The sequence below is a fragment of the Flavobacterium sp. genome (assembly GCF_034111225.1).
Taxonomy (GTDB): Bacteria; Bacteroidota; Bacteroidia; order Flavobacteriales; family Flavobacteriaceae; genus Flavobacterium.
Map to the genome: position 1 here is coordinate 57,672 of NZ_JAWUXR010000004.1, position 57,671 is coordinate 115,342.

The window sequence follows — 57,671 nt, forward strand, 5'->3', positions numbered from 1 at the left end:
TTCTCAACAAGAAATAACTAATGCTAACAGCAGTTAAAAGTAATGGCTTAGACAAGGGCATACTTCCGAATTTTCTCCGAAAATTCAAAAGTTTGCGTTATATTTGTTTTGGCTTGGTATTGGCTCGTCGCCACTTCTTTTAGCTGTAAAACGTGCACCATCAATAAAAAAATTGAGTAAATGAAAAAAAAGATACTAATCTATTATAACAGGCTTCGCGAACAGCTATGGTTTAGACCTCTGCTATTTTGTTTGTTCTCAGTTGCTGGTGCTTTAGTCGCTCACCAAGCAGATGGCATTGGTTTAAATGACCTGGTTCCTAATATTGATAATGAATCTATTGGAAGTCTTTTAGATACAATATCTGCGAGTATGTTGGTGATTTCCATATTTGCAGTAGCATCAATGCTTTCAGCATTTTCTTCTGCAAGTAGCACGGCAACCCCTCGGTCGTTTAAAATTGTGGTAACAGATGATGTCTCACAAAATGCACTTTCCATTTTTATTGGGGCATTTATTTTTAGTATAGTAGCTACAATAGCTCTTGATAATGGATATTATGACAAGGCAGGCAGATTCATCCTATTTTTATTCACATTATTGTTATTTGCAGTTGTCATACTTACCTTTTTAAGATGGGTAAACAGAATTTCAAGATTAGGTCGTTTAGAGCATACAATATATCAAGTAGAAACCGTTGTGGCCAAGTCATTATCCGCATATATAAAAAATCCTTATCTTAAGGCACGTCCTATAAATGGTAAATTTAGTAAGGAAAATAAAGTATTGGCGAATTCTATTGGTTACATTCAACACATAAATTTAGAAAACTTACAATCATTAGCCGAAGAATTGGAGCTAAAGATTCGACTTAATTGTATTCCTGGTAAGTTTGTAAATAACAATTTTGCCGTTGCTCATTTTATTACGGATAAGGACCTAGATATTGATAAGATTCAAGAAAGAATCAATAATGCAATTCTTGTGGGCCAAACAAGGTTATTTGACGAAGATCCTAGGTTTGGATTGATTTCATTGACTGAAATTGCTAGCAGAGCATTGTCACCAGGCATCAATGACCCAGGTACAGCCATCCAAATTATTGGTAGTCATGAAAGATTATTTTTTTTATGGCATAAAGAGATTGAAAATAGTAATGAAATAGAAGTGGTTTATAATCGTATAGAAGTTCCCGAAATCTCAATGAATGATTTTTTTGATGATGCATTCAGACCAATTGCTCGAGATGGTGCTGGAAATATAGAAGTCATGTTAAGATTACAAAAGGCATTCAAATCAATAGAAACTATAAATCATGAGGATATTAAAAAATTGGCAATTAAATATTCAAAGGATGCATACCATAGAGCGGAACTTGCTATGGTATTTAAACCTGACCTCAATGTATTAAAAAAGGAATGCTTATTCCATCAATAAGTAAACAAAAAGACGGATGCATAACAATGGTTATAAGTAATTGCTTGTTCTCGCCTACTTTTGAAAATCCTCGCAGATTTTCAGTTTGGTGTGTACTTGAAAAGTTAAGTGCTAAACCACGTAACTACTCATAGCCGAGACCGTACCAGCTAAAAAATAAATACTTATGAAATTCAATTTGAAAAGAAAAAAAAGGTTGCGAAATTTAGTAGCTATTTCAATCATCTCTATTGGTCTCTTATGTGTTTCTTGTAAGGCAACACCTGACTCTTCAAAAAAAACAGAAAGTGAATTGATAATGAAAATCAATGCTGTTCAACAACAGGTGATGGCACAAGGAAATATTACTAAAGAAGAGGAACAGGCAATGTTAAGTTTATGCAGTATAATGTCACATGATGACGGTTTAGCAAATTATAGCCCAGATAATAGGATGATACTAAAAGATGTAGAAATCACGCCTGTCTATAATGGTTGTGAGGAACTTTCTGTAGAAGAAACAAAGAAATGTTTTAATGATAAAGTATCTACATTTATAAAGCGGGAGTTTAACTTGAGTGTATCTAAAGATTTAAATCTTTCAGAACCAAAGCAGGTAGAAACTTTTTTTATAATCAACGAAAACGGAAATCTAACTGGTATGAAGGTCAGAGATTCAGAGGTAACCATTCAAGCAGAAATCTTGAGAGTGCTTAGAAAAATGCCTGTGATGAAACCTGCTATTCACAATGGGAAAAGTGTTTCTGTATTATGTTCAATTATAGTAAAATATGGGAATGAAATAGAAATTGATGCTGTTTACATTCCAGAAAGACCAAATGATTAAAAGTTGAATCAATAATTGTAGTAACTTACAAAAGCTAGTTGCCAACAACGTTTATAAAACATAGATATTATAGGTTTTTTAAAAGAATTAAGCATAAAAATTCGGCTCGTGCTAAATCCGAAAAATTAGTGTTTATTTATACGCTACGCTTGATACACAAGACCGTTGCCAGATATATAAATAGTCTAAAAAGAAAAGGCTATAGCAACACCTAAATAGTTAATTTCGTTTTCAAATCCAACTGCTCCATTTTTCAATTGAATTTTAGCCTTTTTTTTGTGTTTACCTGCAGAAACAAACAAAGGAATACTAACTAAAGTTGTAGCTCCTCCAAGATAAGACAACCAAAGACCCTTATTATTATTCGTAGTGTCATTATCAATAATTCCTCCACTCAAATTAATTCCGATTCCTCCAATAATCATAGCTACTCCTCCGCCTAAAGTTATCCAAGCTGATGTATTATTTGATTTCTTTTTACTTATATGAAAATCGTATAATTCCTGAGGAGTTTGATTTTTTTCATCTACTAAAACTTGCCCTAAAGTACTATTTACAAAACCTAAATAAAAAATTAGTATTAATAGTTTTTTTGCTGTTTTCATAAGATTTACTTATTTAAATTATGTTTAGATTAATCAATATTTTGATTACTATTTAAAGTTTTAAATAAAAACAATATCAACTAATTAAAGTTACGAATAAAAATATTTTAAACAATCTAATAATCAATAATTTAAACAAATACCAATCTATTAACATCAAAAAAAATGTGCTACAATAACGTGTTTAATTAATTGCTAATTATAACCTACTTGGAATTCCCTCTAGTTCGTTCCATTTTTGCTAAATTAGTTGCTTAATCAGACAACTAAACATACTCGAACACGTTAAAAAGATATTTATGTGCTACTCGCACATTTTTTAGAGTTTAATAAAAAAAGCCTCATTTTAAAAAATGAGGCTTTTTGTAAAATATAAAATAAATACTATCTTGAATAGTTTGGTGCTTCTTTAGTAATCGTAACATTATGTGGATGGCTCTCCCCTATTCCACTTGTTGTAATTCTAATGAACCTCCCTGTTTCTTGTAAGGTTGCAATGTCTTTAGAACCACAATAACCCATTCCAGCACGTAAACCTCCAACAAATTGTAACATACTTTCGTTTAATTCTCCTTTGTAAGGAACACGACCTACAATTCCTTCTGGAACTAGTTTTTTTACATCGTCTTCCACATCTTGAAAATAACGGTCTTTTGAACCTTCTTTCATGGCTTCGACAGAACCCATTCCTCTATATGATTTGAATTTTCTTCCTTCAAAAATAATAGTTTCACCTGGAGATTCTTTTGTACCTGCTAATAATGAACCTAGCATAACACAATCGGCACCTGCAGCCATAGCTTTAGGGATATCTCCTGTGTAACGAATTCCTCCATCTGCAATAACAGGGACTCCACTGCCTTTAATTGCCGCAGCAACCTCTAAAACAGCTGAAAATTGTGGAAACCCAACTCCTGCAACAACACGAGTTGTACAAATAGAACCTGGACCAATACCAACTTTTACACCATCGGCACCGTTGTCTACTAAATATTGAGCAGCTTCTGGCGTTGCAATATTACCAACAACTACATCTAAATTTGGAAATGCTGCCTTTACTGCTTTTAATACATCTACCACACCTTTTGTATGTCCGTGAGCTGTATCAATAATTACAGCATCTACCCCTGCATTTACTAAAGCAGTAGCTCTTTCAACCGCATCGGCAGTAACTCCTAATGCTGCTGCAACACGCAAACGACCGTATTGGTCTTTATTTGCATTAGGCTTTTGAGTCAATTTAGTGATATCTCTAAAAGTAATTAATCCGGCTAATTTGTTGCCTTCAGAAACTACTAATAATTTTTCAATTTTATGCTCTTGTAAAATTTCTTCTGCTTGACCTAAAGTAGTACCTACTTTGGCTGTAACCAAATTTTCAGAAGTCATAACCTCAACAATAGAACGATCGCTACTTTTTTCAAAACGTAAATCTCTATTGGTAACAATACCTTTTAAAGTCATTGTATCGTCTACCACTGGAATTCCTCCAATACCGTGCTCTTTCATGGCTCTTTTAGCATCACCTACAGTTGCAGTTAATGTTAAAGTAACAGGATCGATAATCATTCCCGATTCTGCACGTTTTACTTTACGAACCTCAGCTGCTTGACGTTCTATAGACATGTTTTTATGTAAAACGCCTATTCCGCCTTCTTGCGCCATAGCAATAGCCATATCGCTTTCGGTAACAGTATCCATAGCTGCCGAAATAATAGGTACGTTTAACGTAATGTTTCTAGAAAATTTTGATTGAATGCTTACTTCTCGAGGAAGTATTTCAGAGTAATTTGGAATTAAAAGAACATCATCATAAGTAAGACCTTCTCCGATGATTTTTGTAGTGTGTGCTTTCATGTTGCAATTAGTAGTTAATTGCATGCAAAGTTAATTAAAATAAGACAAAATACAGAATTTAGCCTTCAGAATTTTTAATTTAATAAATAAAGTGTCTATTCGTTTGACTTAAATGTCAGTAATTGCTTTAAAATAACAATTGAACTAATTGTAAAACATAGTGTCATTATTATACCTGAAATGATTACAAAGTATTTTGCCCAAGTAAAACCTAACCAAAGAACATAAATTCCACCAAAAGTTACAAGTATAGAGACAAACGGTTCTACTAATAAAAATCCTTTTAACTTTTTTGGTAAACTGGTCATTAAAACAAAAATTCCTTGAAGAAAAAATATAAATGAAAGAGACAAAATATGAGTGTGAATAATGGTAATCATTTCTCTTTCACCTTTTTTGAATTTCATAGTATCGGCTTCTAAATCTTCTTCATTTCCTAAGTAATTTTCCTCAATACCATTTGCTGAATTTTGAGTAGTTTGAGAAACAAAGGTTAAACCAGTATAGTAACCTACGCTTAAAACAATAATAAATGCTGCGCAAAATATTTTTGCTTGTTTTGGCAAAGTGAATAGAAGTCCGTCTAGTTGCATTATATAACTTTATTTTCTTTTAGTATTTTCACTGTTTTAAGAACGTCATTTGTAGCATTAATCATTGAACGTACAGAAATTGTAGCACCCGAAATAGCATCTATATTATTTTTATATTCTAGATTATCATTTGTGCTCTTACCTATAAACTGACGTAACCAACGTGTACTTCCTATCTCTCCACCGTATTCTTCTCTATAAATTAATACGTTTGATTTTTTTATAGTTCCAGTAGCATCTAATAAAACTAAATAATCAAACTCAGCAGTTTTACTAGGAGCTTTATCTAAAAACACATATCCTAAAACTTTATTTGAAGCCATAACTTTATAAAAGTTATCATTATTAACTTTAATAGGTAACGTATTATTTAAAGTTGAATTTACTGAAACATTTGTCAAAGTATAATTTTCAATTGCATAAGTAGCTTTAATTTCTTTGGCTACTTTCTTTTGAAGGTTTTTAGGTATTTCAAAAGAACATAAAAACAAAGTTAAAACGAATAAGGTAATTGTAAAAAGACTATTAATTTTCATAATGCAAAAATACTTGATTTATTAAAAACAAACAACTAAAGAACAATTAATAACATTATTCTTTAGCTGTTTGATAACTATATAATTAAACTAACATTAAAAGTTAGAACCAAACCCCTAAACCAAAGTTCAATTGGTTTGGTACATCTCTACTAGATAAAGCTGCATTATCTTTAAATTGATAATCTGCTTTAGCCACAACTCCCGAAGTTAAGTGATATGTTAAACCTAAAGTAACATCAGTTCTATCATAACCTAAATTTTCAGTAATTGCATCAACTTTTGCATGCGTATCGTAATTTTCATAACGAGCAAATGCAAATAATTTTTGATTTTTTTGTGAAGGCAATAAATTATACGCTCCTTCTACATAATAACCAGATAATTGGCTTCCTAAATTTTGACCTGTAAGTGCATTGTATTCATTAGTTCCAGAAATATCAGCCATAATATACTGACCTCTAGCCATAAATTTTTTGTGCGCATATCGAACATCTAAACCAATCATTGACATTCCAACATCTGCTCCGTCAACCATATCAACATCGTCTGGGGCTTGTGTTTTTCCAAAATAACCTGACAATCCTAAACGTAAACCTGGTAAACCGTAGTAATCAAATTTTAAAGATAAGTTTGGTGAGTTTACAGTAGATTCAATTCCTTTTTGTCTTCCACCTCTTAATCCATTTGAACCTCCTAATAAGCCACCTGTTACTAAACCATTTTTATCTGAAGTAACCGATTTAAATCCGTTAAAAATATAAGCTTGGTATCCTAACGATAAATTGTTAAGCTTACCAGAAACTCCAACTCCAAGTTCTCTCCAAGTTGTAGGAATGATTGACTTATCCATTCCTGGACGATTTGTACCATTAAAAGTTGTTGGCTCGTGATATTCATTTATAATTCCCATTGGCACTAACATTAAACCACCTCGTAAATTAACGTTATTAGCAACATTATAATTCACAAAAGCTTGTTCAACATATACTTCTTGCACGTGCTCAAATTCAATTTCAGTTACAAACTGAATTTTATCATCAAACTTATATCCAAAAAGCATAACTAAGCGCTGTACATCTAAAGTACCGTTATCTCCTTCTGGCTGATTGTATAACATTTCTCCATAACCTCCTACCGTTACAGCTTTACCATAATTTCCAGATAAAATACGTTGAGCCGCATTTACTTGTTTCTGTGGATCTAATTGAATAGAATCACCTACTGTTTGAGCATTTACTAATGCTGTTGCCATAATAGCTAATGAAAATAATAATTTCTTCATTTTTTAAATTGTTATTGTTATTTAGATTGTATAAAAATTATGGTGCAAAAATAACAAGGTAAAACATACTATGCAAGTTTATTTAGAATAAATTAAAATAATATTTATACGATTAAGAAAGGAAATATTAAAGAAAAAATATAAATTTGTGATTTATAATAAGTTATGTATTTAGACCCCTTTTTTCTTTTAATCGCTGAGACTTTTGTTGTCGCATTAATGATAATCATAATGCATGCAGTAATAAGGCAATATGGTATTGGTCCACTTTTTATTTTCTTGGGTGCTATACAGTTTTTTCAGACTATATTAGCTTCTAGTGTATATAATGTCTTTTTTGAATCCTTTACTTTTTCACCAGGTTCAACTGTATTATTTACATCAACCCTATATTCCATCTTTTTAATTTTTCATACAGAAAGTTTAAAAAAAACTAGAAGTTTAATCTATGGATTGGTTTTCTCAAATATCATAATAACTGTTTTATCATACATTTCATTAGAACAAGCTATTGCTGATAGAAATTCTGGTAATTTAATTTTTCTTCAAAATATATTTAATTTTGATATTAGTCTATTTCTAACAGGTACAAGTCTTTTATATATTGACTCTATGTTATTGATAATATTTTATGAACTTTTAAATTATAAAATAAAAGGATATCTATTTATAAAAATAATACTAGTAACCTCTATTGTAAATTTATTTGACTCGGTAGTTTTTTACTCCTTAAACTTCTTTACCAATGAAAATTTTTATGATTTACTACTGGGAAATATAATTGGTAAACAAATAACTGTAATCTTCTTCTCAATAATTATTTATATATACTTGAGTTTAATTTATAAAAAAGAAAGAGTAACAAGGCCTGAGAATTTGAGAGAAGCCTTTAAAATTTTTAGTTTTTAATGAAAGTTGTCAAATATTTTTAATGCTTCATTATAAGCACTTTCAAAACTAATTGCATGACAGTTAGTATCAATTTTATTTGCCGTAAAATACGATAACATCTTTTCTGTTGGCATATTACCCGTTAAATCGTCTTTTGCCATTGGGCAACCGCCGTAACCTTTTATTGCTCCATCAAAACGAAAACAACCTGCTTTGTAAGCAGCATCTATCTTTTCAAACCATGAGTTTGGAGTTGTATGCAAATGAGCTCCAAATTCTATATTAGGGTATTTTGGAATCAAATTTGAGAAAAGATAATCAATAACCTCTGGAGTTGAACTTCCAACAGTGTCAGATAATGACAATATCTTAACTCCCATCTTAGAAAGTTTTTCAGTCCACTCACCTACTATTTCAACATTCCATGGGTCTCCATAAGGATTACCAAAGCCCATTGAAATATAAGTAACTACTTCTTTGTTAGATTTATCGGCAATTTCTAATATTTCATTTAAAGTAACTATCGATTCAGCAATTGTTTTATGCGTGTTACGCATTTGGAAATTCTCTGAAATAGAAAAAGGAAAACCTAAATATTGAATTTCTTTATGCACTGAAGCCAATTCAGCTCCTCTTGTATTGGCAATTATAGCCAATAACTTACTTTGTGTTTGAGACAAGTCTAATTGAGCTAATACTTCTGCAGTATCAGTCATTTGTGGTATTGCTTTTGGAGAAACAAAACTCCCAAAATCAATTGTATCAAAACCTACACGCAAAAGAGCTTGTATGTATTGTACTTTTTTCTCGGTAGGAATAAAGTCCTTGATACCTTGCATGGCATCTCTAGGGCATTCTATAATTTTGACTTGGCTCATAGTTTTCAAAGATAGCATTTTTAGCTATTTTCTAATATCTTTTTATTAATTGCTTTTATTAAAGCAGGGCCTTCATAAATAAAACCTGTATACAACTGAACTAAGCTTGCACCTGCATCTAATTTTTCTAAAGCATCTTCAGCAGTATGAATACCTCCTACTCCAATAATAGGAAAGGATTTATTACTTTTATCAGATAAAAATCGAATCACTTCAGTAGAACGCTTAGTCAATGGTTTACCTGACAATCCACCCATTTCTGATTTGTTTACAGATTGTAAACCTTCTCGAGAAATAGTTGTATTGGTAGCAATTACTCCTGCAATTTTGGTTGCATCAACAATCTCAATAATATCTAATAATTGTTCATTTGTTAAATCTGGTGCTATTTTAAGTAAAATTGGCTTTTGTTTTGACTTAGCCAAATTCATATTTTGTAAAGTATTTAATAAGGCTTTTAAAGGCTCTTTTTCCTGAAGTTCTCTTAAATTTGGTGTATTTGGCGAACTTACATTTACCACAAAATAATCTACATGAGGAAAAAGTGCCTCAAAACAAATTTCGTAATCTTTAACTGCCTCTTCATTTGAAGTTAACTTATTTTTACCAATGTTTCCACCTATTAAAACCCCATTATTTTTTTTCAAACGTTCTACTGCCTCTATAACTCCACCATTATTAAAACCCATTCGGTTTATGATTGCAGAATCTTCTTTTAAACGAAATAAACGTTTTTTAGGGTTTCCTTCTTGTCCTTTTGGAGTTAAAGTACCAATTTCTATAAATCCGAAACCTAAATTTGATAATTCTTGGTATAACTTGGCATCTTTATCAAAACCAGCTGCTAAACCAACAGGGTTTTTAAATTTCAATCCAAAAATTTCACGTTCTAATCGAACATCTTTTACTTCGTAAAGACTTTTAAAAACAGATGCAAAGCCAATTTTATTTAAAAAACGAATGGCAGAAAAAGTAAAATAATGTACTTTTTCAGGGTCAAATAGAAAAAGTAATGGACGTATAATTATTTTGTACATAAGTTAAAAATAGTTGTGTGCTGCAAAAATAAGAATTCAACTTCATTAATACACATTAAGTTTTAAGATTTTACTAGGAAAGGTTTTCTTTAGAAATAGTATATTTGCAATCAAATTTAAATCACTATCATGCAACACATTATTGATCGCTTTATAAGCTACGTTACTATAGATACAGAATCAGATCCAAATTCAGATACTACACCAAGTACTACTAAACAATGGGATTTAGCTAATAAATTAGTTGAAGAGTTAAATGCAATGGGGATGCAAGACGTTACTATTGATGAAAACGCCTACATTATGGCTACTTTACCTAGTAATGTTGATCATAAAGTACCTACAATTGGTTTTGTAGCCCATTTTGATACTACACCCGATTTTACCGGAGCTAATGTAAACCCTCAAATTATAAAAAATTATAACGGAAAAGACATTGTTTTAAATGCTGAAAAAAATATTGTTTTATCTCCAAGTTATTTTGAAGATTTACTTTTATATAAAGGACAAACATTAATCACTACTGACGGAACAACACTTTTAGGTGCTGATGATAAAGCTGGATTGACAGAAATTATGACAGCAATGGAATATTTAATCCAACACCCTGAAATTAAGCACGGAAAAATTAGAGTTGGGTTTACACCCGATGAAGAAATTGGTCGTGGAGCACATAAATTTGATGTAGATAAATTTGGTTGTGAATATGCTTATACAATGGACGGAAGTCAGATTGGTGAATTAGAATACGAAAATTTTAATGCAGCTGGAGCTAAAATTACATTCAAAGGAAAAAGTGTTCACCCAGGATACGCAAAAGGGAAAATGATTAATTCTATGCTTTTGGCGAACCAATTTATTTCAAAATTACCTGCTAATGAAGTTCCAGAATTAACAACTGGTTACGAAGGTTTTTTCCACGTACATCATTTAGATGGAAGTATAGAAGAAACAGTTTTACAATTAATTATTCGTGATCACGATAAAGATAAATTTGAAGCTCGTAAAAAACTTATTTACGCTATTTCTGATGAGTTCAATGCTAACTATGCAAAACAGTTTGGAGAAAATATTTGTATTGCGGAAGTAAAAGACCAATATTACAATATGCGTGAAAAAGTAGAACCTGTATTCCATATTGTTGATATTGCAGAAGCAGCAATGAAAGAACTAGGAATTACGCCATTAATTAAACCAATTAGAGGTGGAACAGATGGTTCTCAATTATCATATAAAGGATTACCTTGTCCAAATATATTTGCAGGTGGACATAATTTTCATGGAAAATATGAATATGTACCAGTTGAAAGTATGGTAAAAGCAACTGAAGTAATTGTGAAAATTGCTGAGTTAACTGCTAAAAAGTAATAATAAAAAAGGTCTGCAATTGCAGACCTTTTTTTATTCTTCTAATCCTATATTCATTAATGCATCTCCTTGATTAACCATAGGTAAATGATTATTGTTTATAATATAACCTGAATATTTACTTTTAATTTTTCTTTCTGAAAACCCAAAAGGATCTGATACACTCCCCAGTATATCTCCTATTTGAATTTTTTCACCCACTTTTACAAAAGAGCGATACATCCCAGATTGGTCAGCTCTAATCCATTTAGAATTTTCAATGATTATTGGAACTCTATTCTCATTTACAATTTCATTTGAAAAATCATTTAGACCCAAATGCTTCATAACTTTTAAAGCTCCCTGAAGACCATCTAAGGTTACACTTCTATCTAAACTTAATGATTTACCTCCTTCAAACAAAAGTACTTTTTTGCCAATTTTAGCCATTGCGTGTCTAAATGAGCTTTCTCTTTGTTTAGCATACATCATAAATTTAGTTCCAAAAACTTGGGCTAATTCTTGTAACTCTTTATCAGATTTCTGTAGTCTAACATGAGCGTAATTAAACCTCATGTTTCCTCCTGTATGAAAATCCAAACAATAATCTGCATTAAATGCGACTTGTTTAATAAAATCATTAGCAAACCTACTAGCTAAAGAACCTGTTTTTGAGCCAGGAAACATTCTATTTAAATCTCTACCGTCTGGAAACTCTCTAGTTTTATTAATAAAACCAAAAACATTTAAAACTGGTACACATATAATAGTCCCTTTTTGGGGAATATGAAATCCTTTTGAAACAATTTGACGTACAATTTCAACACCATTTACTTCATCACCATGTATTCCAGCAAGAATTAATAGACAAGGTCCATCAATTTTTGCTCTATTAATAATAATTGGAATTTCTAGTTTGGATTGTGTATACAAACGAGCAATATCCATTTTAAGAGTTAAAGAGTCTCCAGGTAAAATTTCTTGCCCTAGAATCTTTATCTCTTTATACATTTCTAGAAATATACTTAATAATTTTCTTAGCAATATCTTGACCTGTTGCTTTTTCAATACCTTCTAAACCTGGAGAAGAATTTACTTCTAGAATAAGCGGTCCCCTTGCAGATTGCAACAAATCTACACCAGCAACCCCTAATCCCATAGCTTTAGCAGCCTTTAATGCAGCAGTTTCTTCTTCATCAGTTAATTCGATTAACTCTGCAGTACCACCTCTATGTAAATTTGAACGGAATTCTCCTTCTTTACCCTGACGCTTCATTGAACCAACAACTTGACCATCAACAATAAACACACGAATATCTGCTCCTCCAGCTTCTTTTATAAACTCTTGAACAATTACTCTTGCTTGCAAACCGTGAAATGCTTCTAAAACAGACTCAGCTGCTTTATCATTTTCTGCTAAAACAACACCAAGTCCTTGTGTTCCTTCTAATAATTTAATAATTAATGGTGCACCACCAACTTCACTGATAACCGCTTCAACATTCTTTGTATCGTTAGTGAAAACTGTTTTTGGCAAGCCTAAACCAGCTCTAGAAAGAACTTGTAAACTTCTTAATTTATCTCTTGAACGAACTAATGCTTGAGATTCTACTGCAGTAAATGTTTTCATCATTTCAAATTGACGAACAACAGCAGTACCATAAAAAGTAACAGAAGCACCAATACGCGGAATAACAGCGTCAAAGCCTTCAAGTTTTTTACTTTTATATACTATAGATGGGTTTTTTTTCTCAATTACTAAATCACATTTTAAGTGATCAATAACATGCATTTCGTGACCTAATTTTTCACCTGCTTCAACAAGTCTTTTTGTAGAGTATAAATTTGGGTTTCTCGATAAAATTGCAATCTTCATTTGTTATTCTAGGTGTTAATTATTAAGTCTTATGATTTTTGATAAGTTAGCAAAATTATAATTAAAAAAGAAACAAATACTATTTATTTTAAATTGTTTAATAGATATTTAAAATTTTATATTTTTACAAGTATTAAAACTTAAAAATGGAAAATAATCCTTGGAATAAAACGAATCAATGGAATAACGAGTTAGAAGTTTTAAAAGAAATTGTTAATAAAACGAATCTTGTAGAAAAAATAAAGTGGGGCGGTCCTGTTTACACTCATTTAAATAAGAATGTTATCGGTATTGGTGGGTTTAAATCTTATTTTGGAATTTGGTTTTTTAACGGTGTCTTTCTAAAAGACAAGAAAAATATTTTAATTAATGCACAAGAAGGAACTACAAAGTCACTACGTCAAATGCGTTTTAATTCAATAAATGAAATTAATGAGAAGGTAGTTTTGCAATATATTAAAGAAGCGATTTTAATTGAAGAAAAGGGTTTAGCAATAAAACCAACAAAAAAGGAACCTGTTTCTTCTCATTTTTTAAATGATATTTTATCCCAAAATAAAGAATTAGAATTAGCTTTTAATAATTTTACACCTTACAAAAAAAGGGAATTTATTGAGTTCATAGAAAGTGCAAAGCAAGAAAAAACAAAGTTGTCACGAATAGAAAAAATAAAACCGATGATTCTTTCGAACACCGGTTTAAATGATAAGTATAAAAAATAAATTATTTCTTTTCTACTTGTTTAGCTGTTAACTCTAAAGAAATTGCAGAGCGCTCCATCTTGATTTTTCCTGCCATAGTTTCAACAACTACAGTCCCTTCAGATAACTCAGCAATTTTTCCGTGAATTCCTGATTTTGTAATTACTTTATCTCCAGCTTTTAAATCTGATTCAAAAGCTTTTTCTTTTTTTACTCTTTGTTGTTGAGGACGAATCATTAAAAAGTAAAATATTGCTACCATCAACAATAATTGTAAACCTAATTCTATAGACATTTTTCTTTATTTTAAATAATTAATTATTGAGTTACAGGAACTTCTTTACCAGTTTTAGGAGTAACATCTGCTTTTATATTAAAAGTTTCATTACCACTTTCTGTATTGGTAGTTAAAGTAACTGTTTTGTTTTGTTGACCTGGTTTTCCACTAGAATTAAATGACACTTTAATTGGAGCAGATTGTCCTGGAGCAATAGGTTCTTTTGGTGGTTCTGGAACTGTACATCCGCAACTTCCTTTTGCATCAGCAATAATTAAATCAGAATCTCCTGTATTTTTTACAATAAATACTGTCTCAACAATATCTCCTTCATTTATTGTTCCAAAATCATGCTCTATTTTATCCAATTCAATTTTTGGAAATTTACCTATTAAAGCTTTTTCTGCTTCAACACTTTTCATGTCTTGATCCGTGATTTTAGATGTTCCTTTTAAATTACATGATACTAATGTTATAACTAATAAGGCTAAACTAAATGTCTTTTTTAACATAACTTAAATTTTAATATTTATAATAATCCTCTACCTGTTTTCACAAGTTTATCTTCTGTTTTTAAATCTTTTACTAAATTATCTAAAATTCCGTTGATAAAAATACTACTTTTTGGTGTAGAATATTCTTTAGCAACTTCTAAATACTCATTGATTGTTACTTTAACAGGAATTGATGGAAATTTTAAAAATTCGCAAATAGCCATTTTTAAAATAATAGTATCAATTTCAGCAATTCTATCTGTATCCCAGTTTGGTGTTTTATCAATGTATTGTTTAGACAATTCAACTTCATTTAAGACTGTTTTACGGAAAAGATTTTTTGCATACTCTTTATCGTCTTCATCTTTATAAAGCTTTGTGATTTTGAATTCTTCTTGAGTTTCTTTAACTTGTTTGATTTGCTTTAAAATCATTGTATTTACCAATGGAACATCATCTAACCAAGTTAATTTATAATCTTCCAAATATTCATAAAGTTTATCATTTGGCGCGATAACTTCAGTGTATAAATTTGCAATGAAATATTTATCTTCATCAAAAGTAGAATCTGATTTACTCATGTAATCAACATACAATTGACTTTCTTTAATAGCGTCAATCAAGAATAAAATAACGTCGTCATTTTGTTTCCAATTGTTTACTTTTCGAGCATCAATTTTATCCAATAATGATTCACTATTCTTTAAAAGATGTAAAAATTTATTTTGAGTAAATTTAGAAGATGGATTTCTTTCTTCTTTAGTAGCTAAATGTTTTTTGGAAACTAACTCCAAGTACTCTTCTTCTTTGCTTTGTATTTCAATTAATGCTGATAGCATTAATAAATACAAATCTTGCATACTTTCAATGCTTCCAAACAAGAATTTCTCCTCTTTTTCTAGATTATCAGATTGATGTTGGTGCATTGCATAAATCGTTTGCATCACCTTTATCCTTATATGTCTTCTATTTAACATACTGCTTAAAGAACTTTTAAAATTAACAAAGCGAAAGAAGAATTCTTTCGCTTTGCAAAAATACAATATTATTTACTATTATTTATTCTGAATTTCGTTTTTTCTATCATCAATTCGTTTTTGAGCAATAGACAAAGCCGCTTCATGTGTAGTAATATTCTTTTCTTCAGCGAATTGAAATATTTCAAGAGAAGTATTATAAATATTTTCTGTTTTCTCCATTACTTGCGCCTTCGTAAGTTTAGCTAATTCAGAATAAACATTAATTACTCCACCAGCGTTAATTAAAAAGTCGGGTGCATATAAAATACCTTTTTCTTTTAAAAGCTTACCATGAACAACTTCATTTGCCAATTGATTATTTGCAGCTCCTGCAATAATTTTAGCTTGAATTTTGTTAATCGTATTGTCATTAATTGTTGCGCCTAAAGCACATGGAGCATAAATATCAACATCCAAAGTATATAAATCTGACCCTGTATAAATCTTTGCGCCATATTTAGAGCCAACTTCATTTAATCTATCTTCATTTATATCAGCAATAGTTACAATTGCTCCGCTTTCAGTTAAATGTTGAACCAACACTTCTCCTACGTGACCAATTCCTTGAACCAATATTTTTTTACCTTCTAAATTATCTGTACCAAATTGATATTTAGCAGCAGCTTTCATTCCCATATAAACACCATATGCAGTTATAGGAGAAGGATTACCTGAACCACCTTTTTCTTCTGAAATACCTGTAACATATTTAGTAACTTCTCTAACAGTGTCCATATCTTTAGTTTCCATCCCCATATCTTCAGCAGTATAATACTTACCTGATAATGAGTCAACGAATTGACCAAATTTTCTCATTAATTCAGGTGTTTTTTGTGTTTTAGCATCACCAATGATAACTGCTTTACCACCACCTAAATTCAAACCTGAAATAGAAGATTTAAATGACATTCCTCTTGATAAACGCAATACGTCGTTTAAGGCTTCCCATTCGTTAGTGTAATTCCACATTCTAGTTCCACCAAGTGCTGGTCCTAAAACTGTATTATGAATACCAATAATTGCTTTTAATCCTGTATCTTTGTCATTACAAAAAACAACTTGTTCATGTCCGTCAAAAGAAACTTGACCAAAAACAGGATCAACTTTATGTAATTCGTTTGCTTTTACTAATTCTGATGTCATATTGAGTTTGATTGTGTTGAATTATTTTCAATAAATTATACGCAATATTACGGATAAAATTAAAATGATTCAAAATTTTATCTTTTTTTTAGTAATCTGATAATTAAATAGTTGATTTTTAAAGAATTCATAAACAACAAAAAAACAAGTATTTTTATTATTTAATAACATATAATTACTTTTTTAATTTTTTACATGAAAGAATTACAATATTTAAACAAATATTTTGTCAAATATAAATACCGCTTTTTTCTTGGTATTATCATTACAATTGCTGCACAAATATTTTCTTTATTCACTCCAGAATTAATAGGTAACTCAATTAAAACAATTGAAGAGTTTACCAAACAAGAAAACGTTTCTTTAGCAGTAGTAAAAAAAGAGCTACTAAACAATGTTATACTTATTTTAGTAACCACAATTATTGCTGGTTTTTTAACCTTTTTAATGCGCCAAACTTTAATTGTAATGTCTCGTTATGTTGAATTTGATTTAAAAAACGAAGTATACAATCACTATCAAAAGTTATCTCAAGATTTCTACAAGCAAAATAGGACCGGAGATTTAATGAATAGAATTAGTGAAGATGTTGGAAAAGTAAGAATGTATGTTGGACCAGCTGTAATGTATTCGTTAAATACTTTCATTCGTTTTACGGTTGTTATTATTTACATGTATAATATCTCACCTGAATTAACTTTATACTCTTTATTACCTTTACCACTATTATCATATGGTGTATTCAAAATAAGTTCTGAAATACATAAAAGAAGTAGTGAATTTCAAAAAAACCTTTCCACTTTATCTTCATTTGCACAAGAAATATTCTCTGGAATTAGAGTTATTAAAGCTTATGCAATTGAGAAGGAAAAAGAAAAAGAATTTGAAAGCCTTACACACGAAAGTAAAAACAAATCAATGTCCTTAGTAAAGGTAAATTCATTGTTTGGCCCCTTAATGATATTACTTATCGGATTAAGTAATTTAGTTGTCATTTATGTTGGTGGAAACATGTATATTGACGGTAAGATTGAAAGCATAGGAACTATTGCTCAATTTATACTGTATATTAATATGCTAACATGGCCTGTTGCTTCTTTAGGTTGGGTTTCATCATTAGTACAAGAAGCTGAAGCATCACAAAAAAGATTGAACGAATTTTTAAAAATTACTCCTACAATTTATAATACTTCATCTCATAATGATAACATCATTGGAAAAATCCAATTTAAAAATGTAACTTTTACCTATGATGACACTAATATAACTGCTTTAAAAGATATTTCGTTTGAAGTAAATCCGGGTGAAACTCTTGCTATTCTTGGAAAAACAGGTTCTGGAAAATCATCAATTCTTTCGTTAGTAAGCAGAATGTATGACACTACAAAAGGAGATGTTTTAATTGACAACAAGCTAATTCAAAATGTTAATCTAAATGATTTAAGAAACAACGTTAGTGTTGTTCCGCAAGACGCCTTTTTGTTTTCAGACACTATCAAAAACAACATTAAGTTTGGTAACGAAAAAGCAACCGATGATGAAGTTATTGAAGCTGCTAAAAAAGCAGTTGTGCATGATAATATCATCAATTTCACCAACAAATACGATACTATTTTAGGAGAAAGAGGTATCACATTATCGGGTGGCCAAAAGCAAAGAGTCTCAATTGCAAGGGCGTTAATTAAAAACGCTCCTATATTATTATTAGACGATTGTTTAAGTGCTGTTGACACAGAAACAGAAGAAGCAATCTTAAATAGCTTAACCGAATATTGTAAAGACAAAACCACTATTCTTGTAAGCCACAGAGTATCTTCGGCTAAAAATGCAACTAAAATTATTATACTAGACGAAGGTCAAATTATACAACAAGGTACTCATAATCAATTATTCGAACAAGAAGGTTATTATAAAGATTTATACAACAAACAACTTTTAGAAAAAGAAATTGTTAATTAATTGTTTTATACCATTTTTTTTTAGATTTTTGAGTTCTATAAAAACCATTAATAGATCGAAGGATTATGAATGAAAAAGAAATGTTAGATAAAGAAGATATCTTTTCTAAAGTATTAAGAGCAGGAAGAAGAACTTATTTTTTTGATGTTAGAGCTACAAAAGCTGATGATTATTACATAACCATCACTGAAAGCAAAAAGTTTACTGAAGAAGATGGTTCTTATCATTTTAAAAAGCATAAAATTTATTTATACAAAGAAGATTTTGCGGCTTTCCAAGAAATCTTAGAAGAAATGACATCATTTGTTGTAGATCATAAAGGTGAAGAAGTAATTTCTGAAAGACATCAAAAAGACTTCAAAAAAGAAGTTTATGAAAATGAAACTACTGAAACCGTTTCTACAAGCAGTTTTACAGATATAAGTTTTGATGATATTTAATCGCATTAAAACTTAAAAATAAAAAGCCCTGATGTTCTCGGGGCTTTTTTTTATCCTATTCTTAATCCGTTTTCAACTTTAAAATCTGGAGAAAGCAACACAATATCATTTGATTCTCCTACTGAACCTAAAACCAAACATTCACTCATAAATGTTCCTATTTGTTTTTTAGGAAAATTTACAACCGCTACAATTTGCTTGTTGAGTAAATCTTCTTTTAAATAACGCTTTGTTATTTGTGCAGATGTTTTCAAAACTCCAATTTCAGCACCAAAATCAATTTTTAATTGATAGGCAGGCTTTCTTGCTTCTGGAAAATCATTGACTTGAATAATAGTTCCTACTCGCATTTCTACCTTTTCAAAATCTTGCCAATTAATTTCTGTTTTCATGCTTATTCTTTTTGTAAATTTAAGAATTTTCAATCATTTTGTAACATTATTCATTTACTAACGTATAATAACAAGAAGCTAATAACTTCTGAAATTTAATTTCTAAACTCTTTTCAAAATGGCTCAAACTCCTTCAAACATGTTGCCACTTGGCACAAAAGCACCTGATTTTTTATTGCCTGCATCAAATTATAACCTAAGTTTTAATTTTAGCGAATGTAAAGGTCATAAAGGAACTTTGGTTATGTTTATTTGCAACCATTGTCCGTTTGTGCTTCATGTAATTGAAGAAATTGTAATGATTGCTAACGACTACAGAGTTCAAGGAATAGGAGTTGTAGCAATATCTAGTAACGACATTGTTAACTATCCGCAAGATGCACCCAATAAAATGACCGACTTTGCTTTAGAAAATAAAGTAGATTTCCCTTATTTATTTGATGAAACTCAAAATGTTGCAAAAGCGTATGATGCTGCTTGTACTCCCGATTTTTATTTATTTGACAGCCAAGACAAATTAGTGTATCGCGGACAAATGGATGATTCACGACCAGGAAATGAGATTTCAATTAGCGGTAGCGATTTGCGTAATGCTATTGATAGTGTTATTTACAACAGACACTTAAACGAAGTACAAAAACCAAGTATTGGTTGTAATATTAAGTGGAAGTAGTTTTTTATATAATTTTAAACATGAATAAAGACTATCGTAATTATCAATTAACATTTTGCAAAATTTGCAAATTAAGAGACTTAAATATTAATAAAGGAATCATTTGTTCACTAACAAATGATATTGCAAACTTTGAAAAAGAATGCGCCGATTATTTAACTGATAAATTAGAGTTAGATAAAATTAAAGTCAATATAAAAAACATAAAGGATAATTACAATACAAACAAAAATGTAAGTTTTATTTTAGGCACCTATTATTTTATCGAAAAAGAAAAAATAAAAAAGACTAATTTCTTTAGAACAAAAGTATTCACACAAAATAAGACTTATAATCAAATAGACTCTCGTTTAATAATACTCACAATCTCTGGTACTATTAGTTTAATATTTTTATTTATTTATTTTAATCAAAAATTTAATTCCGACTTTATTTTCTTATTTATAGCTACTCTTTTTATCGGAGGCGTTTCCTATATAGTAGAATCTAAAAAAGAAATAAATACTATTAAGACTACAGAAGATTATTTACAATATGGTAAATCTAAAATATATTGGAGAGAAATTTTAGATTATGGAATTATTAGAAAAATACAAAAGGGTGGAGATTTGTATATTCTAGAAATTTTTCGAATGAATCATACAAACGTAAAAATAATTCTAAACAATTATGATAATTTATCTTATGAAAAAATAATTGAAATTTTAGAATACAACAAAAGTGAATTAATAAACTAATTCTTCTCCATCACAACCTCAATAGGACGGTTCGTTCTTGGTCCAAATTGACGCGATTGTTTTTCATTTTCACTTGAACACAAAATATACATATTAAAGTTTTGCAAAGGAATTGTTTGGGTTTTATAAACTCCTTTTAAATCTGTAATTTTTACATTATAATTATCCGCAGGAAACGTATTCGTAACCGAAAGAAAATAACTTTCCGTTGCGTAAGGAAAAAACCAACGTTCCTTATCAGTGGGCTTGCTTATCAAATAGTTTCTGTCAAATAAAAGTGCTTTGTCTTTATTTACCCAACTTAAACTATTATCTGTATTTAAAACTTCTTTTCCATCTTCATCAACAATAGTAATTTGCAAATCGTTTATAACTGCAGTGTTACTCTTTTCATGTGGGATTACTACCAAATAAGAAGTGAAATCAAAACCACAATGAGGCACTTGACTGTAACCGAAAAGCGAAAAAAGAAGAAAGAATACAGAAAGTTTATTTTTCATTTTTAAGGTTATTGATTTATAAGTGTTTTCAATTTAACTTCATCATCCTTGTAAGATTCTATATAACCAATATTACTTTCTACAAAACTGATTAACGCATCATTTGAATTGCTAATTCTGTGATTACTTTTCGAGTTGAAATTTTTATAAATATAAAATGGAGTTTTAATTAATCCCATCGGAAAACCCCACCATCCTAGAAATAAATTAGAAACAATTGCTTTAGTACATTTAGAATCTAAACATTCTGAACATGCTACATATTTTTTAACTTCAGTATAAGTAAATAAAATAAAACTTTTTATTTTATAGATAAAAACTCCATTCAATTTTTTTGCTTTTGAACCACAATATGGACAAGGTAAACATCTTAATACTCTTGAAAATTCAATTATCTCATCAATAGAATATTCTCTATTTTGTGCAATTACACCTTGTAATAAATTTGGATTTAAACTTCGTTTTTTTATTTCGTTTTCAATAATTTGATAAACCTCAGGTCTTAATCCGTGGGATTTTGAAGTTGCTATTCTTTCAATTTCATAATCTTCTTTCAATGAATAATTTTTCTCTATTTGCTTTAAATCAATTCCACTCATAGTAAATATTATAAATTCATCGTTACATAGTTGTAAACCATCTGTCTTTCATCATCAGAAATTTTAGCTTTTTCTTGCATACTTATCATAATTGGCATCCATTTTTCTTTAGAATAGCTTTCTGGTTTAACTAAGTCATGGCATTTACCACATTTTGCTTCAAAAATAGTTTTTCCATGCGCCAATTCAGCAGTTAACATAATTACTGGCGCTTCAAGTTGTTCAGACGAAATGTTACTATTTACAGTTTCAGTCACAACAGCTTTTTTAGCAGTACAAGCCACTAAACCAATTGCTATAATTACTATTAAAATGTATTTTTTCATATTGTAAAGTATTTGAAGTAAATATACTAAAAAAGTAAAATCCCAAAAGAAACTTTCGGGATTTTATATTGTATTAATAAAACTAGTTACTAAAAACTATTTCACATCCATTAACTCAACGTCAAAAACTAAAGTTGCATCTGGCGGAATAACTCCTCCAGCACCACTCGAACCATATCCTAAATAAGAAGGAATCACAAAACGAGCTTTATCTCCTACTTGTAACAAAGCAATACCTTCATCCCAACCTTCAATTACTTGTCCTGCACCTAATTTAAAATCAATAGGCTGTTTTCTTTTGTAAGAAGAATCAAAAACTTGTCCGTTTTCTAAAGCTCCTTGATAATGAACAGAAACCGTTTTACCTTTTTCTGCTTGTTTCCCTTCACCTTTTTGAATCATTTTATAACGTAAACCACTTTCAGTAGTATCAAAACCAGCTGCTAGTTTTTCTAAAGCATCAGCACCTTCCTTTTTTTGGTCTGCTAATCTTTTCTCACGAGAACCTTCAAAAGTTCTAAACGCTTCAATAGCATTCCATTTTTCAGCTTCTGCTCCTACTCTAATAATTTCAATAGCATCAAGAGAATCACCTTGAGCAACAGCATCAACAATCTCTTGTCCTTCTACAACGTGACCAAAAACAGTATGCTTACCGTCTAGCCACTCAGTAGGGATATGTGTAATAAAAAATTGAGATCCATTTGTTCCAGGTCCAGCGTTTGCCATAGACAATACACCTGGTCTGTCGTGTTTCAATTCAGGATGAAACTCATCGTCAAATTTATAACCTGCATCTCCTGTTCCTGTTCCTTGTGGACAACCACCTTGAATCATAAAATCTGGAATAACACGGTGAAATTTCAATCCGTTATAATATGGAGTTCCCATTGATTTTACTGAGTTTTCTAACTGACCTTCAGCTAAACCAACAAAGTTCCCAACAGTTCCTGGAGTTTTATCGTGTGTTAATTTTACTAAAATACTTCCTTTTGGAGTATTAAATTTTGCGTAAATTCCGTCTTGCATGTCTTGTCTTTTTAAATTAAAGTGCAAAATTACTAATAATTTTTGACTATTTTTGGATATTTAGAAGCAGAAAATCATCTTTCTGTCACTTATTGTCCTGCTGTCCGCTATATCCCTGCAAGCAGGGGATGCCGCTTCCATCAGGGCTATAATTCAAAATTTATTTTTCAAATGAACTCAGAAAACTACATAGAAATCAATAAACAAACTTGGAACAACAAAGTCCCTATTCATTTAGATTCCGACTTTTACAACATGAAGAATTTCTTAAAAGGTAAAAACACTTTACCACAAATAGATGTTGAGCTATTAGGAAATATAAAAAGAAAAAACGTCTTGCATTTACAATGTCACTTTGGGCAAGATTCTCTTTCTATGGCTCGTATGGGCGCAAAAGTTACAGGTATAGATTTATCAGACAAAGCAATTGAAAAAGCACAAGAATTAAATAAACAATTAAACTTAAATGCAAAATTTATAAGTTGTGATGTTTATGATACTTTGGAACATATCAATGAAAAATTTGATATTGTATACACAAGTTATGGAACTATTGGTTGGTTGCCCGATTTAGATAAATGGGCAAATATTATTGCAAAAGCTCTAAAACCAAAGGGAAAATTAGTTTTTGTAGAATTTCACCCAGTTGTTTGGATGTTTGATGATGATTTTACCAAAATTCAATACCATTACCATAACGAAAAACCGATTATTGAAGAATATACTGGAACGTACGCCAATAAAGAAGCTGATATAAAAACAGATTATATTGGCTGGAATCATTCCTTATCTGAAGTTTTTCAAGCCTTATTAAAAAATGGTTTACAAATAGAGTCTTTTGAAGAATTCGATTATTCTAATTATAATTGTTTTAATCAATGCGAAGAATTTGAACCAGGAAAATATAGAATCAAGCATTTAGAAAACAAAATTCCAATGATGTATAGTTTGGTTGGAAGAAAAAAGGATTTTTAGATTTTTAGAAACCTAGACTTAAAACTTCGTAACTTTGCCTCTTTAACATTGCAATCCCTATAAAATGCGTATTGACATTATTACCGTTTTACCAGAACTTATAAGAAGTCCGTTTGAAGCTTCTATTTTGAAAAGAGCTATTGAAAAAGGACTTGTAGAAGTGCATTTTCATAATTTAAGAGACTACACAACGAATAAACAAAAAAGTGTAGACGATTATCAATTTGGAGGTGGCGCAGGAATGGTTATGAGCATACAACCTATCGATGATTGTATTGCTAAATTAAAAAGCGAGCGCGAATACGATGAAGTAATTTACATGACTCCAGATGGTGAAACTTTAAATCAAAGTATGGCTAACGGAATGTCGATGTTAAAGAATATTATTATTCTTTGTGGACATTATAAAGGCGTTGATCAAAGAGTGCGTGACCAATTTATTACGCGTGAAATTTCAATTGGCGACTATGTACTTTCTGGTGGAGAACTTGGCGCTGCTGTTCTTTGTGATAGTATTATAAGACTTATCCCTGGTGTTTTAAGCAATGAAACTTCTGCTTTGACGGATAGTTTTCAAGACAATTTACTTTCTCCACCAATATATACTCGTCCATCAGAATATAAAGGTTGGAAAATTCCCGAAATTCTTTTAAGTGGAAATTTTCCTAAAATTGAAGAATGGCGCGAACAAAAAGCATACGAACACACAAAAAACAGAAGACCCGATTTATTGGAAGATTAATCTCATTTATTTGATTTATTTTAATAAAAACTATAACTTTATCTGTCTAATTTTATTCTAAATGTACAGAATCATATATTTAAGTTCGGCAATTAAAATTCTTTCAGATGATGAAATCAATGACCTTTTGACAATCTCAAGAGAGAATAATCTTAAGTACGACATCACTGGACTTCTTTTGTATTCTGAAGGGAATTTTATTCAAATTCTAGAAGGAAGTAAAGAAAATGTTCTGAAAATATTTGAAAAAATAAAACATGATTCTCGTCATAGAAACATTATCACAGTAATTAAAGGACCAATAGTAAATAGAACTTTTTCTGACTGGAAAATGGGATTTAGCATCATTGAACCCGTTTTTTTAAAAAAACACCCAGAAATCAATCCATTCCTATTGAAAAAATCCAGAAATATAGACCTAATCACCAATACCTTTATTGATGCATTTTTAAATTCATTCAGAAAAAATATATTATATAGTTAATTTTTGGCTGTATAGTTTTTGTGTTTCAAATAAAATAATGTAATTTTGCAACCAGTTTTGGACTAACCTCTGACGATATCCGTGAATGTTACTCTAAATCAAATAGTTATATTTATATTATGGCAAATTTAGTAGATTTCGTAAATAGCGAATTCGTAGAGAAAAAAGATTTACCTGTTTTCGCAGCTGGTGATACAATCACTGTGTACTATGAAATTAAAGAGGGTGAAAAAACTAGAACTCAGTTCTTCAAAGGAGTTGTAATCCAAAGAAGAGGTACTAGTGCAACTGAAACTTTTACAATTCGTAAAATGTCTGGTGCAATAGGTGTAGAACGTATCTTCCCTATCAACTTACCAGCTATTCAAAAAATTGAAGTTAACCAAAGAGGTAAAGTTCGTAGAGCTCGTATCTACTACTTCAGAGAACTTACAGGTAAAAAAGCAAAAATTAAAGAAAGAAGATATAAAAACTAATTCTTTCTTAAAAAATTTAAAAGCCCTAACATCGTTAGGGCTTTTTTATTGATAATAAGTAGCCTTTAAAAAATGAATTTAATAATTAAACGCTCTTCAATTATCAAATTCTAAATTCCACGCCTTAAACAATAAACTAACATAAAATTGTGGTCAATATTTCTTATATTTGCGTGACTCTAAAAAATTTACATTAATTAAACATATATTTCATGTCTAACAAATCTAAAATTATTTACACCATTACAGATGAGGCGCCAATGTTGGCAACACATTCTTTTTTACCAATAGTACAAGCTTTTTCAAAGCCCGCTAATATTGATTTAGAAACAAGAGATATTTCTTTAGCAGGAAGAATATTATCTAACTTCCCCGAATATTTAAAAGAAGACCAAAAAATAGCAGATGCACTTTCAGAATTGGGAGTATTAGCAACGCAACCAGAAGCTAATATTATAAAATTACCAAATATTTCTGCTTCTGTACCACAATTAAAAGAAGCAATTGCTGAATTACAATCGCAAGGTTATGCAATTCCTAATTTCCCTGAAGAAACAAATACAGAAGAAGAAAAAACAATTAGAGCCAAATATGCAAAAGTACTAGGTTCAGCTGTAAACCCTGTGTTACGTGAAGGAAATTCAGACAGAAGAGCCCCAAAAGCAGTTAAAAATTACGCAAAAGCTCATCCACATTCTATGGGAGCTTGGTCTTCAGATTCAAAAACGCATGTTTCGCATATGAATGAAGGTGATTTTTATGGAACTGAACAATCAGTTTGTATAAAAGACGCTGGAAGCTTTACTATTGAATTTTTAGATGCAAACGGTACAACTAAAACATTGAAAGATAATTCTCCTTTAAAAGCAGGAGAAATTATTGATAGTTCAGTAATGAACATGAACAAATTGAGAAGTTTTATTGCTACTCAAGTAGAAGATGCTAAGGCGAAAGGAGTTTTATTCTCTGTTCACTTAAAAGCAACTATGATGAAGATTTCAGATCCAATTCTATTTAGTGCTTTTGTAGAAGTATATTTTTCAGCTGTTTTTGCAAAATATGCTGATTTATTTAACGAATTAGGTGTAAATACTAAAAACGGTTTAGGGGATGTTTATGCAAAAATTGCAGGTCACGCTAAACAAGCTGAAGTAGAAGCTGCTTTAAATGCTGCAATGGAAAACGGACCAGCACTAGCAATGGTTAATTCTGATAAAGGAATTACTAATTTACACGTTCCTTCTGATGTAATTATTGACGCTTCTATGCCAGCAATGATTCGTAACTCAGGACAAATGTGGAATACTGCTGGAAAATCGCAAGATACAAAAGCAATTATTCCAGACAGATGTTATGCAGGTATATACCAAGCTACAATCGATTTTTGTAAAGCAAACGGCGCATTAGACCCAAAAACAATGGGAAGTGTTCCTAACGTAGGTTTAATGGCGCAAAAAGCTGAAGAATATGGTTCACATGATAAAACGTTCCAAATGTCTGCAAATGGAACAGTTAAAGTAAAAGATGCTAACGGAACTGTTTTAATGGAACAAGCTGTAGAATCTGGAGATATTTTTAGAATGTGTCAAGTAAAAGACGCACCTATTCAAGACTGGGTTAAATTAGCCGTTAACAGAGCAAGAGCAACTGGAGTTCCTACTGTTTTTTGGTTAGACGAAAATAGAGCACACGACAGACAAATTATTGAAAAAGTAAATTTATACTTAAAAGATCACGATACAAATGGTTTAGACATTCGTATCATGAACCCTGTTGATGCTACTAAATTCTCTTTAGAAAGAATCGTTAAAGGTTTAGATACTGTTTCAGTTACAGGAAACGTATTACGTGATTATTTAACCGATTTATTTCCAATTTTAGAAGTTGGAACTTCTGCTAAAATGTTATCTATCGTTCCATTAATGAACGGTGGTGGATTATTTGAAACTGGTGCAGGTGGATCAGCTCCAAAACATATTGAACAATTTATCGAAGAAGGCTATTTACGTTGGGATTCACTAGGTGAATTCTTAGCTTTAGGTGTTTCTTACGAACATTTAGGAAACACATTTAATAATCCAAAAGCATTAGTTCTTTCGGATACTTTAGATGCAGCTACTGAATTATTCTTACAAAATGACAAATCTCCAGCAAGAAGACTAGGAAGTATTGACAATAGAGGTTCTCACTTTTATTTAGCTTTATACTGGGCAAACGCTTTGGCAAACCAAGATAAAGATGCTGAATTAAAAGCTATCTTCTCTCCTATTGCAAATGACTTAAATGCAAACGAAACTAAAATTAATGAAGAATTAATTGCAGCTCAAGGGAAACCTCAAAAAATTGGAGGTTATTATCATCCAAACTTTGAGTTAACAGATAAAGCAATGCGACCAAGTGCTACTCTAAATGGTATTTTGGCAAAATTGAAATAGAGAAATATTCTCAAATAAAAAAAGCTCCGAATCTTCGGAGCTTTTTTTATTTTATAAACCTTTTGCATTTTTGATTTTTGTGTTTATTTTTTTTCATCCTGTTTTACGACTATTATTTTAGCTTTTACACCTGTCGTTAAATTCCATTCGTTAAAAGTTACTAAGTTACCTTTGTCATCATAGACTCTAAAAGCTGCAGTATTTGGCCCAGATGTTCCTTGATTCAATGCTTCAAATTCAATTTTATTAAAACCATCAGACAAATCAATATAATACTCTTTAGAAGCGGACTCTAAGAGAATATCAGAAACTACAGCCTTGTCGTTTAATAAGATTTTCACTCTATCGCCATCAGGATACTCATGATCTCTACAAACAATTTTTAAATATTTACTTTTTACATCAAATTGACCCAAAAATTGATCGCTTTTAAAACTTTCATCAATAGGCTTATCAGCCAATTTCTTATTCAATTTATCTTTTATTTCGTCACCAGGGTTTTTAAAATCGTTTTTTTGCTCTAAAATACTTTTAGTAGGTTGTTTTTTATTTAAAATTGAATATTTCTTTAGGTAATTATCATCCTTATTATCTAAACTACTTTGAAAGTCAATTGAAGGTAAATCACTTGAAAAATCATTTGGAATATCTGCAGGAGCAGTTGATTTAAATTCTAACTTAATAGGTTTACTCTTTTTATCAAATTGAGCACAAATACTCATCGAATAAATCAAAAAGAAAGAAAATAAAATTGTTTTTTTCATCACATTATTTTTACAAACCTACACAAAAGGCTTAAAGCATTAATTATATTAACCATACATTAACAAATGTAATAAGTTAAATTTAAAAATAAATTGTCAACTTTGTAATACAAATATTATACCATGAACAAAACTATTAAATTAGTTTCTATAATTACCGTGTTATTTTTTATAAATTTTTCATATTCTCAAGAAAAATTTACCATAAGTGGTTCTATATCTGATATAAAAAGTAACGAAACTCTATTTGGAGTTAGTATTTATGTAAAGGACCTAAATACAGGAACAAATACAAATGAATATGGTTTTTATTCATTAACTCTACCAAAAGGAACTTATCAAATTACTGTTAGTTATTTAGGATTTTCTGAAATCACAGAAGAGATAATTCTTGATTCAAACACTAAGAAAAACTATAAATTAACTGAAGAAAGTTTACAATTAAACGAAGTAATTGTTACGGATAAACCCAATAAAATAAATATAAAAAAGGCTGAACTTAGCACCAATAAACTTGCTATTTCAACTATTAAAAAAATGCCTGCAATACTTGGCGAAGTCGACATTATAAAATCAATATTAACTTTACCAGGCGTTACAAATGCAGGGGAAGGTCAGTCAGGATTCAATGTTAGAGGTGGTGCAGCTGACCAGAATTTAATTTTATTAGACGAAGCTACTATTTATAATTCGTCGCATTTATTTGGTTTCTTTTCAGTTTTTAATGCAGATGCAATTAAAGATTTAAAATTATACAAAGGCGGAATTCCTGCTAAATATGGAGGAAGAGTAGCTTCCGTTTTAGATATCTATCAAAAAGAAGGAAATAGTAATAAATTCAATCTTAGTGGTGGAATTGGTTTAATTTCTACTAGACTATTAGCAGAAGGTCCAATTGTGAAGGATAAAGCCTCTTTTTTAGTAGCAGGTAGAAGTTCATATGCTCACTTATTTCTAAAACTTACTGACAATAAAAACTCTGCTTACTTCTATGATTTAAACACAAAATTAAGCTATGACATAAACGATAATAACAGCTTATATGTTTCTGGATATTTTGGCAGAGATGTTTTTAGTTTGAATAATAGTTTTGTCAATACTTATGGAAATAGCGTTTTAAACTTAAGGTGGAATCACCTTTTCTCTGACAAGTTATTTTCAAATGCTTCATTGATTTATAGTGATTATTATTACGGATTAAAATTAGATTTCATTGGTTTCAATTGGGATAGTGGTATTAAAAACTATAATTTTAAATATGATTTTAAATATTATTTGGATGATAAAACCAAGTTAAATTTTGGTTTAAATACAGTTTATTATGACTTTAATCCAGGAAAAATAGAACCCTCAAATTCTTCATCTGGAATAAACCCAGACCAATTGGATAAAAAATATGCATTTGAACCAGCTGTTTATATTGATATTGAGCAAAGTTTAAGTGAAAAATTTTCGGTGAATTATGGTTTAAGATACAGTTCGTTTTACCGTTTAGGAAAACAAGAAATCAATACGTATTTAAATAACGAGCCTGTAGTTTTTAATCAAGATTTACAAATTTACGAGAAAGCAACTCCTACTGGTACAGTTTCATATGGCAGAAACGAAACCATAGCTAGTTTTGGTAATTTTGAACCTAGAATTGCTATTTCATATGCAATAAATGAATCTGAAGCAATTAAAGCGAGTTACAACAGGATGTCGCAATATCTTCATCTTATTTCGAATACGCAATCTCCTACTCCATTAGATGTTTGGACTCCAAGTGATGATTTTTTAAAACCTCAACTTTTAGATCAATTTGCTATTGGTTATTTTAGAAATTTTAAAAACGGAAAATATACTCTTGAAGTAGAATCGTTTTATAAGAAAATTAAAAACCGATTAGATTATATTGACGGTGCTGACTTAATCGCAAACAATGCAATTGAGCAAGTGGTTTTAAACGGAAATGCTAGAGCTTATGGTTTAGAAATTTTAGCTAAGAAAAATGAAGGCCGATTAAACGGCTGGGTTTCATATACTCTTTCAAGATCTGAACAGCAAACACCTGGAAGAAATTCAAATGAAACCGGAATCAATAATGGTGAATGGTATAAAACCGGTTGGGATAAATTACATAATATTTCTGTTACTGGAATGTATCAATTGAATGAGAAATGGAGTTTTGGTTCAATCTTCTCTCTGCAAAGTGGTCAACCTGTAACGTATCCAAACGGTCAATATGTATACCAAGACATTTCTGTACCTAATTACGGATTAAGAAATGAAAACAGATTACCAACCTATCATAGACTTGATATTTCTGCAACTCTTGTTCCAGAAAAAAACAAAAACAGAAAATGGTATGGTGAATGGGTTTTTAGTATTTATAATGTGTACAGCAGAAAAAATGCGGCTTCTATCAGTTTTAGACAAAACCAAGATTCAGGCAATAATGAAGCGGTAAGATTATCTATTTTTGGAATAGTTCCTAGTGTTACTTATAATTTTAAATTTTAAAATCATGACTAAGATTATAATAAAAACTACGTTAGTTATATTTACAATAATAATTTCATCTTTTAGCTTAATCTCTTGTGAAGACGTTATTGATGTAAATTTAAACAGTACTGCTCCTAAGCTTGTAATTGATGCCTCAATAAAATGGCAAAAAGGAAGTATTGGAAACGAACAAACTATTAAATTAAGCACTACAACAGGGTATTTTAGCAACGTAATTCCAGTTGTTTCTGGAGCTATTGTGTTTATTACAGATAGTAACTCAGTTCAATATGATTTTAACGAAGATATTGGAACAGGAAATTACATTTGTACTAACTTTAATCCGGTTTTAAATGAAACGTATGTTTTGACAGTGATTCATGATGGACAAACGTATTTGGCTACCGAAAATTTAATTCCTTCTCCAACAATAGATTCAGTAAATCAAAATGACGAAGGCGGCTTTACAGGAACAGATATAGAAGTTAAGTTCTTTTTTCAGGATAATGGACTAGTTGATAATTTTTATCTTATTCAATTCAATGCCTCGTTTTTAAATTTACCCGAATATGATGTCGTTGATGATGAATTTTTTCAAGGAAATCAAATGTTTGGTCTTTATTCTAATGAAGATTTAAAAGAAGCAGACGAATTAACTTTTACGCTTCATGGTATTTCAGAACGCTATTATAATTACATGAATGTATTACTTGGAGTAGCAGGAAATAATGGCGGAAGTCCTTTTCAAACTCCTCCAGCAACAGTAAGAGGTAATATTGTAAATCAAACTAATTTTGATAATTATGCCCTTGGCTATTTTAGGTTATCAGAAATAGACACAATGTCTTATACAGTTCAATAATTATTTATAAATTCGTAGACATAATTTACAAAAAACACAAATGTCTTCACACCACATTGTCCGAGATGACCAAGAACCTGCATTGATAATAGCTAATGGAGCTGCTTGTAACGAAGAGTTATTAGGGCAACTTTTAGAATGGTCTCCACTTGTAATCGTTTTAGATTCAGCTGTTGAACGTGTTTTAGAGCTGGGAATAAAAGTAGATGTTCTTTTAGGTGATTTTGACAGAGGTTTTGATGCTGAATATTATAAAGAAAGTCAATATCCAATTGAAATAGTTCACACCCCAAATCAAGATAAAACCGATTTAGAAAAAGCTTTCGATTACCTTATTGAAGAAGGACATAAAGCTGCAAACGTTATATGGGCAACCGGTAAACGAGCAGATCATACATTAACAAATATTACAAACATTGTTCGTTATAGAAAAAATCTAAAAATTGTAATATTAGACGACCATTCAAAAATATTTTTATTGCCTACAAAATTTGAAAAATGGTATACTAAAGATAGTGTTATATCATTAGTTCCTATAGGAGAAGTAAATGGAGTAACATCTAAAAACTTATTTTATCCACTAAAAAATGACACATTAACTATTGGCTACAAAACCAGCAGCAGTAACCATGTATCTGAAGATGGAATAGTTACAGTTGAACACACTAAAGGAGACTTATTATTAATGGAATGTTGGGATTAACGTGTTGCCGCTTGTGTGGTTGGGGATTAAAATTTGATATTTTTCAATTAAATACAAATTTTTCAAATACTAATTCAGCCCATAATCTCTATTACTACATAGAGTTTTAATTGATTATTTGTTCTTCAATAAGATTGCTAAGATTATTAAAAAAAACAATTTTATTAAAACTTGGATATCCATTATAGATAATTTTATTATTCTTAATAATTAAAACTGTTGGATACCCATTAACATCAATTCTTTCTGCTTCATCTTTAGATTTTAAAAATAAATTATTAAAACAATAATTTTTATTTAGAATATATTTTAATGATTTATTTCCCTCATTTTTATTTAATTTAACATTAACAGTATAAAACTCAATTTTTTTATTATCTGAATACTTTTTACATAATCTACTAAAATCTGGAAACTTTTCTATGCAAGCACTACAACTAGTAGTCCAAAAATCAAAAATATATATTTTGTTTTTTTCAAGCTCAATCAGTTTATTCTCTTTGTCATATAAGTTTATATTAAATTCTTCAACATGTTGTTTTTTGAAATTATTATAATAAAAAATATTTTCATGTATCAATATTACAGATAAAATTGAATAAATATTAATCATTAAAAAAACTAATAATTTCAAAAATATACTTTTTTTAAAATAAAATTTATTTGAAATAAAAATTGTAATTGGAGTTATAAATATAAAAAAATACACAATTGAAGAAAATTCAATTAAAAAAGACAAAATTAGTAAGAAGATAGAATATGAGAAGAACATAAAATATTTATTTATTTTTATTTTATATTTTAAATAAATATTTATGAAGATAAAAACAATAGCTTGAAAAGATGTAAAATAAAATAAGTATTCTGAGTTAATTAAACCTATAGAAAGTTGTATTGTAAGCAATATTAATAGAAAGAATATATATTTCATAGTTGTAATGTTATTTGACTGTCCAAAATAATTGGACAGTCAATTAAGTAATAATAGATATTATATTTTTATGATTTCACTATATAAAAATTCAATTATAAAGCGCTTATTTGGTTAACCCTTTTTATTTAATCACAAATACCTGTACAAGTTTCCATAAGCAAAAAACCACATCCTTTTTTACCATCATCTTCGCAATTAGATTTACAATCTAATGAACCACAAGCAAACATTCCACCCCATTTACAATTGCAAGTTGGAAGATCACCATCTTCACCTCCAATACCACCTCCATCAACTTTTGAAAAAATATTATAGTTATGGTTAGAATTATAGTACTCAAATGAACACAGAGTTATACCAATAAATTCATCATTCCAATTAAACTCTTTTCTTCCTTTTTCAATAAGTTCTTTAAAAAAAACCACTTCATCCTTTGTTAAGTTCTTTTCAAAATTATAATTCTCAATAAACTTTAATAAATCATTAAAAACAATTGATTGACTTGGATATTTTTTTATCAGGATATTTACCTTGTTTAACCAAATTTCTTTCCTGTTTTTTGAATCTATCAAACGAAATATTGCTCTTTGCTCCTCTCCATGATAATTTGATATTTCTTCAAGTGCTATATTTGAAAAATCACTTCTATTTTCTTTAACCCAATTGTTTATTCTAGAATCGTCACTGTAAACTGTTTTATCATCATTTGAGCAAGACGATAAAACTACTAATAAAAATAACATTAAAAATTTTGTTTTCATAATAATAAAGTTTAGAATTTATTGCCTACTATTATTTTTTGGGTATTTGTTCGGCTAATTTTCCCCTTTACAAGAATATTCAATTATTAGTGCACTAACCATTTCTTATATACTTATTATAAAACATAATTTTAGTAAGTAATAATCTGAGAATGTTTTGAAGTATCCTTATATTTTTTTATAATCGCAAACGTATAAAAATCTTACAAACTTCGGTTACAGATAAAATGTACATTTTGTTAAAGATTTTATAGTCTCAAATACATAAAAATTCTTCTCGTGTTTTTCGTAACTTTGCCGCTTTAAACTTTGTAACACATTTAAATGAAATTCCAAGTAGTATCAGATTACAAGCCTACAGGCGATCAACCCCAAGCGATTGAAAAATTAGCGAAAGGAATTGTCGATGGTGACCAATTTCAAACTTTATTAGGTGTTACAGGTTCTGGAAAGACATTTACTGTTGCAAATGTGATTCAAGAAGTACAAAAACCAACTTTAGTTTTAGCACATAATAAAACACTTGCAGCTCAACTATATTCAGAATTTAAACAGTTTTTTCCAAATAACGCAGTTGAATACTTTGTATCATACTACGATTATTACCAACCCGAAGCATTTATTCCGGTTACAGGAACCTATATTGAAAAAGATTTATCTATCAATGAAGAGTTAGAAAAAATGCGTTTAAGCACCACTTCTTCTCTTCTTTCAGGACGTAGAGATATTTTGGTGGTGGCATCTGTTTCTTGTTTGTACGGTATTGGAAATCCTGTTGAATTTCAAAAAAATGTGGTTACGGTTGAAAAAGACCAACAAATTTCGCGTACTCAATTATTACATCGTTTGGTTCAAAGTTTATACGCTAGAACCGAAGTAGAATTTACTCCTGGAACTTTTAGAATTAAAGGCGATACAGTAGAGATTTTCCCAAGTTATGCAGATGATCCATTCAGAGTGCATTTCTTTGGAGATGAAATTGAAGAAATTGAATCTTTTGATGCTCGAGATTCAAAAGTCATTGAGAAATACGAAACATTGAATATTTATCCTGCGAATATGTTTGTTACTTCGCCCGATGTGTTGCAAAATGCCATTTGGCAAATTCAGCAAGATATGGTAAAACAAGTGGAATATTTTAGGGAAATTGGAAAACATTTAGAAGCCAAACGACTTGAAGAACGAACTAATTTCGATTTAGAAATGATTCGCGAATTGGGTTATTGTTCTGGAATTGAAAATTACTCGCGCTACCTTGACGGAAGAGAACCTGGAACAAGACCTTTCTGTTTATTGGATTATTTTCCAGATGATTTTTTAATGGTCGTCGATGAAAGTCACGTTACGATTTCGCAAGTGCATGCTATGTACGGAGGCGACAGAAGTCGTAAAGAAAATTTAGTTGAATATGGTTTTAGATTACCCGCTGCAATGGATAATCGTCCGTTGAAGTTTGAAGAATTTGAAAGCCTGCAAAACCAAGTCATTTATGTTTCGGCAACACCAGCAGATTATGAATTGGAAAAAAGCGAAGGAATTTACGTAGAACAAGTCATTCGCCCTACAGGTTTATTAGATCCTATTATCGAAGTTCGCCCAAGTGAAAATCAAATTGACGATTTAATCGAAGAAATTCACCAACGCTGTGAAAAAGACGAACGTGTTTTAGTTACCACTTTAACCAAACGTATGGCGGAAGAATTGACCAAATATTTTACCAAAGTTGCTATTCGTTGTCGTTACATTCATTCAGATGTTGATACTCTAGAACGTGTTGAAATCATGCAAGATTTACGAAAAGGTGTTTTCGATGTTTTGATTGGTGTCAACTTACTTCGTGAAGGTTTAGACTTACCCGAAGTTTCATTAGTCGCTATTTTAGATGCAGACAAAGAAGGTTTCCTTCGAAGTCATCGTTCGTTGACACAAACTGTTGGTCGTGCGGCGCGTAACGTAAACGGAAGAGCAATTATGTATGCGGATAAAATTACTAAAAGCATGCAAAAAACAATGGACGAAACTACGTATCGTAGAGAAAAACAAACCGCTTACAATACCAAACACGGATTAGAACCTAAAGCCTTGAATAAAAGTTTGGGGAACGCTTTAAGCGGAAATTCTGTTTCTACTCAATATTACGATAATTTAGAATATAAAGCGGCGGAACCAGAAAGTCAATATTTAACCAAACCAGAAATAGAAAAGAAAATTCGCGAGAAACGTAAAGCAATGGAAAAAGCAGCAAAGGAACTTGACTTTATGCAAGCAGCGAGATTAAGAGATGAAATAAAAGCATTACAAGAAAAAATATAAATATGAAAAACATAAACGAAATACTGGCGCTTACTGACGAAATCGAAATTATTGAAGCCGTTGGAACTATTATTTGGAGTAAAAAACAAGAATCTGACAAATTAACTGAAGGTGAAACAAACTTTATACTTATTGATATTTTTGAAGGCGCAATAAACGAAGGTGGATTTCTTCATTTTTTCAACAATGAATTAGGCGATTATGCTAGAGAAGTATTAGAAGCGTATAAGAAAATTGGTGCTCCAAAAACGGCAAACATCATTGCAAAAGCAATTGGTTCTTTTGGAATTAATAATTTTTCTGATGAATTTGAAAAAAGAAAAGCAGCAATTTTAAAATTAGATGAATTAGTTCTTTCTGGTTGGGAAGATTTAGAAGAAATTTTCTTTGAAGACGAACAAGAAGAAGATGTTGTAGCGTTAATTGTAGAATATATTAGAAATAATAAAGAGCAGTTTTCATAACATAAATTTTACCACAGATTGCAAGTAATAAAAAAACTGTGGTAAAGTTTATAATTATTTTTTTAGCTTTTTTTCTTCTCGACGTTCTTTATCTATTCTATTTTTTCTTTCTTTTTTTTCTGATTTATAATTTTTATACATTAAAAAAGAAAAAAACAATATCATAAAGCTTAATGCTATATAACCTGTTCCATTAATTCTATTAGAAACAATTCCGCTTGATTTAGTGAATAAGGTTCCAAAACTTGAACTAGAGTTTATTTTAAAAAAAACACCTATTAATAAAATAAATAGTCCAATGTAAAGTGAAAGTTTGAATAAAGTTTTATTAATCATTTTCTTTCTTGTTGAAATCTCCAATCTTAAAAAACATATTTAATACTCCCAAAAGCAAACCCGTTAAAACAGCAGTTACAAAAGATTTAAGTACCAATTTTAACAGTAGCTCAGTATTTGAGTAATCAATATTAAACAAACCTTCTGCTAAGTTCCCAACAAAAAGACCAACAGAAACAAATAAAAACGTCACTTTAAAATAGAATAGTTTACTCATTATTTTTAATTATGCTGTTCGCTAAATACCGAAAGTAACATGTCACCATCTACCATCTGATTTGGAGAGTTATTCATTAATTGCAAAACACGTTTCATGGCATAAGGGTTCAATCCCATATTAATACCTATTTCGTTAATCTTAACTTTTTCTCTTTCATGTAAAACACCATCAGAATGCATCAATAAAGCCAAACGATAAAACTGACAAATTCTATTGAATTCATCTTTAATAACTACTTTTTCAACCTTTTTATCAAATAGCTTTCTAAGTGTTCCCTTATCTACTTCAAGTTCATGAGCAACCATCTCAATAAAATCATATTCTCTGTCGTGCAATTCTCCATCTACTAATGCAAAACCAATCATTTCTTGTAATAAGCCAATTTTTTCCTGATAACTGTCCATATAAATGCTATTCTTTTTTGTAAAAATAATAAATCTGAATTTAATTGAATATCTTTGAAGCATATTTATTAGACAAATGACAAATAACGATATTTTCAAGAAATTAAGAGTTGCTTTACAATTAAGAGACGACCAAATTGTAGAGATTTTAGAATTAGTAGATTTTAGAATTTCTAAAGGAGAATTAGGTAACGTTTTTAGAAAAGACGATCACAAAGACTATATGGAATGTGGTGACCAATTGTTACGTAATTTCTTGAACGGTTTAGTTATTCACTTAAGAGGAACGAAGGAAAATCCTAAAAACCCAAGTGAAGTTATTAAAAGTCATAAACCCAAAGAAGTATCATCAGATTTTAAAGCAAAAAAGCCTGAGTTTAAGTCGGATAAAAAAGCACCAACTTCTGGAGATAAAAAACCGTTTGAAAAGAAGAAAAACTTTAAAAATGCACCTAAGAAAATTCAGGTTGTAGAAAAAGTGAAGTTTAAAAATGGTAAACCAAACCAAAAAGACAGCTAGTTTATAATAAATTCAAATTTCGTATTTTTGAAAAAATTAAAATAAATGCAATTTAAACATCCAGAAATTTTATACTTCCTTTTTCTGTTGGTGATTCCAATTTTAGTGCATTTATTTCAATTCCGTCGTTTTAAAAAAGAGTACTTTACCAATGTAAAGTTGCTTAAAGAAATCCAAATTCAAACCCGTAAAAGTAAAAGCATCAAAAAATGGTTGCTGCTGGCTACGCGTTTGTTATTATTAGCGGCATTAATTATTGCCTTTGCACAACCTTTTTTCACTGCAAAAGATGCTCAAAACAAAGAAAATGAATTGATTATACTATTAGACAATTCGTTTTCAATGCAAGCAAAAGGCGAAAAAGGAGAACTTTTAAAAAGAAGTGTTCAAGAACTTTTAGAAAGTTTTCCAGAAAATCAAACCTTTTCTTTACTTACAAATACTGAAGTTTTTTGGGATACCGATATAAAATCGATTCAAAAAGAATTACAACAATTGGACTACGCTCCTATATCATTTGAATTGGACGCACTATTGAATCAAGTAGAATTAAAGAAACCAAACGTTTCAAAAGATTACATCATTATTTCAGATGGAATTTCGGTTACTTCTGATAAAATCAAAACTATTTCTGAAACAAACGAAGTCTATTGGTTGCAACCAAAAGCAGAGAAATCAGTTAATATAAGTATTGAAAAAGCAACAATTACTGAAGTTTCCGATGTTTTTTACAAATTAGAAGTTACATTAAGTGCATTTGGAACAATTGAAAATGAAATCCCGCTGACTTTGTACAATAACGACAAAGCAATTGCCAAAACACAAGTCACGTTTGATAAAAACGAACAAAAAATAAAGTTATCTATTCCTAAAAAGGAAATGGCTGGACGAATTGTAATTCAAGACAACAGTCTTCCTTTTGACAATGAGTTTTTCTTTACCATTCAATCGCCCGAAAAAACAAATGTTGCTATTATTGGCGAGGTGTCTAAAAACAAATTCTTGCACCGTATTTACACAAATGATGATTTTGTAACGTACGAAACAACATTAGAGCAATTGGACTTTAACCGTTTAAAAGACCAACAAACAATTGTTTTAAACGAAGTAATCGAAATTTCGCAAGCCTTACAAACCAACTTGGTTTCGTTCTATGAAAAAGGCGGAAACTTAATCGTTATTCCTTCGGCTGAAAGTAATTTGGAAAACTTAAATGGATTATCGAAAAAAATTGGAAACGTAACTTTTTCAAATCCATCAAAAACAGAAAAACAGATTACTAAAATCAGTTTTAATCATCCTGTTTACAAGAATGTTTTTGAAAAAAATGTAACTAATTTTCAATATCCGAAAGTAAATTCGAACTTTATAATTTCTAAAAATAGTTCACCTATATTACAATTTGAAGATGCTTCTATCTTCTTAAGTTCAATAACTAATAAATTAGGAAAAACATACTTTTTTGCTTCGGCAATAAATAAAACCAATAGTAATTTCCAAAATTCTCCTTTAATTGTACCAACGTTTTTCAATATGGCAATTGGGAACGATACAAAAGATAAATTGGCTTTTACCATAAGTGAAAATGAAACAAAAATTATTGAGGCTAATTTGAAAAAAGATGAAGTGGTTTCTATTTCAAATGAAAACAACAGTTTTATTCCAATGCAACAACTATTAAGCAATAAAGTGAAACTTACTTTTGGTGATTATCCTGAACAAGCCGGAAATTATAACGTTAAGCAAAAAGACAAATTGATAACTTCGTTGAGTTTTAATTTTCCAAGAAACGAAAGCAATGTAACTTTGCAAAGCACACTAAATAATGATAATTTTGCCAAAATAAATTCAGTCGATGAAGTTTTGAATGACTTACACACAAAACGAACAGATACTGCTTTATGGAAATGGTTTATTATAGCAACACTACTACTTTTATTGATTGAACTACTAATCCAAAAATTTGTAAAATGACAAATATTGTTTTAAAAAACGCCACAATTATTGACCCAAAAAGTGATTTTCACAAGCAAACAGTCGATATTAAAATTCAAGATGGAAAAATCATTGAAATAGGAAAAAACCTTGCTTCAAATGCTGATTTCATAGAAATTGTGGAAGACAATCTTCATGTTTCACAAGGTTGGATGGACAGTTCGGTATCTTTTGGAGAACCAGGTTTTGAAGACAGAGAAACAATTGCAAATGGATTAAAAGTAGCAGCAAAAAGCGGATTTACAGCAGTAGCTTTACAACCCAATAGTTTCCCGGTTTTAGACAATCAGTCGCAAATACGATTTGTATTAGATAGGGCAAAAAACCAAGCCACAACTTTGTATCCTATTGGCGCATTAACTGCTGGTAGCGAAGGAAATGACTTGGCAGAATTATTTGATATGAAAAATGCGGGCGCAATTGCTTTTGGAGATTATAACAAAGCTATTCAAAGTGCGAATATTCAAAAAATAGCCTTACAATATGTTCAAGATTTTGATGGATTAGTCATTAGTTATTGCATGGACAATTCAATTAAAGGAAAAGGAATCGTTCATGAAGGTCCGGTTTCAACAAAATTAGGCTTAAAAGGAATTCCAACATTAGCCGAAGAATTACATATTGCTAGAAACTTATTTCTTTTAGAATATACAGATGGAAAAATGCACATTCCAACCATTTCAACTATAAAATCGATTGAATTAATCAAGGAAGCGAAAGCAAAAGGCATACAAGTTACATGTAGTGTTGCCGTTCATCAATTAACCTTAACCGATGACAAATTAGAAGGTTTTGATTCTCGTTATAAAGTAGCGCCCCCATTACGCGATGAAGCCACTAGAAATGCCTTGATCAATGCCGTAATTGATGGAACAATAGATTGTATTACATCTGACCATAATCCGTTAGACATTGAACATAAAAAGTTAGAATTTGATTTAGCAAAAGATGGAACAATAGGTTTAGAAAGTGCTTTTGGTGCTTTGCAAACCGTTCTTCCACTGGAGGTTGTAATTGAAAAGTTAACTGCTGCAAAATTATTTTTTGGAATAGAAGAAAATGAAATAAATATTGGTGCAACGGCTAATTTAAGTTTGTTCAACACAAATAGCAATTGGACTTTCACAAAAGAAAACATTATATCAAAATCTAAAAATTCGGCATTCTTAGGGCAAACCATGAAAGGAAAAGCATTAGGAATATATAATAACAATATTTTAATTTTATAAGCATGCAAAACAATATTGAAAAAGGAAAAACGACAGCGATAGTTAGCTATTTTACAATTATTGGAAGTATAGTAGCTGTTTTTATGAATCAAGAAGAAAACAGAAGTGAATTTGCAAGTTTTCACATTCGTCAATCCTTAGGAATTTTTTTAACTTGGGCGTTATTTGGTTATTTCGTTGGAAATTTTGATAGTTGGATTATGTCTACAGCTTTATATGTTATGATATTCTTACTTTGGATATACGGTTTTTTAGGAGCTTTAACAGGTGAAAAAAGAATAGTTCCAATAGTTGGCGAATTATACCAAAAAGCTTTTAAGAATATGTAAATGGATTTTACAAGAAGAATCATCATTAAAGATTATTTACAATTAAAACAAAAAGGCTTTCTTTTTGTTTTTTTCTTAATTTCTACTTCTTTATTCATTATATTTTCAATTAATTTATACAATAGAGAAAAGGATGAAGAAAGTATTTTCTTCGTAATCATAATTTCATTAATTATTTCAATTTCATTAATTACAGTAGCCTTTTTGAAAGTTGGTTTTCTTGTTGATAAGAATAGAAAACTTTATAAAGGTCTGTTTTTTAATGAAAGAGTATTAATCATTTTTAAACTAAAAGAAAATACTAATATTTTTTCAATTTCAGAATTTAAAAGAACTCAGTATAATTCTAATTATAGTCAGGGAAATAAAGATGTTAATTTTGAATATTCACTTTATAAATTTACTTTAAATGGTAAGAAACTGATTTTGTTAGATTCTAAAAAAGATAAAGACGAGTTAAAAATATTTTTAGAATTAAATACTAAACTCCAACAAGAAAAAAATTAAATACAAATGAACTTAACATACTTAGTAAGAGAACCAAAAATAAAACAAGAGAAAAATCCTTTATTACTATTACTTCACGGTTATGGGAGTAACGAAGAAGATTTATTTTCTTTCGCAAGCGAATTACCCGATGAATATTATGTAGCATCAGTAAGAGCTCCATATGATTTAAAACCATATGGTCATGCTTGGTACGATATTCATTTTGATGCAGATGAAAATAAGTTTTCAGACGACGCACAAGCTATTGAATCAAGAGATTTAATCATTCAATTTATTGATGAATTAATTGTTAAATATCCTATTGATGCTGCACAAGTAAGTTTAATTGGCTTCAGTCAAGGTGCTATTTTAAGTTATGCCACTGCCCTATCGTATCCTGAAAGAATCTCAAGAGTTGTTGCATTAAGTGGTTATTTAAATGAAAAAATTATTGCTGAAAATTTTAAATCTAAAGACCTTAGTAATTTAAAGTTATTCATTTCTCATGGAACTGTTGATCAAGTGATTCCAGTAGATTGGGCAAGAAAAGCACAACCTTTTTTACAAAATTTAGGCTTAGAGGTTATGTATAAAGAATATCCAATTGGTCATGGAGTTGCTCCTCAGAATTTTTATGATTTTAAAAATTGGTTAGAAAGTACTAAATAAAAAAATCTCCATTTTTCAATGGAGATTTTCAAACTAAACAAACTAAACACCAATTATGACTTTGGTAAAACAACAGTATCCACTACATGAATAACTCCGTTTTTCTGGTTAACATCAGTAATTGTTATCATTGAACTATTACCGTTTTCATCTGTTATATATAAGTTTTTTCCTTTCATCCAAGCAGTAAGAGTTCCACCACTTACGGTTGTCATCATTGCTTTTCCATTTCCTTTTTTAATAGCCATTAAAATGTCGCTTTTATTCATTTTTCCTGCAACAACATGGTAGGTTAAAATGGTTTGTAAAAGCTTTAAATTTTCTGGTTTTAATAATGTTTCAACTGTACCGGCTGGTAATTTATCAAACGCTGCATTTGTTGGGGCAAAAACGGTGAATGGTCCTTCTGACATTAATACGTCAACTAATCCTGCTGCTTTAACAGCTGCTACAAGAGTAGTATGATCTTTTGAATTTACTGCATTTTCAACTATATTCTTACTTGGGTACATAGGTGCTCCACCTACTTCTACAGTTTTTTCCATGTTTTGAGCTGTAGCGATGATTCCGAAAAATAAAGAAAAAGCTAAAAATGAAGCGGTTAAAAATTTGTTTGATTTCATAATATTATTTTTAAGTTATATTGTCATTTACGAGATACCTTTTCTTTTGGTTTTAAAAAATTAAAAAAATATTTATATCAACTATATATTAAGGTCTTTCAATTTATATTTATTACTTTTGAAATTCAAAACACTATTTATTATGGCAAATATCACATTAGGAGGAAATCCAATACATACATCAGGAGAATTACCAACAGTTGGTTCTAAATCTCCTAATTTTTCTTTAGTTCAAAATGACTTATCTACTACTTCACTATCTGATTTTTCAGGTAGTAAATTAGTTTTAAATATTTTTCCAAGTATTGATACTGGTACTTGTGCAACTTCTGTGAGAACCTTTAATCAGAAAGCAAGTGCATTAGAAAACACTAAAGTTTTATGTATTTCACGTGATTTACCTTTTGCTCAAAAACGTTTTTGTGGTGCTGAAGGATTAGAAAATGTTGTTAATCTTTCTGATTTTAATACAGGTAAATTTGGTAAAGATTTTGGCTTAGAAATTACAGACGGACCTTTAGCAGGTTTACACTCTAGAGTAGTAATTGTTTTAGATGAAAACGGAATTGTAAAACACGCTGAACAAGTAGGTGAAATTGCAGATGAACCAAATTATGAAGCTGCTTTAAAAGCTTTATAGATTATGAAATTTGAAAAAGACGAACGTTTTTTATCTGGAAGGATGAAAAGCATGAAATATGCTGTAATTGGAGCTTATAAATTAGTAAATACTGAACACAGTGTGATTTCTCAAATATCAGTTGGAGTAATTATAACAATTGCAGGATTTTATTTTGAAATAACAAAAACAGAATGGTTGTTTCAAACTCTTGCTATTGGTTTAGTTTTAAGCGTTGAAGGATTAAATACAGCTGTTGAAAAGATAGCTGATTTTATTCATCCTGAATACCATGAAAGAATAGGTTTTATAAAAGACATAGCAGCTGGAGCAGTTTTCTTCGCAGCAATGACAGCAATAATTATAGCCGCAATAATTTATATTCCTTATTTATCCTAAAATCCCTATTTTTGTAAAATAGCGCCTATTACATGACCAAAAAAAGTAAAAAAGAATCTCAGAATAGCGACACAACAACTAAAGTTAATCGTTTGCCAAAAAAACTAACAAGACAACAAAAATTCAGTATAGGAATTTTATTGTCTCTTATTGCTTTGGCTCTACTTTTGTCATTCATTTCATATTTTTTAACAGGACATAATGACCAAAGTCAAGTACTTGAAGTTTTCAACAGAGATCGAAAGGTTGACAACTGGTTAGGAAAAATTGGTGCTTATTTATCAGAGTTATTTATTTATAAAGGTTTTGGTGTAGGCTCATTTTTATTTGTTCGTATTTTATTTTTAGCAGGTGTCTATTTAATTTTAGATCTTTCATTATCTAAACTAAAGAAAACTCTTTTTTGGGATTTATACTTAATCATTATAATTTCAATTGGATTTGGATTTTTTTGGGACTATTTACCAGAATTAGCTGGAACAATAGGTTTTGAAATGAATTTATTTATTCAGGACTATATTGGAAAGACAGGAACTGCCTTAATTCTTATTTTTGGAGTTATAATTTTTCTAATTTTCAAAATAAAAATTTCTCCAGATAAAATTAAAGAGGCTTTTGAAAGACCTAGTAAAGAATTAAAAGAAGAAATTGACCAAAAAGACATACTACAAGATGTAAGTTTTGAAGACAATTCATCTCCTTCATCAGATATAAATAATGACGATGACGATTTCATCATTAGAGAAGATGAAGAAGCTATTTCAAAAATTGAAATGAAGCCACCCGCTTCATTTGAAATAAACAAAGAAGATTTAAAACCTACGATTGCTCACTCTTCTGAATTAAGCTTAGAACCAAAAATTAAAGAAGAAGAAATAACAGAACCAGAAGTTAATTCAAGTGATGATCTTGTAATTGAGAAAATTGAAGAAGAAGAATCATTAACTGAGAACATTTCTGATCGATTAGTTCAGGATTTTGGAGAGTTTGATCCAACTTTAGAGCTTTCTAATTACAAATTTCCACCTATTGAATTATTGAAAGATTACTCTAAAGGTGGCATTACCATAAATCAAGAAGAGTTAGAAGATAATAAAAACCGAATTGTAAGTACTTTAAAAAACTACAACATTGGTATCTCACAAATTAAAGCAACTGTTGGACCAACAGTAACTTTATATGAAATTGTACCCGATGCTGGAATTCGTATATCAAAAATTAAAAACCTTGAAGACGATATTGCATTATCCCTTGCAGCATTAGGAATTCGTATCATTGCGCCAATTCCAGGAAAAGGAACAATAGGTATTGAAGTTCCAAACAGTAATCCTACTATGGTTTCTATGAAGAGTGTAATTTCTTCACCTAAATTCCAACAAGCAGAAATGGAACTACCTATTGCTATTGGAAAAACCATTTCAAATGAGACATTTGTAGTCGATTTAGCTAAAATGCCTCACCTTTTAATGGCTGGAGCAACTGGGCAAGGAAAATCAGTAGGGTTAAATGCTATATTAGCTTCTCTTTTATACAAAAAACATCCAGCAGAAGTGAAGTTTGTTTTGGTTGATCCAAAGAAAGTAGAGCTTACTCTTTTTAATAAAATTGAACGTCATTATTTAGCTAAATTACCAGATAATGAAGAGGCAATTATTACAGATAACACTAAAGTAATTAATACTTTAAACTCATTATGTATTGAAATGGACAACCGTTATTCTTTATTAAAAGATGCGATGGTTAGAAACATAAAGGAATACAATGAAAAGTTTAAAACAAGAAAACTAAATCCAGAAAACGGACACCGCTACTTACCTTATATTGTTCTTGTAGTTGATGAATTTGCCGATTTAATTATGACAGCCGGTAAAGAAGTGGAAACACCTATTGCGCGTTTAGCTCAATTAGCTCGTGCTATTGGTATTCATTTAATTATTGCAACACAAAGACCATCTGTAAATGTAATTACAGGTATGATCAAAGCGAATTTCCCAGCTAGAATTGCTTTTAGAGTAATGTCTAAAATAGATTCAAGAACCATATTAGATGCAGGTGGAGCTGATCAATTAATTGGTCGTGGTGATATGTTGTATACTAATGGAAACGATATGGTTCGTGTACAATGTGCTTTCATTGATACACCTGAAGTTGAAAAGGTTTGTGATTTCATTGGTGGACAAAAAGCATATCCAGATGCTTATCTTTTACCTGAGTATGTTGGTGAGGAAAGTGGCACGACTCTTGATATTAATATTTCAGAAAGAGATGCTCTATTTAGAGACGCTGCAGAAGTCATTGTAACAGCTCAACAAGGAAGTGCTTCTTTAATTCAAAGAAAATTAAAATTAGGTTACAACAGAGCTGGTCGTATTATAGACCAATTAGAAGCTGCCGGAATTGTAGGTGGGTTTGAAGGAAGTAAAGCTCGTTCAGTATTAGTACCTGATTTAGTTGCTCTTGAACAATTTTTAAATAACGAACAAAATAATAATTAAACGAAATGAATAATTTTTTCAAAGTATTTTTTCTGTTAGCAATCAGTTTTTCAGCACAAGCACAAAACTCAGCTAAGGCAAAAAGCCTATTAGATGATGTTTCTGCTCAAATAAAAACATACGATAATATTGTAATAGATTTTAAATATTCTTTAAACAACCCTAAAGAAAACATTAACCAAGAAAGTAAAGGGAATGTTGCTCTTAAAGGAAATTTATACAATTTAAATTTCATGGGAGTTACAAAAATATTTGACGGTAAAAAAGTATATACGATTGTACCCGAAGATGAAGAAATAACAATTTCTAAATTTGATGACAGTGATGATAATGCTGTAACACCTTCTAAGATGTTAACTTTTTTTACATCTGGATATAAATATTCATGGGATATTTTACAAAATGTAAAAGGAAGAAAAATACAATATGTAAAATTAATCCCTATCAGCTCAAAAGATCAAAGAAAAGAAATCCTTATTGGTATAGATGTTCAAACTAAAAACATCTACAATCTAATTGAAACAGGAAAAAATGGAACTAAAACAACATTAACTGTTAATTCTTTTAAAACAAATCAACCTTTGTCAAAAAATCATTTTACCTTTACACAATCAAAGTATCCTAATTACTACATCAACAGATTAGATTAAAAGGTGAAAATTTTAGATAAGTACATTTTAAAATCTTACATGATTACATTTACTACGGTATTTGTAATCCTTTTTTTTATATTCATATTACAAGGAATTTGGCTTTTTATTTCTGATTTAGCTGGAAAAGACTTAGACTTTTTTACAATCATAAAATTTCTTTCATTTTATGCACCTACAATTGTTCCACTCGTTCTGCCTCTTTCGGTATTACTAGCAGGGATTATGACTTTTGGAAGTTTTTCTGAAAACTATGAATTTGCCGCAATGAAGTCAGCTGGAATCTCATTGAACAGGGCTATGCGCATGCTTTCTTTCGGAATTATAGCCTTAAGTTTAATAACTTTTGTTTTTGCTAATAATGTAATTCCAGATGCACAATATCGTTTTTTAAACTTAAGAAAAAACATTATTCAACAAAAACCTGCAATGGCTATTGCTGAAGGGCAATTTAATACGATTGGAAATATTAGTATTAAAGTTGATAAAAAATCTGGTGATCAAGGAGAGTTACTTGAAGGGGTAATTATGCATGTAAAAAATACTAATTATGGATTTGGTGCTAACACAGTTATTAAAGCTAAAAAAGGTGTTTTAGGAAGTTCTGAAGGTACTAATTTACTTCAGCTTACATTGCTTGATGGAAACTATTATGAAAACATACAACCAAGTGATTTTAATGACCGTAAAAAGCAACCCTTTGCAAAAAGTAGTTTTAAAAAATATATTATCAATATTGATTTATCAATAATCAATAAAGTTGAAAATGAAGAAAACTACACAACCGAAAAAATGCTTAATATTAGTGAATTAAAATTCACTGTAGACTCATTACAAAGCTATTATAATAAGGAAGTAATTTCTTTTTCAGAAAATATTGTAAATAGAAATGATAATGTTTTCACCTCTAAAAAAATTCAAAACATAAATATTGAAAACAAAGAAGTTATTGATATTTTAAAAGTAATGTCAAATCAAGAGGCAAAAAAAATATTAGAATTAGCAAAAAACAACACTATAAGTACAGAATTTAGTATTAGTAATGGTAAAACAGACTTAGAGTACAAAAAGAAAAATATAAATTCACATTGGATTGTTATACATGAAAAATTCATAATGGCATACTCTTGTTTACTTATGTTTTTCATTGGTGCTCCACTAGGAGCCATTATTAGAAAAGGAGGTTTAGGGTTACCAATGGTTCTCGCAATTGTAATTTTTATACTATACCATTTCTTAAATCTTTTTGGAAGAAAGCTTGCAGAAGAAGACGCGCTGCCAGTTTTTGTTGGTGTTTGGCTATCTTCAATTGTTTTTACACCCTTAGCAATTTTATTTACATATAGAGCAACTAATGACATAGGAATAATGATTAATTTTGACTGGTTAACAGAACCTTTCAAAAAATTGATTTTAAAATTTAATAAACAAAATAACTAACTACAATGTCTAACAACATACAACTCAACACTATTGAAGAAGCGATCGAAGATATTCGTCAAGGAAAAGTGATTATAGTCGTTGATGATGAAGATAGAGAAAATGAAGGTGATTTCTTAGCTGCTGCTGAAATGGCAACACCTGAAATGATTAATTTCATGGCAACACATGGAAGAGGTCTTATTTGTACACCACTAACCGAATCACGTTGTAAAGAACTTGATTTGCATACAATGGTTAGAAACAATACAGACCATATGGAAACTGCTTTTACTGTTTCTGTTGACTTAAGAGGAAATGGTGTAACAACAGGTATTTCTGCAGCAGATAGAGCTAAAACCGTTTTGTCATTAGTTGATCCAGACACAAAGCCTTTTGACTTAGCTCGTCCTGGGCACATATTTCCGCTTATCGCTAAACAAGGTGGCGTTTTAAGAAGAACTGGACACACAGAAGCTGCAATTGATTTCGCTCGTTTAGCAGGTTTTAAATCAGCTGGAGTTATCGTTGAAATCATGAATGAAGACGGAACTATGGCTCGTTTACCAGAACTCGTTAAAGTCGCAAAAAAATTCGATTTAAAATTAGTTTCAATTGAAGACCTAGTTGCTTACAGAATGCAACATGATAGTTTAATTCAAAAAAAGGAAGATTTTGAAATTGAAACACGATTTGGTACTTTCCGTTTAAGAGCATACTTACAAACTACAAATAAACAAGTTCATTTAGCACTTACAAAAGGAACTTGGAGTAATGGGGATAGTGTTTTAACAAGAATTAATTCAACTCAAGTAAATAATGATATTTTAGGAACATTAACCAACAATGCTGATAAAAAACTTGACGGTATGTTCAAAAAAATAAATGAAGAAGGGCAAGGTGCTGTAATATTCATCAATCAAGAAGTGAAATCATTACAATTACTTTCTAGGTTAACAGAATTAAAAACACTTCAAGAAAAAGGAATTATAAAAGCTCCAAGTATTAAAATGGACAATAAGGATTTTGGTATTGGCGCTCAAATTTTGCATGATATTGATATCTCTAAAATTAAATTACTTTCAAATCAAACTGAGCATACAAAACGTGTAGGAATGATTGGATACGGACTAGAAATTGTTGATTATGTAAATTACTAAATCAATTAAAAAAACCATAATTTTATTGCTAAAGACGATACAGTAATTATTAAGAATAACTTAATTATTTTATCGTCTTTTTTTACAGACCACCTACTCGCTACCCAAGCACCAGAAGCATTTCCAACAGTTAAAATTAAAGCTAATGGATAATTAATTTTATTTTCATAGGCAAAAACAATAACTGCTCCAACTGTGTACATGCAAACAACAAAAACCTTTGTAACATTTGATTTCAAAAGAGTTAGTCCATTGACGTAAGGCAAAATCAATAACATTAAAAAACCAATTCCCGCATTAATAAATCCTCCATAAATTCCTAAAAAAAAGAAAACTACAATTGAAATACGTAATGTTTTACCTGTAGTTTTTTCAGTTAGAGTAGCTAAATTTACTTTTGGTTTAAAAATAATTATAGTCAAAACCATAAGCATTATTAATGCTAAAATTTTATTAAATAATTCACCATTAATATCAATTGCTAATTTAGCACCTATAAATGACCCTATAAAGGCTGATATTCCAAGATATAAACTAAATGGATACATTGTCTCTCCTTTACTTTTAAATCCTTTTACGGCTGTAAATGTTTGAACTAAAATTGCTATTCTATTTGTTCCATTTGCAACTGAAGCTGGTAGGCCTAAAAATATTAGCACTGGTAAAGTTAATAAAGTACCCCCACCTGCAATAGTATTTAAAAATCCAGCAATAAAACCAACAGGAATAAGTAAAAGGTATTCTAAAGGAAAATCCATTTTTTAAATAATTATATGCATACAAAGGTATTTAAATCTATAAAATAAAAATATTTTTAAAATAGAAAATAGAGTTGTACCTGAAATTCAAATTGTTATAAAGTTTAATTAAAAAAAGTGCTGTTTTTTTGTTCTTTTTATTTTGTAAATAAAAAAATCGTTCTATATTTGCACTCGCAATACGGAAGTATTGTGATATTTACTGGAGAAATGGCAGAGCGGTCGAATGCGGCAGTCTTGAAAACTGTTGACTGTAACAGGTCCGGGGGTTCGAATCCCTCTTTCTCCGCAGAGCACGGCTCAAACAAAAAAACCCTTTAAATCTTAAGATTTAAAGGGTTTTCTTATTAACATAGTAATACTTATTATTACTCTATGCTAGAGTATTATACCTAAACAAAACTTCCAAATCATTTAATACTTTAGCTCACTTGGAGAAATATTATGCCATTGATTTTTAAAATAATAAATTGTCAATAGTTTTATAATAACAAGATAAGTAAAAGAACAATAATAATAATTGCACCTACAGATAAATAGACACCATTACCTGTACTTTTTAAAGAAGCTTTAATTGCTCGAACCTCTTTACGAAGCTCTTTTTTTTCCGGAGAAGTTAATGTTGATTTGTCAATTGTTTTAATTTCATCTAAGCGTGCAAGTTGAACCTTAACTTCAGCAGGAATTTCTTTTGGATCATTTGCAACCAAATTTGAATAATTTTCTGTAGCTCCTAACATAGTATTAGGCACTAAACTAGTTGAGACTATCAACATCAATAAATAAATTTTTGCTTTTTTCATCTTTATGGTAGTAACTACTTTAGTGTAATCATTACAATCATAAAATTACGCATAGAAATCAAAAAAAGTGTTACATAATTTTATTAAATAATTACACAAATCACACTAAAAAATTAATTATTATGACCTTACAAATACTTTAGAACACATCACAGACAAGAGTTATAGACAAAGTACAGAATATTAAAGGTAATAAAATTAAGCTACGAGAAGTAAGATAATGAGCTATTAACAATCGAAGGGTTTTAACATTACACAGGGTTGAAAAGTAATCAATTGAACCTTTAACTTAATTGTTTAACTTTTTACATTTCTTCTGACTTTGCACCCAATCTGTGTAGCGTAAACATTGTCGCAAATTTTAATTTTAAATTAGCAATTTTAACATTATCATTAGAAGAAAGACCTTCTTTTTCAACGGTGTTTTTTCTAATGTCTAATGCTTCATATAATATTTTTATTCCGTCCCAATCTTCACGAGAATAATTATCCTTATTAAAACTTACAGTACTTACAAATTGTTCATAAACACCTAGTATATTGTTTTTGCTTACCCAATCAAAATTTAAGTCATCACCTATTTTATCTTCTCCAAACAATGTGCTTCTCATCTGTTGTTTTGCACTTGCATCTTCTGTCGCATTCATTTCTGCTAAATACTTAGCTTTTAATAGTTCAAACTTAGCTTTACTGCTAACTATTTTACCTTGTGCTTCTTCTTTTTCTTTTAAATTTTCTAAAGCAAAATCGGCTTCAGTAACCTTCATTTGATAAGTGTAATCTATTTCATCCCAATTTAATTTAGCATCATCAGCAGCAACATTTCCAACTGAATCAACATAAATCACATAAGTTTCTATTGATTTCTCTGCCATTTTTTCTTCAACATTTTTACATGATGTAAATCCTACAGCAACTATGACAATCCCTAAAATTAAATTTATTTGCTTCATCTTGTTTGACTTTTTTTTAAAGATTTATTGTCGCCTTTTTTTTAAAATACAGCTTATAGGTTTTTTATTATTTCTTCTACTTCTTCTTTGGTCTTGTTAAGTACTATTTGAAGTTTTGCTACCATCACATCCCTCTTTCCTTTTTCAAACAATAAATCAGAATCTGTTAATGCAGCGAATTTTAATTTAAGCTTATTTTTTTGAATACTCCATGTATCGTTATTTCCAGTTTTGTTCATGTTGTAGAGATTATGTGATTTCACTATACAAAGGTTGTTTTATAAGACTTGGAAACTGTTGTATAACTATATAAATAAGTTACATCATTCACACATCATTAAATGAAACACATCCGTTTTGCATTTGAAGAAGAATAATGATGTTGTACTATTTCAAGAAAAAATATTGAAAAAAGAAATTGCATGTTTAATAAGTAATTTTGAACTTATTAAACATGCAATATTGATATTTTTTTTTGAATAAATCAACCAAATCAAATGACTGTCTAAGAAAAATAAACAGAGCCGAAAAGACATAGTTATGCTTCGTCCTTTGTTGTACGTACTAGACTGATTCCAGAAATGAAGAATAAAAGACTTAGCAAGCCGTATGTAGCAAGCAATTTAATGTTATCTACACCAAGAGATCCATTAACAAATAATATAGCACTATAAATTAGACCGATAATTCCAAGTACAGTAAGAATAGCTCCAAAAATTCTTTTAAGATTCATAATTATATTTTTTTATTGTTTTGTAAATTTAATACTTGTCAACGATTAATTGAACAAAGTTTTTAATACTAAAATTAACTGCGATTTTTTTTATTGGAAATCATTACAAAAACACCTCCAACCAATAGAATTGCCCCAACAATTGGTGACCATTGTACTGGATGACTCTTTTTCACATTCAATTGAATTGGTCCTAAGTCAACTACTTCTTCTGTAGTTATATAATTAAAACCTGTGTACAAAATCATTATTATTCCTATTACAACAAGTAAAATCCCTAAAGTTTTAGTATTCATAATCTCGGTAATTAAAATGAGTTATTTTATAATATTTTTTTTCCTGAAATAATTCTTAACAAGATTACAATAACAGCAATAACAAGTAAGATATGAATAAGTCCTCCGGCACTATAGCCTACAAATCCTATCAACCAACCGATAACTAAAACAACTGCGATTAAATAAAGTAAATTTCCCATAATTAAACGTTTTACTTGTGAAGTAATTTCCACTTAACAAATATCATTATCTTTAAGTAGAATAGCATTACACAATTAAGATGAAAAGTTATAATATTCACACTTTAATATTTATTGGTTTGTTTTAATATAAAAAAGTGCGATGTACATCTATAGATGAGCATTGCACTTTTCTCTTCATGTAAAAAGATTAAATAGCTTTTAACAAATGTCTATTACATTCGATCCATATACCATTTCAATTGTTTTTCCATTTTATTAAAACGTAAAACTTCAGTAACAACTTTTTTTAGACGTATAAAAGCAGTTTCACTTTTTACAATATAGTCAGCAGCTTTATGATGCATACATTCAACGGCTACTGCAATTTTATCTTGAGAAGAAAGCATAATGACTGGAATATTAGGATTAAAAGCTTTTATTTTATCTAATGTTTCCATACCATTCATAGCCTCTTTTTCTATCCCATCTAAATGATAGTCTAAAACAATTACATCTGGATTATTTGATAAATTTGCAATACAAAGTTCACCGGTAGAAAATGTTTCAATATCAAAATCTGCACTTTCCATAAAATCAATTTGCAATGATTTTAGGTAAAATGCGTCATCATCAACTAAAAAAAGTTTTATTTTATTATTATTCATCTTTTGCGTTTTTATAAGTATTAAGGTCTTCTAATAATTCTGAACAAGCCTGGTTGCAAATATTTTCAAGTTGAAGAACTAAATCTGAAAGTTCCTCTGTCTTTTCCATAGTGTTAGCAAATTCCTGAATTTTTTTTGCCATGTTTTCATAATCTGTATGAATTCCTACAATTGAAAAAGAGGGAATCATTTTGTGAACTGCTGCGTTTAATCCTTTCCAATCATTTTCTAATAAGCTTTGTTTCATAGCACTAATGAGTACTGGTGTTTGCTCTAGATAAAGAGAAATCATTTCCATCATTAATACCCTATTGGATTTAGTACGAGTGCTTAAATAGTGTAAATCCGTACACTTTATCTTAACACTCTCTTCAAGTACAGCTACATCTGGTTCTTCTACTATGCTAGCTTTTTTTATTAAGCTTAACATTTTACTGTACAATAAGCGCTCATCAACAGGTTTTGCAATGTAATCATTCATCCCAACTGCTTTGCATTTAGCTAAATCTACAGTGGTAACATCTGCTGTTAGGGCAATAATAGGAATATTACTATTCATACTGTTCCGTATGTAATCAGTTGCTTCAAAGCCATTCATTTCGGGCATCTGTAAGTCCATTAATATAAGATCGTACGATTTATCTTGCATTTTATCAATTGCCATTCTTCCGTTGTCAGCAATATCGCATTCAAATCCAAAATCATCCAATAATGTTCTCATTAAAAGCTGATTTAGTGGAATATCTTCCACAACCAAAATTTTTATTTCAGATACATCCTTATCGTAATCTTCCATTTCTATTTCCATTTCTACTTCAGCATTTGTTTTTAGAAAACTTAATTTAAAACTAAAAGTAGAACCTTCATCAATTTTACTTGTTACCTGTATACTTCCGCCTTGTGGTTCTATCAATTGTTTTACAATAGCAAGCCCTAAACCTGTTCCTCCGTATAAGCGTGAGGTTCCACTTGATGCTTGCTGAAAATTATCAAATATCGTTTCAATTTTTGAATCTGGAATTCCAATTCCGGTATCTGTAACTGAGAATTCGATGGTTACTTTGTTTTCATCTTCATCTACTAATTTAACATCTACTGTAATTTTTCCCTTTGATGTAAATTTAACGGCATTACTCACTAAATTTAAAATAACTTGATGCAAACGCACAGGATCACCTACCAATACATCCGGTATTTTCTCATCATATATTTTTACCAGTTTTAAATTCTTTTCTTGAATTTTTGGTTCAAATAAATGCAACATCGCAGAAATAGATGAAGACATTTTAAAAGGTGTTTGTTCAAACGCCATTTTTCCAGCATCTACTTTTGCTAAATCGAGTATGTCGTTAATAAGAACAATAAGTGCATCACCACTTACTTTTATGGCTCTTAAATATTCTTTTTGCTTTGCTGTTAAGTCTGTTTTTAAAACCACTTTTGTAAACCCAATGATTGCATTCATTGGAGTACGTATTTCATGACTCATGTTTGATAAAAACTGCTGTTTTGCTTTCACAGCATCTTCAGCAATTAATGTAGATTTTTCAGCTTTTATTTTTGCTTCTTCTGCAAGCATTGTTGCCATTTCTGCAAAAAGCATTGCTTCTGTAAGTTCTCTAGCAGCCTTTTTTTGTTCTGTAACGTCTCGAGCAACAATAACCACTCCTTCTACATTTCCTTTTTCATCTTTATAAGTAGATCCATTGAATAAAACATCGGTCAATTTTCCACTTTTGTGACGAAGTGTAAGTGGGAAATCGGTAACGGATCCTTTTGCAAATACTTCCTTATAAACGTCTCGCGCTTTTTTAGGCTCTGTAAAATAATCTAGAAAATCTGAATCTGTAAGTTCTTCCCTTGTTAATCCTGTTACATTTGCCAAAGCC

At 30.0% G+C, this 57,671-nt stretch carries 64 protein-coding genes and 1 tRNA gene (1 of these 65 only partly in view); 32 read left to right on the forward strand and 33 right to left on the reverse strand.

What is annotated here, in order from left to right:
- Positions 1–180: 180 nt before the first annotated feature.
- Positions 181–1,437 carry a DUF2254 domain-containing protein gene (locus UXY25_RS01065; RefSeq protein WP_320814143.1) on the forward strand — a complete coding sequence of 419 codons (1,257 nt, stop codon included), beginning with the start codon at positions 181–183 and terminating at the stop codon, positions 1,435–1,437.
- A 166-nt stretch (positions 1,438–1,603) separates the two neighbouring features.
- Positions 1,604–2,263, forward strand: a complete 660-nt coding sequence (locus UXY25_RS01070; protein ID WP_320814144.1) for a hypothetical protein — start codon at positions 1,604–1,606, stop codon at positions 2,261–2,263.
- 185 nt (positions 2,264–2,448) lie between these two features.
- On the opposite strand, the gene UXY25_RS01075 is transcribed toward UXY25_RS01070, so the two are convergent.
- From UXY25_RS01075 to UXY25_RS01095, 5 genes are all read right to left on the reverse strand, one after another.
- Positions 2,449–2,868, reverse strand: coding sequence for a hypothetical protein (locus UXY25_RS01075; protein ID WP_320814145.1), 420 nt, complete (start codon positions 2,866–2,868; stop codon positions 2,449–2,451).
- Positions 2,869–3,252: 384 nt separating this feature from the next.
- Positions 3,253–4,725 (reverse strand): IMP dehydrogenase, encoded by a 1,473-nt coding sequence (guaB, locus tag UXY25_RS01080; protein WP_320814219.1) that lies wholly within the window; start codon positions 4,723–4,725, stop codon positions 3,253–3,255.
- 95 nt (positions 4,726–4,820) lie between these two features.
- Positions 4,821–5,318 (reverse strand): hypothetical protein, encoded by a 498-nt coding sequence (locus UXY25_RS01085; RefSeq protein WP_320814146.1) that lies wholly within the window; start codon positions 5,316–5,318, stop codon positions 4,821–4,823.
- On the reverse strand, positions 5,318–5,854 hold the full coding sequence (locus tag UXY25_RS01090; protein WP_320814147.1) for an FMN-binding protein: 537 nt from the start codon (positions 5,852–5,854) through the stop codon (positions 5,318–5,320). Before UXY25_RS01090 ends, UXY25_RS01085 begins: the two co-directional genes overlap by 1 nt.
- Before the next feature lie 103 nt (positions 5,855–5,957).
- Positions 5,958–7,139: a hypothetical protein gene (locus UXY25_RS01095; RefSeq protein ID WP_320814148.1), complete on the reverse strand. Its 1,182-nt coding sequence runs from the start codon at positions 7,137–7,139 to the stop codon at positions 5,958–5,960.
- 231 nt (positions 7,140–7,370) lie between these two features.
- Between UXY25_RS01095 and UXY25_RS01100 the strand changes: the two genes are divergently transcribed.
- Complete coding sequence (locus tag UXY25_RS01100) at positions 7,371–8,048, forward strand: hypothetical protein (RefSeq protein WP_320814149.1); 678 nt, start codon at positions 7,371–7,373, stop codon at positions 8,046–8,048.
- On the opposite strand, the gene UXY25_RS01105 is transcribed toward UXY25_RS01100, so the two are convergent.
- Positions 8,045–8,908, reverse strand: coding sequence for a hydroxymethylglutaryl-CoA lyase (locus UXY25_RS01105; protein ID WP_320814150.1), 864 nt, complete (start codon positions 8,906–8,908; stop codon positions 8,045–8,047). The two genes, UXY25_RS01100 and UXY25_RS01105, sit on opposite strands and share 4 nt — an antisense overlap.
- 20 nt (positions 8,909–8,928) lie before the next feature.
- Positions 8,929–9,945 (reverse strand): quinone-dependent dihydroorotate dehydrogenase, encoded by a 1,017-nt coding sequence (locus UXY25_RS01110; RefSeq protein ID WP_320814151.1) that lies wholly within the window; start codon positions 9,943–9,945, stop codon positions 8,929–8,931.
- Between the two features lie 129 nt (positions 9,946–10,074).
- On the opposite strand from UXY25_RS01110, the gene pepT reads away from it, so the two are divergent.
- Positions 10,075–11,313 carry a peptidase T gene (gene pepT / locus UXY25_RS01115; protein WP_320814152.1) on the forward strand — a complete coding sequence of 413 codons (1,239 nt, stop codon included), beginning with the start codon at positions 10,075–10,077 and terminating at the stop codon, positions 11,311–11,313.
- 33 nt (positions 11,314–11,346) lie between these two features.
- Here the strand turns inward: pepT and UXY25_RS01120 are convergent, their stop codons facing one another.
- Positions 11,347–12,303, reverse strand: coding sequence for a succinylglutamate desuccinylase/aspartoacylase family protein (locus tag UXY25_RS01120; protein ID WP_320814153.1), 957 nt, complete (start codon positions 12,301–12,303; stop codon positions 11,347–11,349).
- Complete coding sequence (gene rimK, locus UXY25_RS01125) at positions 12,296–13,168, reverse strand: 30S ribosomal protein S6--L-glutamate ligase (protein ID WP_320814154.1); 873 nt, start codon at positions 13,166–13,168, stop codon at positions 12,296–12,298. The genes UXY25_RS01120 and rimK overlap by 8 nt, the downstream gene beginning before the upstream one ends.
- A gap of 146 nt (positions 13,169–13,314) precedes the next feature.
- Between rimK and UXY25_RS01130 the strand changes: the two genes are divergently transcribed.
- Positions 13,315–13,890: a YdeI/OmpD-associated family protein gene (locus tag UXY25_RS01130; protein WP_320814155.1), complete on the forward strand. Its 576-nt coding sequence runs from the start codon at positions 13,315–13,317 to the stop codon at positions 13,888–13,890.
- A 1-nt stretch (position 13,891) separates the two neighbouring features.
- On the opposite strand, the gene yajC is transcribed toward UXY25_RS01130, so the two are convergent.
- From yajC to UXY25_RS01150, 4 genes are all read right to left on the reverse strand, one after another.
- Positions 13,892–14,164: a preprotein translocase subunit YajC gene (gene yajC, locus UXY25_RS01135; protein ID WP_320814156.1), complete on the reverse strand. Its 273-nt coding sequence runs from the start codon at positions 14,162–14,164 to the stop codon at positions 13,892–13,894.
- Between the two features lie 23 nt (positions 14,165–14,187).
- Positions 14,188–14,658, reverse strand: coding sequence for a DUF1573 domain-containing protein (locus tag UXY25_RS01140; RefSeq protein ID WP_320814157.1), 471 nt, complete (start codon positions 14,656–14,658; stop codon positions 14,188–14,190).
- 17 nt (positions 14,659–14,675) lie between these two features.
- Complete coding sequence (nusB, locus tag UXY25_RS01145) at positions 14,676–15,584, reverse strand: transcription antitermination factor NusB (protein ID WP_320814158.1); 909 nt, start codon at positions 15,582–15,584, stop codon at positions 14,676–14,678.
- A 111-nt stretch (positions 15,585–15,695) separates the two neighbouring features.
- Positions 15,696–16,802, reverse strand: coding sequence for a Glu/Leu/Phe/Val dehydrogenase (locus UXY25_RS01150; protein ID WP_320814159.1), 1,107 nt, complete (start codon positions 16,800–16,802; stop codon positions 15,696–15,698).
- Positions 16,803–16,997: 195 nt separating this feature from the next.
- Between UXY25_RS01150 and UXY25_RS01155 the strand changes: the two genes are divergently transcribed.
- Positions 16,998–18,761 (forward strand): ABC transporter ATP-binding protein, encoded by a 1,764-nt coding sequence (locus UXY25_RS01155; protein ID WP_320814160.1) that lies wholly within the window; start codon positions 16,998–17,000, stop codon positions 18,759–18,761.
- Between the two features lie 65 nt (positions 18,762–18,826).
- Positions 18,827–19,201 carry a PUR family DNA/RNA-binding protein gene (locus UXY25_RS01160; RefSeq protein ID WP_320814161.1) on the forward strand — a complete coding sequence of 125 codons (375 nt, stop codon included), beginning with the start codon at positions 18,827–18,829 and terminating at the stop codon, positions 19,199–19,201.
- Positions 19,202–19,251: 50 nt separating this feature from the next.
- On the opposite strand, the gene UXY25_RS01165 is transcribed toward UXY25_RS01160, so the two are convergent.
- On the reverse strand, positions 19,252–19,593 hold the full coding sequence (locus UXY25_RS01165) for a tRNA-binding protein (RefSeq protein WP_320814162.1): 342 nt from the start codon (positions 19,591–19,593) through the stop codon (positions 19,252–19,254).
- A 118-nt stretch (positions 19,594–19,711) separates the two neighbouring features.
- Between UXY25_RS01165 and UXY25_RS01170 the strand changes: the two genes are divergently transcribed.
- Positions 19,712–20,266: a thioredoxin family protein gene (locus tag UXY25_RS01170; protein ID WP_320814163.1), complete on the forward strand. Its 555-nt coding sequence runs from the start codon at positions 19,712–19,714 to the stop codon at positions 20,264–20,266.
- A gap of 20 nt (positions 20,267–20,286) precedes the next feature.
- On the forward strand, positions 20,287–21,003 hold the full coding sequence (locus UXY25_RS01175; RefSeq protein WP_320814164.1) for a hypothetical protein: 717 nt from the start codon (positions 20,287–20,289) through the stop codon (positions 21,001–21,003).
- On the opposite strand, the gene UXY25_RS01180 is transcribed toward UXY25_RS01175, so the two are convergent.
- From UXY25_RS01180 to UXY25_RS01195, 4 genes are all read right to left on the reverse strand, one after another.
- Positions 21,000–21,503 carry a hypothetical protein gene (locus tag UXY25_RS01180; RefSeq protein WP_320814165.1) on the reverse strand — a complete coding sequence of 168 codons (504 nt, stop codon included), beginning with the start codon at positions 21,501–21,503 and terminating at the stop codon, positions 21,000–21,002. The two genes, UXY25_RS01175 and UXY25_RS01180, sit on opposite strands and share 4 nt — an antisense overlap.
- 8 nt (positions 21,504–21,511) lie before the next feature.
- Complete coding sequence (locus tag UXY25_RS01185; RefSeq protein ID WP_320814166.1) at positions 21,512–22,102, reverse strand: hypothetical protein; 591 nt, start codon at positions 22,100–22,102, stop codon at positions 21,512–21,514.
- A gap of 8 nt (positions 22,103–22,110) precedes the next feature.
- Positions 22,111–22,428: a cytochrome C gene (locus tag UXY25_RS01190; RefSeq protein WP_320814167.1), complete on the reverse strand. Its 318-nt coding sequence runs from the start codon at positions 22,426–22,428 to the stop codon at positions 22,111–22,113.
- Positions 22,429–22,524: 96 nt separating this feature from the next.
- Positions 22,525–23,457 carry a peptidylprolyl isomerase gene (locus UXY25_RS01195; protein ID WP_320814168.1) on the reverse strand — a complete coding sequence of 311 codons (933 nt, stop codon included), beginning with the start codon at positions 23,455–23,457 and terminating at the stop codon, positions 22,525–22,527.
- 171 nt (positions 23,458–23,628) lie between these two features.
- On the opposite strand from UXY25_RS01195, the gene UXY25_RS01200 reads away from it, so the two are divergent.
- From UXY25_RS01200 to UXY25_RS01220, 5 genes are all read left to right on the forward strand, one after another.
- Positions 23,629–24,432 (forward strand): class I SAM-dependent methyltransferase, encoded by an 804-nt coding sequence (locus UXY25_RS01200; RefSeq protein ID WP_320814169.1) that lies wholly within the window; start codon positions 23,629–23,631, stop codon positions 24,430–24,432.
- A gap of 64 nt (positions 24,433–24,496) precedes the next feature.
- Positions 24,497–25,174: a tRNA (guanosine(37)-N1)-methyltransferase TrmD gene (gene trmD, locus UXY25_RS01205; RefSeq protein ID WP_320814170.1), complete on the forward strand. Its 678-nt coding sequence runs from the start codon at positions 24,497–24,499 to the stop codon at positions 25,172–25,174.
- A 61-nt stretch (positions 25,175–25,235) separates the two neighbouring features.
- Complete coding sequence (locus tag UXY25_RS01210) at positions 25,236–25,658, forward strand: BLUF domain-containing protein (protein ID WP_320814171.1); 423 nt, start codon at positions 25,236–25,238, stop codon at positions 25,656–25,658.
- A 119-nt stretch (positions 25,659–25,777) separates the two neighbouring features.
- Positions 25,778–26,134, forward strand: a complete 357-nt coding sequence (gene rplS, locus UXY25_RS01215) for a 50S ribosomal protein L19 (protein ID WP_320814172.1) — start codon at positions 25,778–25,780, stop codon at positions 26,132–26,134.
- Between the two features lie 212 nt (positions 26,135–26,346).
- The gene (locus UXY25_RS01220) at positions 26,347–28,569 is read left to right on the forward strand and encodes an NADP-dependent isocitrate dehydrogenase (protein WP_320814173.1); all 2,223 of its coding nucleotides are present in this window, start codon (positions 26,347–26,349) and stop codon (positions 28,567–28,569) included.
- Positions 28,570–28,652: 83 nt separating this feature from the next.
- Here the strand turns inward: UXY25_RS01220 and UXY25_RS01225 are convergent, their stop codons facing one another.
- A complete protein-coding gene (locus tag UXY25_RS01225) occupies positions 28,653–29,333 on the reverse strand; it encodes a hypothetical protein (protein ID WP_320814174.1) in 681 nt (226 codons plus the stop codon).
- 123 nt (positions 29,334–29,456) lie between these two features.
- Between UXY25_RS01225 and UXY25_RS01230 the strand changes: the two genes are divergently transcribed.
- From UXY25_RS01230 to UXY25_RS01240, 3 genes are read left to right on the forward strand one after another with little or no spacing between them, the layout of a single operon-like run.
- On the forward strand, positions 29,457–31,835 hold the full coding sequence (locus tag UXY25_RS01230; RefSeq protein WP_320814175.1) for a TonB-dependent receptor: 2,379 nt from the start codon (positions 29,457–29,459) through the stop codon (positions 31,833–31,835).
- A gap of 4 nt (positions 31,836–31,839) precedes the next feature.
- Positions 31,840–32,679, forward strand: coding sequence for a DUF4249 domain-containing protein (locus tag UXY25_RS01235; RefSeq protein WP_320814176.1), 840 nt, complete (start codon positions 31,840–31,842; stop codon positions 32,677–32,679).
- A gap of 40 nt (positions 32,680–32,719) precedes the next feature.
- Positions 32,720–33,382, forward strand: a complete 663-nt coding sequence (locus UXY25_RS01240; RefSeq protein ID WP_320814177.1) for a thiamine diphosphokinase — start codon at positions 32,720–32,722, stop codon at positions 33,380–33,382.
- 106 nt (positions 33,383–33,488) lie between these two features.
- On the opposite strand, the gene UXY25_RS01245 is transcribed toward UXY25_RS01240, so the two are convergent.
- Both UXY25_RS01245 and UXY25_RS01250 read right to left on the reverse strand, forming a co-directional pair.
- Complete coding sequence (locus UXY25_RS01245) at positions 33,489–34,016, reverse strand: TlpA family protein disulfide reductase (protein WP_320814178.1); 528 nt, start codon at positions 34,014–34,016, stop codon at positions 33,489–33,491.
- Positions 34,017–34,441: 425 nt separating this feature from the next.
- Positions 34,442–35,077 (reverse strand): bacteriocin fulvocin C-related protein, encoded by a 636-nt coding sequence (locus tag UXY25_RS01250; RefSeq protein WP_320814179.1) that lies wholly within the window; start codon positions 35,075–35,077, stop codon positions 34,442–34,444.
- A gap of 324 nt (positions 35,078–35,401) precedes the next feature.
- Here UXY25_RS01250 and uvrB point away from each other — a divergent pair, with 324 nt between their 5' ends.
- Positions 35,402–37,390, forward strand: coding sequence for an excinuclease ABC subunit UvrB (gene uvrB / locus UXY25_RS01255; RefSeq protein ID WP_320814180.1), 1,989 nt, complete (start codon positions 35,402–35,404; stop codon positions 37,388–37,390).
- 2 nt (positions 37,391–37,392) lie between these two features.
- Positions 37,393–37,854, forward strand: a complete 462-nt coding sequence (locus UXY25_RS01260) for a DUF4375 domain-containing protein (protein ID WP_320814181.1) — start codon at positions 37,393–37,395, stop codon at positions 37,852–37,854.
- A gap of 54 nt (positions 37,855–37,908) precedes the next feature.
- Here UXY25_RS01260 and UXY25_RS01265 read toward each other — a convergent pair whose 3' ends face one another.
- The 3 genes from UXY25_RS01265 to UXY25_RS01275 are packed head-to-tail and all read right to left on the reverse strand — an operon-like array spanning position 37,909 to position 38,814.
- Positions 37,909–38,190: a hypothetical protein gene (locus UXY25_RS01265; RefSeq protein WP_320814182.1), complete on the reverse strand. Its 282-nt coding sequence runs from the start codon at positions 38,188–38,190 to the stop codon at positions 37,909–37,911.
- Entirely contained in the window at positions 38,183–38,407 is a 225-nt protein-coding gene (locus UXY25_RS01270) for a hypothetical protein (RefSeq protein ID WP_320814183.1), read from the reverse strand. Before UXY25_RS01270 ends, UXY25_RS01265 begins: the two co-directional genes overlap by 8 nt.
- 5 nt (positions 38,408–38,412) lie before the next feature.
- On the reverse strand, positions 38,413–38,814 hold the full coding sequence (locus tag UXY25_RS01275) for a TerB family tellurite resistance protein (protein ID WP_320814184.1): 402 nt from the start codon (positions 38,812–38,814) through the stop codon (positions 38,413–38,415).
- 76 nt (positions 38,815–38,890) lie between these two features.
- Here UXY25_RS01275 and UXY25_RS01280 point away from each other — a divergent pair, with 76 nt between their 5' ends.
- Genes UXY25_RS01280 through UXY25_RS01305 form a run of 6 tightly spaced genes read left to right on the forward strand, consistent with a single transcriptional unit; the run spans position 38,891 to position 44,045 of the window.
- Positions 38,891–39,334 carry a DUF1456 family protein gene (locus UXY25_RS01280; protein ID WP_320814185.1) on the forward strand — a complete coding sequence of 148 codons (444 nt, stop codon included), beginning with the start codon at positions 38,891–38,893 and terminating at the stop codon, positions 39,332–39,334.
- Positions 39,335–39,379: 45 nt separating this feature from the next.
- Complete coding sequence (locus UXY25_RS01285; RefSeq protein ID WP_320814186.1) at positions 39,380–41,308, forward strand: BatA and WFA domain-containing protein; 1,929 nt, start codon at positions 39,380–39,382, stop codon at positions 41,306–41,308.
- Entirely contained in the window at positions 41,305–42,558 is a 1,254-nt protein-coding gene (locus UXY25_RS01290) for a dihydroorotase (RefSeq protein WP_320814187.1), read from the forward strand. Before UXY25_RS01285 ends, UXY25_RS01290 begins: the two co-directional genes overlap by 4 nt.
- A 2-nt stretch (positions 42,559–42,560) precedes the next feature.
- The gene (locus UXY25_RS01295) at positions 42,561–42,887 is read left to right on the forward strand and encodes a hypothetical protein (protein WP_320814188.1); all 327 of its coding nucleotides are present in this window, start codon (positions 42,561–42,563) and stop codon (positions 42,885–42,887) included.
- On the forward strand, positions 42,888–43,394 hold the full coding sequence (locus UXY25_RS01300; protein WP_320814189.1) for a hypothetical protein: 507 nt from the start codon (positions 42,888–42,890) through the stop codon (positions 43,392–43,394).
- A gap of 6 nt (positions 43,395–43,400) precedes the next feature.
- Positions 43,401–44,045, forward strand: coding sequence for an alpha/beta hydrolase (locus tag UXY25_RS01305; protein WP_320814190.1), 645 nt, complete (start codon positions 43,401–43,403; stop codon positions 44,043–44,045).
- Positions 44,046–44,098: 53 nt separating this feature from the next.
- On the opposite strand, the gene UXY25_RS01310 is transcribed toward UXY25_RS01305, so the two are convergent.
- On the reverse strand, positions 44,099–44,668 hold the full coding sequence (locus UXY25_RS01310; protein WP_320814191.1) for a fasciclin domain-containing protein: 570 nt from the start codon (positions 44,666–44,668) through the stop codon (positions 44,099–44,101).
- A gap of 142 nt (positions 44,669–44,810) precedes the next feature.
- Here UXY25_RS01310 and tpx point away from each other — a divergent pair, with 142 nt between their 5' ends.
- Genes tpx through ribB form a run of 6 tightly spaced genes read left to right on the forward strand, consistent with a single transcriptional unit; the run spans position 44,811 to position 51,410 of the window.
- The gene (gene tpx / locus UXY25_RS01315) at positions 44,811–45,308 is read left to right on the forward strand and encodes a thiol peroxidase (RefSeq protein ID WP_320814192.1); all 498 of its coding nucleotides are present in this window, start codon (positions 44,811–44,813) and stop codon (positions 45,306–45,308) included.
- Positions 45,309–45,311: 3 nt separating this feature from the next.
- Positions 45,312–45,686, forward strand: a complete 375-nt coding sequence (locus UXY25_RS01320; RefSeq protein WP_320814193.1) for a diacylglycerol kinase family protein — start codon at positions 45,312–45,314, stop codon at positions 45,684–45,686.
- A gap of 32 nt (positions 45,687–45,718) precedes the next feature.
- Positions 45,719–48,181: a DNA translocase FtsK gene (locus UXY25_RS01325; protein WP_320814194.1), complete on the forward strand. Its 2,463-nt coding sequence runs from the start codon at positions 45,719–45,721 to the stop codon at positions 48,179–48,181.
- Positions 48,182–48,186: 5 nt separating this feature from the next.
- Positions 48,187–48,831 carry an outer membrane lipoprotein carrier protein LolA gene (locus tag UXY25_RS01330; protein WP_320814195.1) on the forward strand — a complete coding sequence of 215 codons (645 nt, stop codon included), beginning with the start codon at positions 48,187–48,189 and terminating at the stop codon, positions 48,829–48,831.
- 39 nt (positions 48,832–48,870) lie between these two features.
- Entirely contained in the window at positions 48,871–50,271 is a 1,401-nt protein-coding gene (locus tag UXY25_RS01335; RefSeq protein WP_414601355.1) for an LptF/LptG family permease, read from the forward strand.
- A 5-nt stretch (positions 50,272–50,276) separates the two neighbouring features.
- Positions 50,277–51,410, forward strand: coding sequence for a 3,4-dihydroxy-2-butanone-4-phosphate synthase (gene ribB / locus UXY25_RS01340; protein ID WP_320814197.1), 1,134 nt, complete (start codon positions 50,277–50,279; stop codon positions 51,408–51,410).
- 5 nt (positions 51,411–51,415) lie between these two features.
- Here ribB and UXY25_RS01345 read toward each other — a convergent pair whose 3' ends face one another.
- On the reverse strand, positions 51,416–52,168 hold the full coding sequence (locus UXY25_RS01345; RefSeq protein WP_320814198.1) for a sulfite exporter TauE/SafE family protein: 753 nt from the start codon (positions 52,166–52,168) through the stop codon (positions 51,416–51,418).
- Positions 52,169–52,372: 204 nt separating this feature from the next.
- On the opposite strand from UXY25_RS01345, the gene UXY25_RS01350 reads away from it, so the two are divergent.
- A tRNA-Ser gene (locus UXY25_RS01350) sits at positions 52,373–52,457 on the forward strand.
- Between the two features lie 193 nt (positions 52,458–52,650).
- Here the strand turns inward: UXY25_RS01350 and UXY25_RS01355 are convergent.
- The 7 genes from UXY25_RS01355 to UXY25_RS01385 all read right to left on the reverse strand — a co-directional run.
- Positions 52,651–52,971: a hypothetical protein gene (locus tag UXY25_RS01355; RefSeq protein WP_320814199.1), complete on the reverse strand. Its 321-nt coding sequence runs from the start codon at positions 52,969–52,971 to the stop codon at positions 52,651–52,653.
- Between the two features lie 305 nt (positions 52,972–53,276).
- Positions 53,277–53,924: a hypothetical protein gene (locus tag UXY25_RS01360; protein WP_320814200.1), complete on the reverse strand. Its 648-nt coding sequence runs from the start codon at positions 53,922–53,924 to the stop codon at positions 53,277–53,279.
- A 53-nt stretch (positions 53,925–53,977) separates the two neighbouring features.
- Positions 53,978–54,163: a general stress protein CsbD gene (locus UXY25_RS01365; protein ID WP_320814201.1), complete on the reverse strand. Its 186-nt coding sequence runs from the start codon at positions 54,161–54,163 to the stop codon at positions 53,978–53,980.
- Positions 54,164–54,731: 568 nt separating this feature from the next.
- On the reverse strand, positions 54,732–54,953 hold the full coding sequence (locus UXY25_RS01370; protein WP_320814202.1) for a hypothetical protein: 222 nt from the start codon (positions 54,951–54,953) through the stop codon (positions 54,732–54,734).
- Positions 54,954–54,979: 26 nt separating this feature from the next.
- Entirely contained in the window at positions 54,980–55,135 is a 156-nt protein-coding gene (locus UXY25_RS01375; protein ID WP_320814203.1) for a lmo0937 family membrane protein, read from the reverse strand.
- 215 nt (positions 55,136–55,350) lie between these two features.
- Entirely contained in the window at positions 55,351–55,782 is a 432-nt protein-coding gene (locus tag UXY25_RS01380; protein WP_320814204.1) for a response regulator, read from the reverse strand.
- Positions 55,775–57,671, reverse strand: partial view of a PAS domain S-box protein gene (locus UXY25_RS01385; protein WP_320814205.1) — the 3' portion only. 1,271 nt of this gene lie beyond the right edge of the window; the window shows 1,897 of its 3,168 coding nt (coding positions 1,272–3,168); the start codon falls outside the window, past its right edge — the gene reads right to left on this strand; its stop codon occupies positions 55,775–55,777. Before UXY25_RS01385 ends, UXY25_RS01380 begins: the two co-directional genes overlap by 8 nt.

Coding starts and splice junctions, on each gene's coding strand:
- UXY25_RS01090 (WP_320814147.1), bottom strand. CDS start 5,854: ATGAAAATTAATAGTCTTTTTACAATTACCTTATTCGTTTTAACTTTG.
- UXY25_RS01065 (WP_320814143.1), top strand. CDS start 181: ATGAAAAAAAAGATACTAATCTATTATAACAGGCTTCGCGAACAGCTA.
- UXY25_RS01130 (WP_320814155.1), top strand. CDS start 13,315: ATGGAAAATAATCCTTGGAATAAAACGAATCAATGGAATAACGAGTTA.
- UXY25_RS01310 (WP_320814191.1), bottom strand. CDS start 44,668: ATGAAATCAAACAAATTTTTAACCGCTTCATTTTTAGCTTTTTCTTTA.
- UXY25_RS01120 (WP_320814153.1), bottom strand. CDS start 12,303: ATGTATAAAGAGATAAAGATTCTAGGGCAAGAAATTTTACCTGGAGAC.
- UXY25_RS01175 (WP_320814164.1), top strand. CDS start 20,287: ATGAATAAAGACTATCGTAATTATCAATTAACATTTTGCAAAATTTGC.
- UXY25_RS01330 (WP_320814195.1), top strand. CDS start 48,187: ATGAATAATTTTTTCAAAGTATTTTTTCTGTTAGCAATCAGTTTTTCA.
- UXY25_RS01290 (WP_320814187.1), top strand. CDS start 41,305: ATGACAAATATTGTTTTAAAAAACGCCACAATTATTGACCCAAAAAGT.
- UXY25_RS01380 (WP_320814204.1), bottom strand. CDS start 55,782: ATGAATAATAATAAAATAAAACTTTTTTTAGTTGATGATGACGCATTT.
- UXY25_RS01195 (WP_320814168.1), bottom strand. CDS start 23,457: ATGCAAGACGGAATTTACGCAAAATTTAATACTCCAAAAGGAAGTATT.
- UXY25_RS01320 (WP_320814193.1), top strand. CDS start 45,312: ATGAAATTTGAAAAAGACGAACGTTTTTTATCTGGAAGGATGAAAAGC.
- UXY25_RS01075 (WP_320814145.1), bottom strand. CDS start 2,868: ATGAAAACAGCAAAAAAACTATTAATACTAATTTTTTATTTAGGTTTT.
- tpx (WP_320814192.1), top strand. CDS start 44,811: ATGGCAAATATCACATTAGGAGGAAATCCAATACATACATCAGGAGAA.
- UXY25_RS01220 (WP_320814173.1), top strand. CDS start 26,347: ATGTCTAACAAATCTAAAATTATTTACACCATTACAGATGAGGCGCCA.
- UXY25_RS01070 (WP_320814144.1), top strand. CDS start 1,604: ATGAAATTCAATTTGAAAAGAAAAAAAAGGTTGCGAAATTTAGTAGCT.
- UXY25_RS01085 (WP_320814146.1), bottom strand. CDS start 5,318: ATGCAACTAGACGGACTTCTATTCACTTTGCCAAAACAAGCAAAAATA.
- trmD (WP_320814170.1), top strand. CDS start 24,497: ATGCGTATTGACATTATTACCGTTTTACCAGAACTTATAAGAAGTCCG.
- guaB (WP_320814219.1), bottom strand. CDS start 4,725: ATGAAAGCACACACTACAAAAATCATCGGAGAAGGTCTTACTTATGAT.
- UXY25_RS01260 (WP_320814181.1), top strand. CDS start 37,393: ATGAAAAACATAAACGAAATACTGGCGCTTACTGACGAAATCGAAATT.
- UXY25_RS01265 (WP_320814182.1), bottom strand. CDS start 38,190: ATGATTAATAAAACTTTATTCAAACTTTCACTTTACATTGGACTATTT.
- UXY25_RS01210 (WP_320814171.1), top strand. CDS start 25,236: ATGTACAGAATCATATATTTAAGTTCGGCAATTAAAATTCTTTCAGAT.
- UXY25_RS01165 (WP_320814162.1), bottom strand. CDS start 19,593: ATGAAAACAGAAATTAATTGGCAAGATTTTGAAAAGGTAGAAATGCGA.
- UXY25_RS01235 (WP_320814176.1), top strand. CDS start 31,840: ATGACTAAGATTATAATAAAAACTACGTTAGTTATATTTACAATAATA.
- UXY25_RS01335 (WP_414601355.1), top strand. CDS start 48,871: ATGATTACATTTACTACGGTATTTGTAATCCTTTTTTTTATATTCATA.
- rplS (WP_320814172.1), top strand. CDS start 25,778: ATGGCAAATTTAGTAGATTTCGTAAATAGCGAATTCGTAGAGAAAAAA.
- UXY25_RS01160 (WP_320814161.1), top strand. CDS start 18,827: ATGAATGAAAAAGAAATGTTAGATAAAGAAGATATCTTTTCTAAAGTA.
- UXY25_RS01155 (WP_320814160.1), top strand. CDS start 16,998: ATGAAAGAATTACAATATTTAAACAAATATTTTGTCAAATATAAATAC.
- UXY25_RS01250 (WP_320814179.1), bottom strand. CDS start 35,077: ATGAAAACAAAATTTTTAATGTTATTTTTATTAGTAGTTTTATCGTCT.
- UXY25_RS01190 (WP_320814167.1), bottom strand. CDS start 22,428: ATGAAAAAATACATTTTAATAGTAATTATAGCAATTGGTTTAGTGGCT.
- UXY25_RS01150 (WP_320814159.1), bottom strand. CDS start 16,802: ATGACATCAGAATTAGTAAAAGCAAACGAATTACATAAAGTTGATCCT.
- UXY25_RS01305 (WP_320814190.1), top strand. CDS start 43,401: ATGAACTTAACATACTTAGTAAGAGAACCAAAAATAAAACAAGAGAAA.
- UXY25_RS01300 (WP_320814189.1), top strand. CDS start 42,888: ATGGATTTTACAAGAAGAATCATCATTAAAGATTATTTACAATTAAAA.
- UXY25_RS01295 (WP_320814188.1), top strand. CDS start 42,561: ATGCAAAACAATATTGAAAAAGGAAAAACGACAGCGATAGTTAGCTAT.
- UXY25_RS01230 (WP_320814175.1), top strand. CDS start 29,457: ATGAACAAAACTATTAAATTAGTTTCTATAATTACCGTGTTATTTTTT.
- UXY25_RS01200 (WP_320814169.1), top strand. CDS start 23,629: ATGAACTCAGAAAACTACATAGAAATCAATAAACAAACTTGGAACAAC.
- UXY25_RS01345 (WP_320814198.1), bottom strand. CDS start 52,168: ATGGATTTTCCTTTAGAATACCTTTTACTTATTCCTGTTGGTTTTATT.
- UXY25_RS01325 (WP_320814194.1), top strand. CDS start 45,719: ATGACCAAAAAAAGTAAAAAAGAATCTCAGAATAGCGACACAACAACT.
- UXY25_RS01100 (WP_320814149.1), top strand. CDS start 7,371: ATGCATGCAGTAATAAGGCAATATGGTATTGGTCCACTTTTTATTTTC.
- UXY25_RS01370 (WP_320814202.1), bottom strand. CDS start 54,953: ATGAATACTAAAACTTTAGGGATTTTACTTGTTGTAATAGGAATAATA.
- UXY25_RS01280 (WP_320814185.1), top strand. CDS start 38,891: ATGACAAATAACGATATTTTCAAGAAATTAAGAGTTGCTTTACAATTA.
- rimK (WP_320814154.1), bottom strand. CDS start 13,168: ATGAAGATTGCAATTTTATCGAGAAACCCAAATTTATACTCTACAAAA.
- UXY25_RS01110 (WP_320814151.1), bottom strand. CDS start 9,945: ATGTACAAAATAATTATACGTCCATTACTTTTTCTATTTGACCCTGAA.
- UXY25_RS01225 (WP_320814174.1), bottom strand. CDS start 29,333: ATGAAAAAAACAATTTTATTTTCTTTCTTTTTGATTTATTCGATGAGT.
- nusB (WP_320814158.1), bottom strand. CDS start 15,584: ATGCAAACGATTTATGCAATGCACCAACATCAATCTGATAATCTAGAA.
- pepT (WP_320814152.1), top strand. CDS start 10,075: ATGCAACACATTATTGATCGCTTTATAAGCTACGTTACTATAGATACA.
- UXY25_RS01355 (WP_320814199.1), bottom strand. CDS start 52,971: ATGAAAAAAGCAAAAATTTATTTATTGATGTTGATAGTCTCAACTAGT.
- UXY25_RS01105 (WP_320814150.1), bottom strand. CDS start 8,908: ATGAGCCAAGTCAAAATTATAGAATGCCCTAGAGATGCCATGCAAGGT.
- UXY25_RS01180 (WP_320814165.1), bottom strand. CDS start 21,503: ATGAAAAATAAACTTTCTGTATTCTTTCTTCTTTTTTCGCTTTTCGGT.
- UXY25_RS01240 (WP_320814177.1), top strand. CDS start 32,720: ATGTCTTCACACCACATTGTCCGAGATGACCAAGAACCTGCATTGATA.
- UXY25_RS01140 (WP_320814157.1), bottom strand. CDS start 14,658: ATGTTAAAAAAGACATTTAGTTTAGCCTTATTAGTTATAACATTAGTA.
- UXY25_RS01095 (WP_320814148.1), bottom strand. CDS start 7,139: ATGAAGAAATTATTATTTTCATTAGCTATTATGGCAACAGCATTAGTA.
- uvrB (WP_320814180.1), top strand. CDS start 35,402: ATGAAATTCCAAGTAGTATCAGATTACAAGCCTACAGGCGATCAACCC.
- yajC (WP_320814156.1), bottom strand. CDS start 14,164: ATGTCTATAGAATTAGGTTTACAATTATTGTTGATGGTAGCAATATTT.
- ribB (WP_320814197.1), top strand. CDS start 50,277: ATGTCTAACAACATACAACTCAACACTATTGAAGAAGCGATCGAAGAT.
- UXY25_RS01285 (WP_320814186.1), top strand. CDS start 39,380: ATGCAATTTAAACATCCAGAAATTTTATACTTCCTTTTTCTGTTGGTG.
- UXY25_RS01375 (WP_320814203.1), bottom strand. CDS start 55,135: ATGGGAAATTTACTTTATTTAATCGCAGTTGTTTTAGTTATCGGTTGG.
- UXY25_RS01170 (WP_320814163.1), top strand. CDS start 19,712: ATGGCTCAAACTCCTTCAAACATGTTGCCACTTGGCACAAAAGCACCT.
- UXY25_RS01365 (WP_320814201.1), bottom strand. CDS start 54,163: ATGAACAAAACTGGAAATAACGATACATGGAGTATTCAAAAAAATAAG.
- UXY25_RS01270 (WP_320814183.1), bottom strand. CDS start 38,407: ATGAGTAAACTATTCTATTTTAAAGTGACGTTTTTATTTGTTTCTGTT.
- UXY25_RS01360 (WP_320814200.1), bottom strand. CDS start 53,924: ATGAAGCAAATAAATTTAATTTTAGGGATTGTCATAGTTGCTGTAGGA.
- UXY25_RS01185 (WP_320814166.1), bottom strand. CDS start 22,102: ATGAGTGGAATTGATTTAAAGCAAATAGAGAAAAATTATTCATTGAAA.
- UXY25_RS01275 (WP_320814184.1), bottom strand. CDS start 38,814: ATGGACAGTTATCAGGAAAAAATTGGCTTATTACAAGAAATGATTGGT.